The sequence below is a fragment of the Actinomadura physcomitrii genome (assembly GCF_008923205.2).
Lineage (GTDB): Bacteria > Actinomycetota > Actinomycetes > Streptosporangiales > Streptosporangiaceae > Spirillospora > Spirillospora physcomitrii.
Genome location: NZ_WBMS02000008.1, coordinates 1 through 55500, shown reverse-complemented (window position 1 = coordinate 55500; position 55500 = coordinate 1). Strand labels below are relative to the sequence as shown.

56 protein-coding genes and 2 tRNA genes (1 of these 58 only partly in view) are annotated in these 55500 nt (G+C 73.1%); 23 read left to right on the top strand and 35 right to left on the bottom strand.

Going from position 1 to position 55500, the window contains the following annotated elements:
* Window positions 1-237 carry the final stretch of a hypothetical protein gene (locus F8568_RS12075; RefSeq protein ID WP_151593629.1) on the top strand. 738 nt of this gene lie to the left of the window's left edge, so only the last 237 of its 975 coding nucleotides appear in the window; the start codon falls outside the window, past its left edge; it ends in the stop codon at window positions 235-237.
* 13 nt (window positions 238-250) lie between these two features.
* Window positions 251-1555: an adenylosuccinate synthetase gene (locus F8568_RS12070; protein ID WP_151593628.1), complete on the top strand. Its 1305-nt coding sequence runs from the start codon at window positions 251-253 to the stop codon at window positions 1553-1555.
* Here the strand turns inward: F8568_RS12070 and F8568_RS12065 are convergent.
* Window positions 1510-2952 (bottom strand): purine-cytosine permease family protein, encoded by a 1443-nt coding sequence (locus F8568_RS12065; RefSeq protein ID WP_151593627.1) that lies wholly within the window; start codon window positions 2950-2952, stop codon window positions 1510-1512. The genes F8568_RS12070 and F8568_RS12065 overlap by 46 nt on opposite strands.
* Before the next feature lie 35 nt (window positions 2953-2987).
* Window positions 2988-3950 (bottom strand): isopenicillin N synthase family dioxygenase, encoded by a 963-nt coding sequence (locus F8568_RS12060; protein ID WP_151593626.1) that lies wholly within the window; start codon window positions 3948-3950, stop codon window positions 2988-2990.
* A gap of 239 nt (window positions 3951-4189) precedes the next feature.
* On the opposite strand from F8568_RS12060, the gene F8568_RS12055 reads away from it, so the two are divergent.
* The 4 genes from F8568_RS12055 (at window position 4190) to F8568_RS12040 (ending at window position 8199) form a co-directional block, all read left to right on the top strand.
* Window positions 4190-6166, top strand: a complete 1977-nt coding sequence (locus F8568_RS12055; protein ID WP_151593625.1) for a hypothetical protein — start codon at window positions 4190-4192, stop codon at window positions 6164-6166.
* A gap of 23 nt (window positions 6167-6189) precedes the next feature.
* Window positions 6190-6894: a 3-keto-5-aminohexanoate cleavage protein gene (locus F8568_RS12050; RefSeq protein ID WP_151593624.1), complete on the top strand. Its 705-nt coding sequence runs from the start codon at window positions 6190-6192 to the stop codon at window positions 6892-6894.
* A 50-nt stretch (window positions 6895-6944) separates the two neighbouring features.
* A complete protein-coding gene (locus F8568_RS12045; protein WP_202124834.1) occupies window positions 6945-7682 on the top strand; it encodes a neutral zinc metallopeptidase in 738 nt (245 codons plus the stop codon).
* Window positions 7683-7821: 139 nt separating this feature from the next.
* Window positions 7822-8199, top strand: a complete 378-nt coding sequence (locus tag F8568_RS12040) for an STAS domain-containing protein (protein WP_160573594.1) — start codon at window positions 7822-7824, stop codon at window positions 8197-8199.
* A gap of 9 nt (window positions 8200-8208) precedes the next feature.
* Here F8568_RS12040 and F8568_RS12035 read toward each other — a convergent pair whose 3' ends face one another.
* The gene (locus F8568_RS12035) at window positions 8209-8505 is read right to left on the bottom strand and encodes an MTH1187 family thiamine-binding protein (RefSeq protein ID WP_151593622.1); all 297 of its coding nucleotides are present in this window, start codon (window positions 8503-8505) and stop codon (window positions 8209-8211) included.
* 14 nt (window positions 8506-8519) lie between these two features.
* Window positions 8520-8912 carry a DUF7715 family protein gene (locus F8568_RS12030; RefSeq protein WP_151593621.1) on the bottom strand — a complete coding sequence of 131 codons (393 nt, stop codon included), beginning with the start codon at window positions 8910-8912 and terminating at the stop codon, window positions 8520-8522.
* 61 nt (window positions 8913-8973) lie between these two features.
* Between F8568_RS12030 and F8568_RS12025 the strand changes: the two genes are divergently transcribed.
* The 6 genes from F8568_RS12025 to F8568_RS12000 all read left to right on the top strand — a co-directional run bounded on the left by F8568_RS12025 (window position 8974) and on the right by F8568_RS12000 (window position 13822).
* Complete coding sequence (locus tag F8568_RS12025; RefSeq protein ID WP_151593620.1) at window positions 8974-9747, top strand: enoyl-CoA hydratase-related protein; 774 nt, start codon at window positions 8974-8976, stop codon at window positions 9745-9747.
* Between the two features lie 103 nt (window positions 9748-9850).
* A tRNA-Ile gene (locus F8568_RS12020) sits at window positions 9851-9924 on the top strand.
* Window positions 9925-10310: 386 nt separating this feature from the next.
* A complete protein-coding gene (locus tag F8568_RS12015; protein WP_151593619.1) occupies window positions 10311-10739 on the top strand; it encodes an acetyltransferase in 429 nt (142 codons plus the stop codon).
* 113 nt (window positions 10740-10852) lie between these two features.
* Entirely contained in the window at window positions 10853-11530 is a 678-nt protein-coding gene (locus F8568_RS12010) for an LppX_LprAFG lipoprotein (RefSeq protein ID WP_151593618.1), read from the top strand.
* Entirely contained in the window at window positions 11527-13047 is a 1521-nt protein-coding gene (locus tag F8568_RS12005) for an MFS transporter (RefSeq protein ID WP_151593617.1), read from the top strand. The genes F8568_RS12010 and F8568_RS12005 overlap by 4 nt, the downstream gene beginning before the upstream one ends.
* A 172-nt stretch (window positions 13048-13219) precedes the next feature.
* Window positions 13220-13822 (top strand): Rv1733c family protein, encoded by a 603-nt coding sequence (locus tag F8568_RS12000; protein ID WP_151593616.1) that lies wholly within the window; start codon window positions 13220-13222, stop codon window positions 13820-13822.
* Between the two features lie 24 nt (window positions 13823-13846).
* Here the strand turns inward: F8568_RS12000 and F8568_RS11995 are convergent, their stop codons facing one another.
* The 5 genes from F8568_RS11995 to F8568_RS11975 form a co-directional block, all read right to left on the bottom strand.
* Complete coding sequence (locus tag F8568_RS11995) at window positions 13847-14323, bottom strand: MarR family winged helix-turn-helix transcriptional regulator (protein ID WP_151593615.1); 477 nt, start codon at window positions 14321-14323, stop codon at window positions 13847-13849.
* Entirely contained in the window at window positions 14320-15786 is a 1467-nt protein-coding gene (locus tag F8568_RS11990) for an MFS transporter (protein WP_151593614.1), read from the bottom strand. Before F8568_RS11990 ends, F8568_RS11995 begins: the two co-directional genes overlap by 4 nt.
* A gap of 76 nt (window positions 15787-15862) precedes the next feature.
* Complete coding sequence (locus tag F8568_RS11985; protein WP_151593613.1) at window positions 15863-16687, bottom strand: ABC transporter ATP-binding protein; 825 nt, start codon at window positions 16685-16687, stop codon at window positions 15863-15865.
* Window positions 16688-17725, bottom strand: a complete 1038-nt coding sequence (locus F8568_RS11980) for a FecCD family ABC transporter permease (protein ID WP_151593612.1) — start codon at window positions 17723-17725, stop codon at window positions 16688-16690.
* Window positions 17722-18789 carry a FecCD family ABC transporter permease gene (locus F8568_RS11975; protein WP_328600830.1) on the bottom strand — a complete coding sequence of 356 codons (1068 nt, stop codon included), beginning with the start codon at window positions 18787-18789 and terminating at the stop codon, window positions 17722-17724. The genes F8568_RS11980 and F8568_RS11975 overlap by 4 nt, the downstream gene beginning before the upstream one ends.
* Before the next feature lie 135 nt (window positions 18790-18924).
* Here F8568_RS11975 and F8568_RS11970 point away from each other — a divergent pair, with 135 nt between their 5' ends.
* Together F8568_RS11970 and F8568_RS11965 are read left to right on the top strand one after the other, a co-directional pair.
* Window positions 18925-19953, top strand: a complete 1029-nt coding sequence (locus F8568_RS11970) for an ABC transporter substrate-binding protein (RefSeq protein WP_151593611.1) — start codon at window positions 18925-18927, stop codon at window positions 19951-19953.
* 46 nt (window positions 19954-19999) lie between these two features.
* On the top strand, window positions 20000-20827 hold the full coding sequence (locus F8568_RS11965; RefSeq protein ID WP_151593610.1) for a siderophore-interacting protein: 828 nt from the start codon (window positions 20000-20002) through the stop codon (window positions 20825-20827).
* A 6-nt stretch (window positions 20828-20833) separates the two neighbouring features.
* Here F8568_RS11965 and F8568_RS11960 read toward each other — a convergent pair whose 3' ends face one another.
* A complete protein-coding gene (locus tag F8568_RS11960) occupies window positions 20834-21451 on the bottom strand; it encodes a response regulator (RefSeq protein WP_151593609.1) in 618 nt (205 codons plus the stop codon).
* Window positions 21439-22605 (bottom strand): sensor histidine kinase, encoded by a 1167-nt coding sequence (locus F8568_RS11955; RefSeq protein WP_160573593.1) that lies wholly within the window; start codon window positions 22603-22605, stop codon window positions 21439-21441. Before F8568_RS11955 ends, F8568_RS11960 begins: the two co-directional genes overlap by 13 nt.
* A gap of 70 nt (window positions 22606-22675) precedes the next feature.
* Between F8568_RS11955 and F8568_RS11950 the strand changes: the two genes are divergently transcribed.
* On the top strand, window positions 22676-22852 hold the full coding sequence (locus F8568_RS11950; protein ID WP_160573592.1) for a hypothetical protein: 177 nt from the start codon (window positions 22676-22678) through the stop codon (window positions 22850-22852).
* Between the two features lie 45 nt (window positions 22853-22897).
* Here F8568_RS11950 and F8568_RS11945 read toward each other — a convergent pair whose 3' ends face one another.
* The 3 genes from F8568_RS11945 to F8568_RS11935 form a co-directional block, all read right to left on the bottom strand.
* Window positions 22898-23437, bottom strand: coding sequence for a DUF6939 family protein (locus F8568_RS11945; protein WP_151593607.1), 540 nt, complete (start codon window positions 23435-23437; stop codon window positions 22898-22900).
* Window positions 23438-23491: 54 nt separating this feature from the next.
* On the bottom strand, window positions 23492-23986 hold the full coding sequence (locus tag F8568_RS50310) for a DUF397 domain-containing protein (RefSeq protein WP_160573591.1): 495 nt from the start codon (window positions 23984-23986) through the stop codon (window positions 23492-23494).
* Window positions 23987-24167: 181 nt separating this feature from the next.
* Window positions 24168-25121, bottom strand: coding sequence for a quinone oxidoreductase family protein (locus F8568_RS11935; protein ID WP_151593605.1), 954 nt, complete (start codon window positions 25119-25121; stop codon window positions 24168-24170).
* Between the two features lie 68 nt (window positions 25122-25189).
* Here F8568_RS11935 and F8568_RS11930 point away from each other — a divergent pair, with 68 nt between their 5' ends.
* Both F8568_RS11930 and F8568_RS11925 read left to right on the top strand, forming a co-directional pair.
* Window positions 25190-25648, top strand: a complete 459-nt coding sequence (locus F8568_RS11930) for a MarR family winged helix-turn-helix transcriptional regulator (RefSeq protein ID WP_160573590.1) — start codon at window positions 25190-25192, stop codon at window positions 25646-25648.
* Between the two features lie 101 nt (window positions 25649-25749).
* The gene (locus F8568_RS11925; protein WP_151593603.1) at window positions 25750-26544 is read left to right on the top strand and encodes a hypothetical protein; all 795 of its coding nucleotides are present in this window, start codon (window positions 25750-25752) and stop codon (window positions 26542-26544) included.
* Window positions 26545-26548: 4 nt separating this feature from the next.
* On the opposite strand, the gene F8568_RS11920 is transcribed toward F8568_RS11925, so the two are convergent.
* A complete protein-coding gene (locus F8568_RS11920) occupies window positions 26549-27025 on the bottom strand; it encodes a hypothetical protein (RefSeq protein ID WP_151593602.1) in 477 nt (158 codons plus the stop codon).
* Window positions 27026-27096: 71 nt separating this feature from the next.
* Between F8568_RS11920 and F8568_RS11915 the strand changes: the two genes are divergently transcribed.
* On the top strand, window positions 27097-29082 hold the full coding sequence (locus F8568_RS11915; protein ID WP_151593601.1) for an oxidoreductase: 1986 nt from the start codon (window positions 27097-27099) through the stop codon (window positions 29080-29082).
* Between the two features lie 206 nt (window positions 29083-29288).
* On the top strand, window positions 29289-30494 hold the full coding sequence (gene fdhA / locus F8568_RS11910; protein WP_151593793.1) for a formaldehyde dehydrogenase, glutathione-independent: 1206 nt from the start codon (window positions 29289-29291) through the stop codon (window positions 30492-30494).
* 171 nt (window positions 30495-30665) lie between these two features.
* On the opposite strand, the gene F8568_RS11905 is transcribed toward fdhA, so the two are convergent.
* Window positions 30666-30738, bottom strand: a tRNA-Asn gene (locus tag F8568_RS11905).
* Between the two features lie 141 nt (window positions 30739-30879).
* On the opposite strand from F8568_RS11905, the gene F8568_RS11900 reads away from it, so the two are divergent.
* Window positions 30880-31167, top strand: a complete 288-nt coding sequence (locus F8568_RS11900) for a YtxH domain-containing protein (RefSeq protein WP_202124832.1) — start codon at window positions 30880-30882, stop codon at window positions 31165-31167.
* Here F8568_RS11900 and F8568_RS11895 read toward each other — a convergent pair.
* From F8568_RS11895 to F8568_RS11850, 10 genes are all read right to left on the bottom strand, one after another.
* Complete coding sequence (locus tag F8568_RS11895; protein WP_151593600.1) at window positions 31164-31658, bottom strand: hypothetical protein; 495 nt, start codon at window positions 31656-31658, stop codon at window positions 31164-31166. The two genes, F8568_RS11900 and F8568_RS11895, sit on opposite strands and share 4 nt — an antisense overlap.
* A gap of 17 nt (window positions 31659-31675) precedes the next feature.
* Window positions 31676-32995 carry an MGH1-like glycoside hydrolase domain-containing protein gene (locus F8568_RS11890; RefSeq protein WP_151593599.1) on the bottom strand — a complete coding sequence of 440 codons (1320 nt, stop codon included), beginning with the start codon at window positions 32993-32995 and terminating at the stop codon, window positions 31676-31678.
* 113 nt (window positions 32996-33108) lie between these two features.
* The gene (locus F8568_RS11885; protein ID WP_151593598.1) at window positions 33109-33918 is read right to left on the bottom strand and encodes an HAD family hydrolase; all 810 of its coding nucleotides are present in this window, start codon (window positions 33916-33918) and stop codon (window positions 33109-33111) included.
* Window positions 33915-35027, bottom strand: coding sequence for a cysteine protease StiP family protein (locus tag F8568_RS11880; RefSeq protein WP_151593597.1), 1113 nt, complete (start codon window positions 35025-35027; stop codon window positions 33915-33917). Before F8568_RS11880 ends, F8568_RS11885 begins: the two co-directional genes overlap by 4 nt.
* Entirely contained in the window at window positions 35024-36409 is a 1386-nt protein-coding gene (locus tag F8568_RS11875) for a phosphoribosyltransferase family protein (protein ID WP_151593596.1), read from the bottom strand. Before F8568_RS11875 ends, F8568_RS11880 begins: the two co-directional genes overlap by 4 nt.
* Window positions 36406-37629: an HpcH/HpaI aldolase/citrate lyase family protein gene (locus F8568_RS11870; protein ID WP_151593595.1), complete on the bottom strand. Its 1224-nt coding sequence runs from the start codon at window positions 37627-37629 to the stop codon at window positions 36406-36408. Before F8568_RS11870 ends, F8568_RS11875 begins: the two co-directional genes overlap by 4 nt.
* A gap of 98 nt (window positions 37630-37727) precedes the next feature.
* Window positions 37728-38306: a TerD family protein gene (locus F8568_RS11865; protein WP_151593594.1), complete on the bottom strand. Its 579-nt coding sequence runs from the start codon at window positions 38304-38306 to the stop codon at window positions 37728-37730.
* A gap of 189 nt (window positions 38307-38495) precedes the next feature.
* Entirely contained in the window at window positions 38496-39605 is a 1110-nt protein-coding gene (locus F8568_RS11860; protein WP_151593593.1) for a DUF475 domain-containing protein, read from the bottom strand.
* Window positions 39606-39663: 58 nt separating this feature from the next.
* Window positions 39664-40242, bottom strand: a complete 579-nt coding sequence (locus tag F8568_RS11855; protein ID WP_151593592.1) for a TerD family protein — start codon at window positions 40240-40242, stop codon at window positions 39664-39666.
* Between the two features lie 34 nt (window positions 40243-40276).
* Window positions 40277-40852: a TerD family protein gene (locus tag F8568_RS11850; protein WP_151593591.1), complete on the bottom strand. Its 576-nt coding sequence runs from the start codon at window positions 40850-40852 to the stop codon at window positions 40277-40279.
* Window positions 40853-41008: 156 nt separating this feature from the next.
* Here F8568_RS11850 and F8568_RS11845 point away from each other — a divergent pair, with 156 nt between their 5' ends.
* Window positions 41009-42259 carry a molecular chaperone DnaJ gene (locus F8568_RS11845; protein ID WP_151593590.1) on the top strand — a complete coding sequence of 417 codons (1251 nt, stop codon included), beginning with the start codon at window positions 41009-41011 and terminating at the stop codon, window positions 42257-42259.
* A 43-nt stretch (window positions 42260-42302) separates the two neighbouring features.
* Here F8568_RS11845 and efeB read toward each other — a convergent pair whose 3' ends face one another.
* The 5 genes from efeB to dnaG all read right to left on the bottom strand — a co-directional run bounded on the left by efeB (window position 42303) and on the right by dnaG (window position 48599).
* Window positions 42303-43574 (bottom strand): iron uptake transporter deferrochelatase/peroxidase subunit, encoded by a 1272-nt coding sequence (gene efeB, locus F8568_RS11840; RefSeq protein ID WP_151593589.1) that lies wholly within the window; start codon window positions 43572-43574, stop codon window positions 42303-42305.
* A complete protein-coding gene (gene efeO / locus F8568_RS11835) occupies window positions 43571-44698 on the bottom strand; it encodes an iron uptake system protein EfeO (RefSeq protein WP_151593588.1) in 1128 nt (375 codons plus the stop codon). Before efeO ends, efeB begins: the two co-directional genes overlap by 4 nt.
* A 131-nt stretch (window positions 44699-44829) precedes the next feature.
* Window positions 44830-45294: a YbjQ family protein gene (locus F8568_RS11830; RefSeq protein ID WP_151593587.1), complete on the bottom strand. Its 465-nt coding sequence runs from the start codon at window positions 45292-45294 to the stop codon at window positions 44830-44832.
* Between the two features lie 183 nt (window positions 45295-45477).
* The gene (gene rpoD, locus F8568_RS11825; protein WP_151593792.1) at window positions 45478-46623 is read right to left on the bottom strand and encodes an RNA polymerase sigma factor RpoD; all 1146 of its coding nucleotides are present in this window, start codon (window positions 46621-46623) and stop codon (window positions 45478-45480) included.
* A gap of 71 nt (window positions 46624-46694) precedes the next feature.
* Window positions 46695-48599 (bottom strand): DNA primase, encoded by a 1905-nt coding sequence (dnaG, locus tag F8568_RS11820; protein WP_151593586.1) that lies wholly within the window; start codon window positions 48597-48599, stop codon window positions 46695-46697.
* 124 nt (window positions 48600-48723) lie between these two features.
* On the opposite strand from dnaG, the gene F8568_RS11815 reads away from it, so the two are divergent.
* The gene (locus F8568_RS11815) at window positions 48724-49800 is read left to right on the top strand and encodes an ABC transporter ATP-binding protein (protein ID WP_151593585.1); all 1077 of its coding nucleotides are present in this window, start codon (window positions 48724-48726) and stop codon (window positions 49798-49800) included.
* Window positions 49801-49819: 19 nt separating this feature from the next.
* Here F8568_RS11815 and pdxR read toward each other — a convergent pair whose 3' ends face one another.
* Window positions 49820-51247 carry a MocR-like pyridoxine biosynthesis transcription factor PdxR gene (gene pdxR / locus F8568_RS11810; protein WP_151593584.1) on the bottom strand — a complete coding sequence of 476 codons (1428 nt, stop codon included), beginning with the start codon at window positions 51245-51247 and terminating at the stop codon, window positions 49820-49822.
* Window positions 51248-51329: 82 nt separating this feature from the next.
* Between pdxR and F8568_RS11805 the strand changes: the two genes are divergently transcribed.
* The gene (locus tag F8568_RS11805) at window positions 51330-51944 is read left to right on the top strand and encodes a TIGR03086 family metal-binding protein (RefSeq protein WP_151593583.1); all 615 of its coding nucleotides are present in this window, start codon (window positions 51330-51332) and stop codon (window positions 51942-51944) included.
* Window positions 51945-52003: 59 nt separating this feature from the next.
* Here the strand turns inward: F8568_RS11805 and F8568_RS11800 are convergent, their stop codons facing one another.
* The 3 genes from F8568_RS11800 to F8568_RS11790 all read right to left on the bottom strand — a co-directional run bounded on the left by F8568_RS11800 (window position 52004) and on the right by F8568_RS11790 (window position 55247).
* Window positions 52004-52381, bottom strand: a complete 378-nt coding sequence (locus tag F8568_RS11800; RefSeq protein WP_151593582.1) for a MerR family transcriptional regulator — start codon at window positions 52379-52381, stop codon at window positions 52004-52006.
* A 34-nt stretch (window positions 52382-52415) separates the two neighbouring features.
* Window positions 52416-53276, bottom strand: coding sequence for an alpha/beta fold hydrolase (locus F8568_RS11795; RefSeq protein WP_151593581.1), 861 nt, complete (start codon window positions 53274-53276; stop codon window positions 52416-52418).
* A 702-nt stretch (window positions 53277-53978) separates the two neighbouring features.
* Window positions 53979-55247, bottom strand: coding sequence for an HNH endonuclease signature motif containing protein (locus tag F8568_RS11790; protein WP_151593580.1), 1269 nt, complete (start codon window positions 55245-55247; stop codon window positions 53979-53981).
* Between the last annotated feature and the right edge of the window lie 253 nt (window positions 55248-55500).

Below are 55500 nucleotides of genomic sequence, written 5' to 3'. Positions count from 1 at the left end.
TACCTCGACGACCTCGACGCGGTGTGCGAGACGATCGCGCTGACCGTCGGGCTCGCCGAGGACGCCATCGACCTGGACGAGGGCCTGGACCACCTGGCCGAGGCCGGCTCGAACGCGGGCGCGTCGGTGTCGCGGGCGCTGGCCCGGCTGGACGCGTCGCGCGCGCCGGTCGCGGTGTCGGCGGCGCCGCCCGGCCTGGACGCCGCCCCGGGCCCGTCCGCGACGACGCGGCTCTGAGGGCAGGGCCGCGATGGGGCACGTCATCGTCGTCGACCTCGGGTACGGGGACGCGGGCAAGGGCACGGTCGTCGACCACCTCTGCGCCGCCGCCTCGGGCACGGCGTCGCCGGTGACGGCGGTCGTCCGGTTCAACGGCGGCGCGCAGGCGGCGCACAACGTCGTGGCGGACGACGGCCGGCACCACACGTTCGCCCAGTTCGGCTCGGGGACGTTCACGCCGGGCGTCCGGACGCACCTGTCGCGGTTCATGCTCGTCGACCCGCTCGCGCTCGCCGCGGAGGCCGACCACCTGCGCCTCCTCGGCGTGCGCGACGCGCTGGACCGGCTCACCGTCGACCGGGACGCGCTGCTCACCACGCCGTACCACCGGGCCGCCAACCGCGCGCGCGAGCGGGCGCGCGGCACGGCCCGGCACGGGTCGTGCGGGATGGGCATCGGCGAGACCGCGTCCTACGCCCTCGCGCACGACGACGCGCCGCGCGCGGGCGACTGCCTGTCCCCCGCGCGGCTGCGCCGGCGCCTCACCGCCCTGCACGACTGGTACCGGGCGGCGTTCCCGTCCGGCGAGGACGTCCCGGACGCCACCGCCTGCGCGGACGCGTTCACCGCGTTCGCCGCGCGCGTCCGGATCGTCGGCGGCGGGCACCTGCACGGCCTGCTCCGGTCGGGCGACGTGGTGTTCGAGGGCGCGCAGGGCGTGCTGCTCGACGAGTGGCACGGCTTCCACCCGTACACGACCTGGTCGACCACCACGTTCGCCAACGCCGAGACGCTGCTGGCCGAGGCCGGGGAGGCGGGCGCGGCGGCGCGGCTCGGCGTCCTGCGGACGTACGCGACGCGCCACGGCCCGGGGCCGTTCGTCACCGAGGACGCGGCGCTCACCGCCTCCCTGCCCGAACCCCACAACGGCACCGGCCCCTGGCAGGGCGCGTTCCGCGCCGGCCACCTCGACGCCGTCGCCCTCAGGTACGCGCTGGAGGTCGTCGGCGGCGTGGACGGCCTGGCGGTCACGCATCTGGACGTCGCGGGGGCGCGTCCCGACCTGCGGATCTGCCGGGCCTACACGACGCCTGCCGGTCCGGTGGACCGGCTGCCGGCGGGTGCGGGCGACCTGGACCGCCAGGCCGCCCTCACCCGGCGGCTGGCGTCCGCGCGGCCGGTCTACGCGCCGCTCGGCCGCCGTCCGGTCGAGACGATCGAGGACGCGCTCGGCGCCCCGGTCGTCCTGACCTCGCACGGCCCGGCGGCGTCCGCCAAGCGCGCCACCGGTCAGCCGCTCTCGCGGAAGCCGGGCACCTTGCGCAGCACCGCGTAGAGCAGCGCCGCCAAGGCGAACCCGACCGCGAACGTGATGTCGCCGAACGACGGGTGGTGGCTCGGCACGATCCCGACGTACTTCTCCTGGTTGGAGAACAGCCACACCGACACCACGACGGCGACCGCCATCGCCGCCGGCCCAGCCCAGTTGCGGCGGCGGACGTCGAACACCATCGCGTCCACCCGCGCGTCCGCGTCCCGCACCGACCAGACGCCGCGCCGCAGCACCAGGTCGGCCAGCACCACGCCGAGCCACGGCCCGATCCAGTACGCGATGACCAGCAGGAACGCCTCGTAGTCGTGGCCGGCGTCGTCCAGCCCGAAGTAGGCGACGACGAGCCCGACCGCGCCGAACGCCCCGGCGACGAGCGCGCGCTGCAGCCGCACCGGCAGCGGCAGCCGGATCCCCGTCGCGACGAACGACATCGACCCGGAGTAGATGTTGATCGCGTTGGCGCCGACCGCGCCGACCGCGATGACCAGCAGGGTGAGGTTCGCGACGAGCGAGGGCAGGTGCCCGGTGAACGCGCCGGTCGGGTCGGCGAGCGCCGTGCCGCCGAGCGTCGCCGACGCCGCGCCGACGATCTGCAGGACGGTGCAGCCGGCGAAGACGCCGAGCGCCGCCCACAGGCCCGCGGCGCGCGGGCTCGTCGCGGCCGGCAGGTAGCGGGTGTAGTCGGCGGCGTAGGGGTTCCAGCCCGCCGCGTACCCGAAGCTCGCGCCGACCACGATGAGGAACGCGCCGATCCCGCCCGGCCCGGCCCCGTCCGGGGCGGGCGCACCGAAGTCCGCCTTCGCCAGGATGATCACGGACGCGACGCCGAACACCACCGCCAGCGCCGGGAACGCGTACCGCTCGTAGGCGTGCACGAGGTTGTGCCCGAAGAACGCGACGCCCGCCTGCAGCGCGACCACGACCGCCAGGCACAGCGGCTTCGGCATCCCGGTCAGCGTGTTGAGCGCCAGCGACCCGCTGACGCTGTTCACCGCGAACCAGCCGACGCCGCCCGCCACCGAGTTGATCGCGGACGGCAGCATGTTGCCGCGGTGCCCGAACGGCACCCGGCCGAGCACCATCTCCGGCACCCCGTAGCGGGGGCCGCGCGCCGACAGGACCGCGTGCGTCGCCGAGCCGAGCAGCGTGCCCGCCACGATCGCGGCGGCGGCCTGCCAGAACGTCAGCCCGAACGCGGCGACCGCGAGCACGCCGAGGAACACCGTCGCGAACTCCAGGTTCGGCGACGTCCAGGTCCACAGCAGGTCGATCGGCCGGCCGTGCCGCTGGTCGAGGGGGATGAAGCCGGCGCCGCCCGGCTCGACGGCGGCGACCCGGGCGCCGTAGTCGCCCTCGCGGACGACCACGCCCGCGGGCACGCCTTCTCTCATCTCGGTCATCGGGGGGACCTTTCCGCTGTTCGGCCGAGGCGCGCTCAGGCGAGGGTGATGGCGTCGAGGCGTTCGAGGAGGAAGTCGTGCGCGCGCACGGCCGCGCCGCCGGCGGTGCGGCCGACGGGCGGGCCGAGCGGCTCGATGCGGGCGTCCGGGTCGCACTCGTAGAAGAAGATCAGCGACACGAGCTCCTCGTCCGGGGCGCTCGGGTCCGGCGGCAGGACGCGGTGCCGGTTGGACGTCCAGCGGCCGCCGGTCCAGTGCGCGAGCAGGTCGCCGACGTTGATGGTGAAGGAGTCCTCGACCCACGGGGCGTCCACCCAGCCGGCCTCCCGCGAGTGCACCTGCAGGCCGCCCACGCCGTCCTGCCGGTCCAGGACCGTGACGGTGCCGAAGTCGGTGTGCGGGCCGATCCGGAACTGGCCGGGCTCCGGCTCCCCGAGCTGCGACAGCGGCGGGTAGCGGTTGATGTTCAGGGTGAAGGACGGGTGCCGGGCGTGCGCGGTGAAGAACCCGGGCGGCAGGCCGAGCGCGGCCGCGCACAGCGCGAGCAGATCGTCCGACAGCCGCTTCATCCGGGCCAGGTAGCGCGTCAGCAGCGCCTCCAGCTCCGGCACCTCGCCCGGCCACACGTTCGGCAGGAACCACTCGGCGTCGAAGAACGGGTCGCCGGTCGGGCGGTCCGCGCCCACCGCGAAGGTCTCCTTCAGGTCCGGCGGCGTCGCGGTGCCCTCGGCGTACCCGTTCGCCTCGACGCCGGGCGGCAGCCAGCCGCGCTCGCCCACGGTCGCCGCGTACCGGTACTTGACCTCCTCCGGAAGCGCGAAGAAGCGCTTGGCGGCGGCGCGGATCGCGGCCCGGTCCGCGGCGGGCACCCCGTGCCCGGTGACGACCAGGAAGCCGATCTCGCTCAGCGCGGCGTCCACCCGCGCGGCGACGGCGGCGCGGTCGCGCTCGCCGCCGTGGAACCAGGGGCCGAGGTCGATGATAGGGACGGCGTCCATGGAACGGTCCTTTCCGGGGCGGGTGCGGCGCTGCGCTCACTATCGCTTGCGGTCAGGGCCGGATCACCCCCCGAAACGGAGATGAAACCGTCACTTCGCGAGATTTAACGTGGCCGGAACACGCGGCGGCCGGTCCCCCGCGGATGACCGGCATCGGCCGAGATCGCACGCCCATTGACCGCGGGCCGCGCTGAGACCAAGATCTCTCCGAACGTCGCGGATCTCCCCGGAGGTGGACGATGCGTGTCCTGTCCCTGCGCGCCCTCTCGGCGGGCGCCGCTCTGGTCCTGTCCGCGGCGCTGCTCGCCGCCGCGCCGGCGTCCGCCGGCGCCGCCCCGGCCGCCCCCGCAAGCGACGGCTGCGACCCGATCGACCCGGCGTCCTGCCTGCTGCCGTTCCCGAGCGACTGGTACACCGAGCCCGACCCGCGCACCGCCACCGGCCTGCGGATCGACATGCGCACGACGCTGAAGAACGCGCTCGGCCTGCCCGTCTCGCCGGACGAGTGGAACCGCGCGGACGGCTTCTCCCCCGGGTCCGAGCTGCTCAGCCGCGTCCCGGGCATCGACCTGGCGCGCACCGGCGCCGCGCCCGTCACCGACATCGGCGCGTCGCTGAAGCCGGACGCGCCGATCGTCATCGTCGACACCGCGACCGGGCAGCGGTGGCCGTACTGGGCCGAGCTCGACGCCAACGCGCCCGACGACCGCAAGGCGCTGATCGTCCGTCCCGCGAAGAACTTCGTCGAGGGCCACCACTACGCGGTCGCGCTGCGGAACCTGCGCGACGCGTCCGGGAACCTCATCAAGCCGAACGCCGCGTTCGCCAAGATCCTCGGCCCCGCGCTCCCGTCCACCGACCCGCTCCACGCCCGCCAGAAGGCCGAGAAGCAGGTGCTCGCGGACCTCGCCGAGCGCGGCGTGACCCGCGACGGCCTGTATCTGGCCTGGGACTTCACCGTCGCCAGCGCGCGCAGCATCGCCGGGCCGATGCTGCACATCCGCGACGACGCGCTCCGCAAGCTCGGCGACAGGTCGCCGTCGTTCCTGGTCACGCAGGTGACGAACGACGTCGACGACAAGATCGCGCGCGAGGTGAAGGGCGTCGTGTGGGCGCCGAGCTACCTCGACCAGTACGGCGGGCTTCCCGGGTCGGCGTTCCACTACGGCGCGGACGGGCTCCCGTCGCAGCTGCCCGGCAACAGCCAGGCCGTCCCGTTCCAGTGCGAGATCCCGAAGGCCGCGTTCGGCAAGCCCGCGAACCCCGCCCTCTACGGGCACGGGCTCCTCGGCAGCGAGAGCGAGGTCGACGCCGGGAACGTCAAGGCGATGGCCGCCGAGCACGACTTCGCGTTCTGCGCGACGAAGTGGATCGGCATGTCGGACGAGGACGTCCCGAACGTCGTCTCCGCCCTCGCCGACATCACCCGGTTCCGCACCGTCGCCGACCGTCTCCAGCAGAGCATGCTGAACTTCGTCTTCCTCGGCCGCGCGATGACCCGCGGGTTCGCCGCCGACAAGGCGTTCCAGGACGGCTCCGGCAAGCCGCTGATCGCGCCCGGCGCCCCGCTCACCTACGACGGCAACAGCCAGGGCGGGATCATGGGCGGCGCGCTCACCGCCGTCTCTCCCGACCTGCACCGGTCCGTCCTCGGCGTCCCCGCGATGAACTACAGCACGCTGCTCAACCGCAGCGCCGATTTCCCCCAGTACGCCAAGGTCCTCGACCTGTTCTACCCCGACAAGCTCGACCAGCAGATCGGCCTCGCGCTGATCCAGATGCTGTGGGACCGCGGCGAGGCCGACGGATACGCCTGGCACATGACCGACCACCCGTACCCGGGAACCCCGGCGCACCAGGTGCTGATGCACGTCGCGTTCGGCGACCACCAGGTCGCGACCGTCGCCGCCGAGGTCGAGGCCCGCACGATCGGCGCCCGCGTCCACGCCCCGACCGTCCGGGCCGGGCGCAGCCCCGACACGGTCCCGTACTGGAACATCCCGACGTTCGGCGCGTCCACCGGCGGATCGGCGATGGTCGTGTGGGACAGCGGCTCCCCCGCCCCGCCGACCACGAACACCCCGCCCACCGAGGGCCGCGACCCGCACTCCGACCCGCGCAACAACGCCGACGCGCGCCGGCAGAAGGCGGTCTTCCTGACCACCGGGCGGACCGTCGACGTCTGCGCCGGCGGCCCCTGCGTGATCACCCCCTGACCGGCGGCTGAGAGGATCGGAGCATGCTCCAGGTCTGCCCGAACGGAAGCCGGGCGCGGGGCGTCCCGGTCACCCCGGACGAGCTCGCGGCGGCCGTCCGCGCGGCGGTGGACGCCGGCGCGCAGGACGTCCACCTGCACCCCCGCGACGCCGCCGGCGCCGACACCATGGACCCCGGCCGCGTCGCCGCCGCGCTCGAAGCGGTCCGCGCCGCCGCGCCGGGCGTGCCCGTCGGCGTCACCACCGGCGCCTGGACCGCCGCCGACCCCGCCGAACGCGCCGCGCTGATCCGGTCCTGGACCGTGCTGCCCGACCACGCGTCGGTCAACTTCCACGAGGACGGCGCCGAACGCGTCGCCGCGGCCCTCCTCGACCGCGGCGTCGCCGTCGAAGCCGGGATCTTCTCCGGCACCGACGCCGCCGCGCGGTTCCTGCGCTGGCCGCGCGCCCGCGAGGTGCTGCGCGTCCTCGCCGAGGTCACCGACACCGACCCCGAGACCGCGACCGGCACCGCGAAGGACCTCCTGCACGCGCTCGGCACCGGCCACGGCCGGCCCGTCCTGCTGCACGGCGAGGACGGCGGCGCCTGGCCCGTCCTGCGCCTCGCCGTCCGGTTCAACCTGGACGTCCGCGTCGGTCTGGAGGACGTCCTCACCCTCCCGGACGGCACCGCCGCGGCCGACAACACCGCCCTCGTCCAGACCGCCGGGATGCTGCTCCAGGCATAACGGCCGGATCCGGCCCGACCGCCGGGGGACGCGCGTACGTATCCCCCAGCATGAACCGACGCCCCATCGCCGCCCTGGCCCTCGCCGCCGCGATGACGCTCACCGGCGCCTGCGAGTACACCGCCGCCGCCCGCACGGCCGCCCCCGCACGTCCCGCGCAGAGCCCCCGGGCCACCGGCTCGCCCACCGCCTCGCCGCGGACCCCCGCCACGCCGCGCCGCTTCGACGAGGCCGGGTTCGAAGGCGACCTCCGCACCGCCACCGCGATCACCGACCGCTTCTGGCGCCGGCACTGGACGCGGTTCTTCACCGGCGCCTACACGTCCCCGCGCGTCGTCGGCCTCTACGACGGCTCCGACCCCGCCGCCACCCCCACCTGCGGCGGCGAACCCCTCGAACGCGACAACGCCGAGTACTGCCCCGCCGGCGACTTCCTCGCCTGGGACGCGCACCTCATGCGGACCGGCTACGCCGGCGGCGACGCCTGGGTGTACCTCGTCGTCGCCCACGAATGGGGGCACGCCGTCCAGAACCGGCTGCAGCGCCGCCTCGTCTCGCCCGCCGCCGAACTCCAGGCCGACTGCCTCGCCGGCGCGACCCTCTACGGGTCCGCCGCCGACGGCGACCTCACCTTCGAGACCGGCGACACCCGCGAGATCGTCGACTCGTTCCAGGTCATCGGCGACACGACCCCCTGGACCAAGCCCGGCGACCACGGCAGCGCCTCCCAGCGGCTCCAGGCCTTCTCCCGCGGCGGCGCCCGCGGCGTCCGCGCCTGCTTCACCTGACCCGCCCGCGCAACCCGGTAAAACCCGGACCAGCGGAACGAACAGGAACATGCCGATCCGATGCAGCGGCTTGGCGACCATGCGTGCCCGCGCGATGCTTTTGAGTCACGGGATCGGCCCGAGCCATCTGGGGGGCACCATGAAGGACACCGCCGTCGCCATGGTCGTCATCGAGCACGAACGGCACACCACCGTCCTGCTCACCGGCGAGATGGACCGCGCGTCCGCCCCCGCCGTCCGGACCCGGCTCCTCGGCTACGCCGCACGCCCCATCGTCCTGGACATCGCCGGCGTCTCCTTCTTCGACTCCGAAGGCATGCGCGCCGTCTCCCACTGCGCCCGCCGCTGCGAGGACAACGGCGCCGCCCTCGCCGTCGTCGGCGCCCGCCCCTTCGCCCGCCGCATGTTCCACGTCCTCGGCCTCGACCAGCGCGTCCCCCTCTGCGCCTCCATGGACGAAGCCCTCTGGTGCGCCGTCCCCCGCACCGACGACGAGATCTCCGACTGGCTGACCTAGAACCCTCCGTCAGCCCCCGGACAGGTGCCGCTCGACGGACTCCACCTTCGCGTCCATCGCGCCCGTCACCCCCGGCCGCAGATCCGCCTTCACCACCAGGCTCACCCGCGGCGCCCGCGCCGCCACCGCGTCCGTCGCCGCCTTCACCACCGCCATCACCTCGTCCCACTCCCCCTCCACCGTCGTGAACATCGCGTCGGTGCGGTTCGGCAGGCCGCTCGCCCGCACCACCCGCACCGCCTCCGCGACCAGTTCACCGACGTCCTCCCCCACCCCGAGCGGGGTCACCGAGAACGCGACGAGCACAACGCACCTCCTGATCAGGGCTGGACGACCTGCCTGACCACGATCTCATTCAGCCGCCGCTCCACGATCACCCCCACCGGCCAGTCCCGCACCAGGCAGCGCAGCAGCGCCGCGTCGTGCTCCGCGAACGACGGATCGCACCCCTGCTGCTCCAGGCTCGAGCGGATCGCCTCCACATAGTCCTCGTCGGTGAACCCCGGCACCTCCCGCACCATCGCCGTCGTCGTCGCACGGTGCGAGTTCAGCCCCGCGAACGACCGGCCGCACCCGCAGCCGCCGTCCGGGTCGTCCCGGTCGCGGGCGCACACCACGCCGATGTGCACCAGCTCCCCCTCGACGCACCAGTCGAAGTCGTTGTCGCGCAAACCCTGGCCGGAGTTGGTGGCGGTGAGCAGTTTCAAGGCCATACCCCCTCGGAGTCCGTGGACGAGCCCACCGTACGACGAGGGTCTGACGTAACGTCGAGGCATGAGCGAAAACACCGATGTCCTCATCGAACGCGACGGCCCCTTCGCCACCGTCACCATGAACCGCCCGCGCCGCCGCAACGCTCTGTCCCGCACCTTCCTGCTGCAGCTCACCGATGCCTTCACCGAGATCGCCGGCACCGACGCCCGCGGCATCGTCCTCGCCGCCAACGGCCCCGTCTTCTCGGCTGGGCACGACTTCGCCGACATGGCCGGCGCGTCCCACGCCGACGTCCGCGACCTGCTGCGCGTCTGCACCGCCCTCATGCAGACGATCCAGTCCGTCCCGCAGGTCGTCATCGCCCGCGTGCACGGCCTCGCCACCGCCGCCGGCTGCCAGCTCGTCGCGTCCTGCGACCTCGCCGTCGCCGCCGAGAGCGCCGCGTTCGCCGCCCCCGGCGGCAAAGGCGGCTGGTTCTGCCACACCCCCCTCGTCGCCATCTCCCGCAACATCGGCCGCAAACGCGCCGCCGAGATGGCCCTCACCGGCGACACCATCGACGCCGCCACCGCCGCCGACTGGGGCCTCATCAACTACGCCGTCCCCGACGACGACCTCGACAAGGCCACCCTCGCCCTCCTCCAGCGCGCCACCCAGGGCAGCCCCCGCAGCAAGGCCCTCGGCAAGCAGGCCATGTACGCCCAGCTCGACCGCCCCGAAGCCGACGCTTACACCTACGCCGTCGAAGTCATGGCAGCTTCCAGCCAGACCCCCGAAGCCCAGGAGGGCATGCACGCCTTCCTCGGCAAGCGCCGCCCCACCTGGCCCGCCTGACCGCCGCCCCGGCCGCTTCTCGCTGGCCCCCGCCGACACCCCGCCGCTAGGATGGCACCCGGCACGCCCCCGACCGCAGCGTCACCGACGGGGCGCCGCCTCCGGGGTGGTAGCTCAGCTGGTCAGAGCAGGAGACTCATAATCTCCCGGTCGCGGGTTCGAGTCCCGCCCGCCCTACGGGCTCGGCTCGCATGCTCATCGGCCTTCGGCCGATTTCGCCGCAGCCGCGGTGTCTTCTGGGGGGCGACCCCCAGACCCCCGATGTGGGGGCTCCGCCCCCACGCCCCCTCCCGGTTTCGCTCCGCGTCAACCTTCCCGTTCGCGCGGGGTACGGTTCCCTGTCGCGTTCTCGGCGACCCAGAGCGCCGGTGTGGGGGCTCCGCCCCACACCCCCTCCCGGTTTCGGTCCGCGTCAACCTTCACGTGCGCGGGAGGAGTGGCTGTTGCCTGGGGGTCTTTGCGGGGGTCATGGGCGGGGGTGGAAGTGTTCATCTGGAGGGCGCCTGTTGATCATGGAGCGCGGGTCTACTGATCTTCGTTGTTCGTGATCTTCAGGAGGTCCCATGCGCACGATCAGCAAGGCCGCCACGCTCGCCCTCGGCGCGTCCGCCGCGCTCGCCGGGTCCGTCGCCCTCGGCGCGCCCGCGATGGCCGCTTACACGCCCATCGGCGTCTGCGGCGGCGGCGACTACCACGTCATCGACCACGAGGACATGGGCGAGGGCGCGATCACCGCGACCACCTACCTGCTGTGGAGCAACAACGCGCAGAGCAACTGCGTGGTGACCATGAAGGTCGGCTCGGCGGTCGGCGACTCGGTCTCGGTGTCGGCCCGGCTGCAGGTGCAGGGGCAGTCCGCCAAGGTCGACGGGCCCAAGGCGTACAAGTACTACGCCGGGCCGGTCAAGGCCGGCGCCGCCGGCAAGTGCGTGCGGTTCGGCGGTACGTACGGCGAGCTGAACTTCTGGTCGAACTACGGCCACTGCGGCTGACCGGGCGGGTCCCCGGGGCGCCGTGCGGCGCCCCGGGGTCCCTCTGGAGGACGAGGGCAAGTCAGACCTGGTACCGAGTGACGGGTGAGGTGACCGGTCGGTAGGGTCCGCGTATGTCCAGACGAATCCTCGGTCTCGTCCCCCTTTCGCTCGTGCTGCTGGCCGGTGCCTGCGGCGGATCCGGCAAGCCGGCGCCGAAGGCGGACTTCGACGGGGCGCAGGCGCTGAAGCGGTCGGCCACCGCCATGGCGGCCCTGAAGAGCGTCGCGTTCACGGTGACGTCGGACGGCAAGACACCGATCATGGTCAAGGGCGGCGATATGAAGCTGCTGCGGGACGGCGACGCGCAGGGCACGCTGACTTTGGAGCAGTCGGGGCAGAACGTCGAGGCGAAGGTCGTCGCGAAGGGCGACACGTTCTACCTGGACGCGGGGACGGGCGGCTGGCGGAAGCTGCCGAAGTCGATGGCGTCGGCGGTGTACGACCCGTCGGCGGTCCTCGACCCGAACCGGGGCATTCCGAAGCTGCTGACCTCGCTGAAGGCGCCGAAGGCCGAGGCCGTGGAGAAGGTGGGCGGCAAGGAGGCCTACCGGGTCGGGGCGACGCTGCCGCAGGACCAGGTGGGCGGGCTGATCCCGGGGATCAACGACGACCTGGCCGGGCGGGTGTGGGTGAGCAAGGCCGACGGGCGGCTGCTGAAGGTGCGGGGCGCGTTCCCCAAGGGCGAGGGCGCGGTGGTGATCACGTTCACCGACTTCGACGCCCCCTACACGATCAGCGCGCCGAAGTGACCGCGCGGCGCGGGATCGCGGTCGGGGCCGGCGGCGCGGTGGTGCTGCTGGCCGCGCTGGACGCCTATGTCGTGACGACGATCCTGATGCCGGTGGTGAAGGACCTGGGCGTGCCGGTGAACCGGCTGGAGCGGATCACGCCGGTGCTGACCGGGTTCCTGCTCGGGTACGTGGCGGCGATGCCGCTGCTCGGGCAGCTGTCGGACCGGTTCGGGCGGCGGCCGGTGCTGCAGGCGTGCCTGGTGTTCTTCGCCGCCGGGTCGGTGGTGACGGCGCTGGCGGAGAGCGTGCCGGCGCTGGCGGCGGGACGGGTCGTCCAGGGGGTCGCGGGCGGTGCGCTGCTGCCGGTGACGATGGCGCTGGCCGGGGACCTGTGGGACGAGCGGCGGCGTCCGGTGGTGCTGGGCGCGGTGGGCGCGGCGCAGGAGCTGGGGAGCGTGCTCGGCCCGCTGTACGGGGCGGGGGTCGCGGCGGCCCTGGAGTGGCGCGCGATCTTCTGGATCAACGTGCCGCTGGCGGTGCTCGCGGTCGCCGCGGTGCGGTTCACGGTGCCGGGCGGGCGGCCGGAGGGTCCGCGCGCGGGTGTGGACGCGATGGGCGGCCTGCTGCTCGCGGCCGGGCTGGCGCTGCTGGTGGTGGGGGTCTACAACCCGGATCCGGAGAGGTCGGCGCTGCCGTCGTGGGGGCTGCCGGTGCTGGCCGCCGGGGTCGTGATGCTCGTGGTGTTCGTGGTGTGGGAGGTCAGGGCCCGGACGCGGCTGCTGGACCTCGGCGGGGTGCGGCGGGGGCCGCTGCTGGCGACGCTGGGCGTGAGCTTCCTGTCGGGGGCGGCGCTGATGGTGACGCTGGTGGACGTGGTGCTGGTCGCGCAGACGGTGCTGAACAAGGACGAGACCGAGGGCGCGCTGCTGCTGACGCGGTTCCTGGTGGCGCTGCCGGTCGCGGCCGTGGCGGGCGGGTTCGTCGCGCGGCGGGTGGGCGAGCGGTGGCCGATGGCGGCGGGGATGCTGGTCTCCGCGGTCGGATACGTGCTGATCGCCGGGTGGCCGGCGGATCTTGCGCACGCGTCGTACGGGCCGCTGCCGCGAATGGACGTCGATCTGATCGTGACGGGGCTCGGGCTGGGGCTGGTGATCGCGCCGGTGTCGTCGGCGGTGCTGGCGTTCGTGCCGCCGCCGCGGCACGGGGTGGCGTCGGCGGCCGTGGTGGTCGCGCGGATGATGGGGATGCTGATCGGGATCTCGGCGCTGTCGGCGTGGGGTTTCCACCGGTTCCACGTGCTGACGGCGCATTTGCAGCCGCCGCTGCCGTTCCTGATGTCGAAGGCGGAGTTCGCGAAGGAGATGACCGTCTACAAGGCGGCGGTGCGGGACGCGCTGCGGGCCGAGTACCGGGAGATCTTCTGGATCACCGCGGGGATGTGCGTGCTGGGCGCCGTGCTGGCGCTGGTCGCGGGGGCGCGGCGGGACGGCGCGGAGCCCGCGCCGGAGCCGGCGGAGACCCTCGCCGCCCGCTGAGCGCGCGGTTCGCCGCGGTGGCCGGATCCGGCCATCGCCTCGACATACCGGGTCCCAGCTGGGAAAGGATTCGGTCACCGGTCATGTGCCGATCTTCGAACTCGGGAATATCCTGGGAAAAGAGGGTCCAGGACCCCCTGCCGGGTGGGCATGCCCCGGGGAGGTGACGCAGATGCGCGGGTCCGGCGTCCGACGTGGAGGCGGGCCGGCCGTCAGGCTGCGCCGAAGGCTCGGCCTGGAGCACAACGAGCTGCGCCGGCCCATCGACCGCGTCCAGCGGATGTTCGCGCTGGGACTGCTCCTGCTGATGCTCGCGGCGGCGCCGCCGCTGGCGTTCTGGGCGGGGGCGTGGTCGTACCGCGCCGGCAGCGGCGCCGAGCGCGCCGAGCGGGCGCAGCGGCACCAGGTGGTCGCCACCGTCACCTCGACGGGCGGCATCGGCTCGTCCGGCGACCGCTACATCCACGAGACCGTGCAGGCCCGATGGCCCGGCGCCGGCGGCACGACCCGCACCGGCACGCTGCCCGCCTGGAAGAACGCGAAGGTCGGCGCGCACCGGACGATCTGGATCGACGCCAAGGGCGATCCGACGGTCCGGCCGCGCCCGCACAGCCGGACGGTCACCGACGCGGCCTACGCCGCGACGGCCGCGGTCCTCGGCGTCGGGCTGCCGATCCTGCTGGCGTACGTGCTGGTCCGGCACCGCTGCGACCACCGCCGGGACGAGATGTGGGAGGCCGACTGGGCCCGGATGGACGCGGCCGGCCAGCGGTGACGGCCGGTCGGGGGTGACGGTCGGCTACGCGTCCGCGACGAGGCGGGCGGCGACGCGGTCGAGGACGGCCAGGTCCTCGGGCGGGAGTTCGTAGAGGGCGGCCGGCGGGGTGCTGAGGATCCGCTCGGCCTCCTCGGCGACGGCGCGGCCGGCGTCGGTGACCGTCACGAGCTTGGAGCGCCGGTCGGCCGGGTTCTCGGTGCGCTCGACCAGCCCGCGCTCGACCAGGTCGTCCACCACGAGGGTGACGTAGGGGCGGTCGGAGACGAGCCGGTCGGCGAGGCCGCGCAGGGTGAGCGGCTCGGGCGCGGCGGCCAGCCGGCGCAGCGCCTTGACGCGGAAGAAGCTCATGCCGAGCGCCTCGGTGACCTCGGCGCGCCGGTCGCCGCGCTCGTGCATCAGGATGCCGAGATTGCGCCAGGCGCGGACGGCCGGGTCGTCCGGCGGACCGCCCGCCGTCGGGGCGGACGTTCGGCCGGACGCGGGGCCGGGCTGGTTCATCGGTTGCTCGCTCCCGTCACGTGGCGTTCGCCGGGGGCCGGCTCGGTCTCGAACAGCGCGGCGGTCCGCTCGGCGCTGCGGGCGGCGCGGCGGCCGGTGGTGAGCACGCCGAGCACCAGCACGACGGCGGCGCAGCCGGCCAGCACCCAGTATGCCGGGCGGGCGGCGTCCACGAAGCCGGTGCCGCCGGAGTGCGCGCCGGCCGTGCCGGCGGCGAGGACCGCGCCGATCACCGCGACGCCGAGGGCCTGGCCGACCTGCCGGCTGGTGGACGCGACGGCGGCGGCGACGCCCGCCTGGGCGCGCGGCATCCCGGACACCGCGGTGTTGGTGATCGGCGAGTTGACCATGCCGAACCCGATGCCGAACAGCACGTAGGCGGTGAACAGCGTGGCGTCGCGGGTCTCGGCGTCGAACGCGGCGATGAGCACGGCGCTGGCGAGGGTCGCGGCGCCCGCGGCGACGAGCGAGGGGCGCGGCCCGCGGCTGCCGACGAGGCGCCCGGACAGCGGCGCGCACACGGCGCTCATCGCGGCCATCGGCAGCAGGTACAGGCCGGCGTGCAGGGCCGACATGCCGCGCACGTCCTGCAGGTACAGGGCGTTGAGGAACATGAACCCGCCGAGCGCGGCGAACTCCGACACCGCGATGACGGTCGCGCCGGCGAACGGGACGCTGCGGAAGAAGCGCAGGTCGATGAGCGGTTCGGGGGCGCGCAGCGCGTGCCGGGCGAACCCGGCGAGGCTGAGCGCGGCGACGGCGGCGGCGCCGAGCACGGCGGGGTCGCTCCAGCCGCGGCCCGGGCCCTCGATGATCGCGAAGGTCAGGGTGCCGAGCAGCGCGATCATGAACAGCTGGCCGGCCGGGTCGGCGCGGCGCGGCCGATCGGCCCGCGACTCCGGCACGTACAGCGCGGTCAGCGCGAGCGCGGCGAGCCCGATCGGCACGTTCAGCCAGAAGATCGACCGCCAGCCGACCGAGTCGACGAGGACGCCGCCGACGAGCGGTCCCATCGCCATGCTGAGCCCGACGACGGCGCCCCACACGCCGATGGCGCGGGCGCGCTCGCGGGGCTCGGTGAACACGTTGGTGATGATCGACATGGCGACCGGGTTGAGCATCGAGCCGCCGACGGCCTGCACCACCCGGGCGGCGACGAGCCAGCCGAGGGACGGGGCGAGGCTGCACAGCACCGAGCCGAGCACGAACAGCGCGAGCCCGGTCTGGAAGACGCGGCGGCGGCCGATCCGGTCGGCGGTGGAGCCGGCCAGGATGAGCAGCGAGGCGAGGACGATGAGGTAGGCGTCGATGGTCCATTGCAGGCCGGACACCGAGCTGTGGAACTCGCGCCGCAGGGTGGGCAGCGCGACGTTCAGGATGGTGTTGTCCAGGCTGACGATGAGCAGGCTCATGCAGCAGATGGCCAGCACCAGCATCCGGCGCCGGGGGGTGAGGTCGGGCAAGCGGACTCCAATCGTTGTACGCCTATAACCGTTGTAAGCGTACAACTATTCCGCGCCTACGCGACCGTGCTCCCCGTCACCCCGCCGCGCCGGCGGCGCGGGCCGTGCGGGCGGCGCGCGCGGCAGGGACGACCAGCGGCGTCCCGGTCTCCGGGCACTCGATCACCCGGCACGGCAGCCGGAAGACCTCCTCGACCAGGTCCGCCGTCACCACCTTCCCCGGGTCGCCCTCCGCCACGATCACCCCGTCCCGCATCGCGATCATGTGGGTGGCGTACCGGGCGGCGTGGTTGAGGTCGTGCAGGACGGCGACGACGGTGCGGCCCTCCTCGTGCAGCCGCGCGCACAGGTCCAGCACCTCGATCTGGTGCGCGATGTCGAGGTAGGTGGTCGGCTCGTCCAGCAGCAGCAGCGGCGTCTGCTGCGCGAGCGCCATCGCGATCCACACCCGCTGCCGCTGCCCGCCGGACAGCTCGTCCACCGGACGGTCCGCGAGCGCGCCGACGCCGGTGGCCTCCATCGACTCGGCGACGACCCGCTCGTCCTCGCGGGACCACTGCCGCAGCAGCCCCTGGTGCGGGTACCGGCCGCGCGACACCAGGTCGGCGACCGTGATCCCCTCCGGCGCGATCGGCGACTGCGGCAGCAGCCCGAGGGTGCGGGCGAGCTTCCTGGCGGGCCAGCCCGCGATCGGCCGGCCGTCCAGCACGACGGTGCCGGACGCGGGCTTGAGGATGCGCGCGAGCGCCCGCAGCAGTGTCGACTTGCCGCACGCGTTCGGCCCGACGATCACGGTGAACGAGCCGTCCGGCACCGTGACGTCGAGGTCCCGCGTGATGGTGCGGCGGTCGTAGGCCAGGGTGAGCCCCGTGCCGCTGAGCCGCGCGTTCGCGTCCGTCATTCAGATCCGTCCCGTCTTGCGTTGGGTCACCAGGAGCCAGACCAGGTATCCGCCGCCGAGCAGCCCGGTCACCACGCCGACCGGGAGCTGGTGGCCGGTGAACGCGCGCTGCGCGGCCCAGTCGGCGGCCACCAGCAGCGCCGCGCCCATGCACATGGACGGCAGCAGGTTCGGGCCGGGCGCGCGGGTCAGCCGGCGGGCGAGTTGCGGCGCGGTCAGCGCCACGAACGACACCGGCCCGGCCGCCGCCGCGGCGAACGAGGTGAGCAGCACCGCCGCGGCCAGCATGATCAGCCGCACCCGCTCGATGGGGACGCCGAGGCCGTGCGCCGCGTCGTCGCCCATCTCCAGCATCCGCAGCGCGCGCCCGCAGCCGACCACGACGAGCGGCCCGAGCACGGCGAGCGCGACGAGCACGGGCGCCGCGTCGGCCCAGTCGCGGCCGTCCAGGCTGCCGGTCAGCCACAGCACGGCCCGCGCCGCGTCGGTGATCTTCGCCTGGGTCAGCAGGTAGCCGTTCACCCCGGTGAGGATCGCGGCGACGCCGATGCCGACGAGGATCAGCCGCTGCCCGTGCGCGCCGTGCCGGCCGGCCACCGCGTACACCACCGCGCCGGTGAGCAGCCCGCCGCCGGCGGCGCCCGCCGCGACCGCGGCGCTGCCGCCGCCGGTCAGCACGATCACGCCGAGCACGCCGGTCGCCGCGCCCTGGGTGAAGCCCAGCACGTCGGGGCTGCCGAGCGGGTTGCGGGTCAGCGACTGGAAGATCGCGCCGGCCAGCCCGAGCGCGGCGCCGACCGCGAGCCCGGCGACCGCGCGCGGCAGCCGGATCTCGTTCACGATCAGCGAGTCGGCGGGCGTGCCGTCGCCGAGCAGCGTCCGGACGACGCCGGCGGGGCTCATCGGGAAGTCGCCGCTGCCGATCAGCAGCACGCCGACGCCCAGCGCGACGGCCAGGCAGAGGACGGCGACCGCGAGCGCGCGCGGGCGGAACCGCAGCGACAGCCCGTTCGGGGTCCTGATGACGGCGGGCCTCATGCGGCGGCCGCCTTGCCGCGCGGGCGCCGGACGAAAGAGAGGAACACCGGACCGCCGGCGACCACCATGACGATCCCGACCTGGAGTTCGGACGGCCGGACGACGACGCGTCCGAGCACGTCCGCGGCCAGCATCAGCGCGGGCGCGAGGACGGCGCAGTAGGGCAGCAGCCAGCGCAGGTCGGGGCCGGTCAGCGCGCGAACGAGGTGCGGCACCATCAGCCCGACGAAGATGATCGGCCCGCAGGCCGCGGTCGCGGCGCCGCACAGCAGCGTCACCGCGGCGATCGCGACGATCTTGGCGCGTCCGGGCCGGGCGCCGAGCGCGCGCGCCGCGTCCTCGCCCATCGCCATGGCGTTCAGCGGGCGGGCCAGCAGCAGCGCCAGCACGAGCCCTGCGGCGACGAACGGCGCGACCTTCTCGACCGTGGACGCCTGCGCGGCGGCGAGTGACCCGACCGTCCAGAACCGCATCCGGTCGAGGGACGCGGTGTCGAGCAGCTGGACGGCGTTGACGTAGGAGTACAGCGCGGCGTTGAGCGCGGACCCGGCGAGCGCGAGCCGCGCGGGTGTCGCGCCGCGCCCGCCGCCGACCGCGTACAGCAGGACGGCCACCGCCCCGGCGCCCGCGAACGCGAACCACACGAACCCGGCGAACGACACGACGCCGAGGAAGGAGATGGCGGACACGACGGCGGCGGACGCGCCCGCGTTGATGCCGAGGAGGCCGGGGTCGGCGAGCGGGTTGCGGGTCAGCGCCTGCATCACCGCGCCCGCGAGCCCGAGCGCGATGCCGGCGAGCAGCCCGAGCAGCGTGCGCGGCAGCCGCATCTGGTGGACGACGGTGTAGGAGTCCGAACCGGGATGCAGGAGGCCGTTCCACGCCTGGCCGACCGACAGCGGTTTCGCGCCGACGGCGAGGCTCAGCATCAGGACGGCCAGCAGGAGGATCAGCGCCGCGACGAGCCCTGACGCGCGGGCGGAGCGGCGCCGCGCCGGCGCCGGTGCGGGGGCGGCGGGCGCGCGCGCTGGGGCCGTCGGCTGCGCGGCTCTGGTCAACGGCACGGGCTGGCTCCGGGGGGACGGACGGGGGCGGAACGTCCGCCCCCTGCCACTGGACAACGACTTAGGTTAGGTTAACCTAAGCGCCCATCGGGCCGGAATCCGGCCATCGTGGTCGATCAGAGATGAGTTGCCGAAATGCCGACAATCCCCTCACCATCCTTCACCCGCCGCGGACTTCTCGGCGCCGGCGGCGCCGTCGCCCTCGGCGCCCTGATCAGCGCGTGCGGCGGGGGCGGGGACGGCAAGGCCGGCGCCTCCCCGTCCGGCGGCGCGTGGACGTTCACCGACGACCGCGGCACCGCGGTCAGGCTCAAGTCGCGCCCGAAGCGCGTCGTCGGCTACGTCGGCGCCCTCGCCGCCCTCTACGACTTCGGCGTCGACCGGCAGATCGTCGGCGTGTACGGGCCGACGAAGCTCAAGGACGGCAGGCCCGACCCGCAGGCCGGGAACCTGCCCGTCGACCGGCTCACCATCATCGGCAACGCCTACGGCGAGTTCAACATCGAGAAGTACGCCTCGCTCCGCCCCGACCTGCTCATCGACAACATGTTCGTGAAGAACGACCTGTTCTACGTACCGGCGGAGAGCAAGGACAAGATCTACGCGCTGGCGCCGCAGGCCGCCATCCGCGCCGGCGACGTCCCGCTGCCGAAGCCGATCGAGCGGACCGCCGCGCTCGCCGCCGCGCTCGGCGCCGACCTGCAGTCCGCGAAGGTCACCGCCGCCAAGGCCCGCTTCGACAAGGCCGTCGAGTCGCTGCGCGCCGCCGCGAAGGCCAACGCCGGGCTGAAGGTGCTCGCCGCGTCCGCCAGCCCCGACCTGTTCTACGCCTCCAGCCCGGGCAAGAACACCGACCTCATCTACTTCAAGCAGCTCGGCGTCGACCTCGTCGTCCCGGACAAGCTCGGCCAGGACGGCTACTTCGAGGACCTGAGCTGGGAGAACGCCGGCAAGTACAAGGCCGACGTGATCATGCTCGACAGCCGCACCCAGGCCCTGCAGCCCAAGGACCTCGGGTCCAAGCCGTCCTGGAAGGACCTGCCCGCGGTGAAGGCCGGGCAGGTCATCGCCTGGCAGCCCGAGCCCCGCTTCTCCTACGCGGGCTGCGCGCCGATCATCGAAGCCCTCGCCCAGACCATCCGCACCGCGAAGAAGACCGGCTGAGCCGGCGGCCGCGACCACCGGCCCGCGTTCACCGAAAGGAACGGCGATGAGGACCCCCAGCCACCCGTACGCCTTCTTCGACCTGCACGTCCTGCGGACCGCGCCGCTCGGGCCGTCCATGGTCCGCGTCACCTTCGGCGGGACGTGCCTGGACGGCGGCCCCGGCGGCTTCGCCACCGGCGGGCGCGACCAGCGGTTCAAGATCTTCCTGCCGCACCCGCACCAGGACGCGCCCGTGATGCCGGCCGACTGGTCGGCCGACACCTGGTTCGCCGACTGGCGCGCGCTCGACCCGGCCGAGCGCGGCATCATGCGCTCCTACACCGTGCGGGCGCAGCGCCCCGGCGAGCTCGACGTCGACTTCGCGCTGCACCCCGGCGGGACGTCCGGCCCGGCGTCGCGCTGGGCGTCGGCCGCCGCGCCCGGCGACCGCGTCGTGGTGCTCGGCCCGACCGGGCCCGACAACGGCGGCTGCGACTTCCGCCCGCCGCCCGGACGGCCCGTCGTGATCGCGGGCGACCTCACCGCGCTGCCCGCCATCGCGGGGAACCTCGCCTGGCTGCCCGCCGGGACGCCCGCGCGGGTGTTCGTCGAGACCCCGCACCCCGCCGACCGGCAGGACCTGCCGAGCGACGCCGACGCGCAGATCGGCTGGGTCGCCGCGGGCGGCCTCCTCGACGCGGTGCGCGGCGCGTCCGTCCCGGACGGCGCGTACGCCTGGATCGCGGGCGAGTCCGCCACCGTGAAGGCGCTGCGCCGGCACCTGGTCAACGAGCGCGGCCTGCACCGCCGCGACGTCACCTTCACCGGCTACTGGCGGCGCGGCGCCACCGAGGAGGACCTGCTCGCCGAGGCCGTCGCGGGCGACGCATGACGGGGCTCAGGGCGGCGGCAGGACACCCCGCTCGATCGCGGCCATCACCGCCGCCGTCCGGTCCGACACCCCGAGCTTGGCGAACACCCGCAGCAGGTGCGTCTTCACCGTCGCCTGCCCGATGAACAGCCGCCCGCCGATCTCGGCGTTCGTCAGCCCCCGCGCGACCAGCGCGAGGACCTCCGCCTCCCGCGCCGACAGCACCGCCGGCGCGGGCGCCGCCCGCGCCGCGCTCAGCTTCGCCGACACCGACGGCGCCAGCACCGTCCGGCCCGCCGCGACGTCCCGGATCGCGGCGGCCAGCTCCGCGCGGGACGCGTCCTTCAGCAGGTAGCCCGCCGCACCCGACCGGACGGCGCGGACGATGCCCGCGTCGTCCTCGAACGTCGTCAGCACCAGCACCCGGTGCCCCGGGCCGAGCCGCTCGATCGCGCTCACCCCGTCCCCGCCGGGCATCCGCAGGTCCATCAGGATCACATCGGGCCGCACCCGCGGCGCCAGCGCGACGGCCTCGTCGCCGCTCGCCGCCTCCGCCGCCACCTCCAGGCCGGGCTCGGCCGCCAGCATCCCGCGCAGCCCCTCCCGGACGATCGCATGGTCGTCCACGATCATCACGCGGAGCACGGCAGCACCGCCTCGACCACCGCGCCCTCGCCGGCGCCGCTGCGCACGGTGAGGCCGCCGCCGACCTGCTCGACCCGCCCGCGCATGCCGCGCAGCCCGAACCCGGACGCGACCGCCGCCGGGTCGAAGCCCCGGCCGTCGTCGGCGACCGTCAGCCGCGCCTCACCCGCCCCGAACTCCAGCGACATCCACACCGACCGCGCGCCCGCGTGCTTGCGGACGTTCGCCAGCGCCTCCTGCGCCACCCGCAGCAGCACCACCTCCGCCGCCGCGCCGAGCGGCCGCTGCTCCCCCTCCACGTCCATGTCGACGGGCAGCGCGAAGTCCGCGGCCAGCCGCCGCAGCGCCTCCACCAGCGACCCCTCCGCCAGCGCGGGCGGCGCGAGCGCCGCGACGAGCCCGCGCGTCTCGGCAAGGTTCTCCCGCGCCGTCCGCGCGACCAGGTCCAGGTGCCGGTTCGAGCCGACCTCCGCCTCCGCCGCCTGCACCAGCATCACGATGCTGGTGAACCCCTGCGCGATCGTGTCGTGGATGTCGCGGGCGAGCCGCTCCCGCTCGGCGAGCACGCCCGCCTCGCGGCTCACCGCCGCCAGCTCGTCCCGGGTGCGGTCCAGCTCGTCGATCAGCAGGGCCCGCTCCCGGTTCTGCGCGCTGAGCCGGCCGATGAACGTGGCGAGCAGCCCGCTGCACACGATGCCGACCAGCATCATCACCAGCGTCAGCGTCACGCCCGCGCCGGACGCCACCATCGCCGACCCGATCGCCCCGGAGAACAACGCCACCATCAGCACGAAGCCGCGCGCGGTGCCGTACACCATGTAGACCTGCGGCGTCAGCGCGGCCAGCGCCGTCGAGGTCACCGGCGCCAGCACCGTCGCCGGCACGAACATCAGCAGCAGCGCCGCCGCGTACACCCGGCACCCGGGACGCCGCTCCTCGCGGGACCGCAGCGCCTTCCGCCCGATCGCGACGTACGCCAGGCTCAGCAGCATCAGCAGCAGGATCGCCGCCGCCTTCCGACCCGGCGGCGTCCCGTCCGCCGCCGTCGCCGCGACCGTGCCGACCAGCACCAGCGCGAAGTAGGCGTCCCAGAACGGGTACGACCGGTACCAGACGTTCTCCGCGCGCGCCACGCCCGGGTCGACATCGCTCATGTCCACGCCCCGTCCTGTCCACCGACCGGTGGATAGTACTGCCGCGGGCATGCCGGGGATCATTCCAGACATGTCCAAGAAGAACTTCCGGGCGGGCCTGTCCGCCCTCACCGGCATCTACGGTCTCACCATCGCCGTCCTCGCCATGCTGGACGTCTCCTCCCTCGGCCTCATCGCCGCGATCGGCGCCGTCCTGCTCGGCATGGGCTGGGCGTTCTCCGGCCGCTTCGCAGGCCGCGGCGCCTGACCGCCGCCACGCGCGGACGCCTCCCAGGGGCGGCGTCCGCGCCGGTCACGGCCACCGGCCCTCGGCGAACCGCCCGATCAGCGCCGCGTGCGACAGCGGCTTGGACAGATCGTCCACGTCCCCGTTGACGGTGTAGTCGAGCAGCACCACCTCGCCCAGCCGCCGCACCTCCTCGACCAGGTCGGCGACCTTGTTCTCCAGCACCCACCGGTACGCGGGCAGGTAGATCTCCCGGCGCGCCCGCCCGTAAGGCAGCAGCTCGTCCCCGCCGAGCCCCGCCCGGTGCCCGCGCACCGGCCCGTACTTGCGGACCGTCCGCTTGATGCCCTTCATCGACGTGATCGCCAGCCGGCCCCGATCCACATCGTGGCCGTCGAACACCTTCAGCGCCTGCCAGATCCCCTCGACCGACGCGCCCGTCTCCCCGTCCGAAAGCGGCACCGGTATGCCGCCGTGCGGGTAGAACGGACTGAACCGCACCCACGGCTGCGGCCCCCGCGACGTCACGTCCAGCACCACGGCCCCCGGCCACTCCGCCTCCACCGACGCCCGCGCCCGCCGCCGGCTCGCCACATGAATCCCCACACCGGCAGGCTCCCACCCACCACCGACATTCCAGCCCGGCGCACGCCGGACGGATCAGCCGATGTCGTGCCCGCCGCTCTTCACCCGCCGCGCGAACGCCCGCCACTCGCCCACCGAAAAGACGAGCGCAGGCCCATCCGTATCCTTGGAATCCCGCACCCCAACGTCCGGAGCGAGCGACGCCACCTCCACGCACTGGCCACCGGTGTCCGTACTGCGGCTGCTCTTACGCCACTGCACCATCGACGTGTCAACGTATGCGGCATCCGACTCATCGTCGAGACCCAAGATTGTGAACGCTCCCAAGACTCCTGGGTAGGACCCCTTTAACCCCTTCGTCTCGAAGAGCGTGTCACAGTCCTTCGCGAAGTCCTCGGACGGAGCGTGGGTGGCGTTCTCGAGCCGGCCGATCCACTGCGGCGTGTAGCCGAGCCTGGCCGCGAGCAGCGGACGTCCGAGTTCGGCGCGCTCGCGGCATGCGCGCAGTTCAGCGGCGAAGTACTCGACGGGGTTCTTCGGGACTCCGAGGTCACGGGGACGACGGGTCATCGTTGCCTCCCAGGGGGTCGGAAAGCACCGTCGGCTCTCCATCCGCCCCCGGCGACTTTCCCAGCACGTCCTTCCTGCTGTGCCCGAGAATAGGACGACAACGAACAGCCGGGAAGCGGATATCGAACGAAAGTCGAGCCGCTTTCTTTCCTTGGGCAGCCAATTATGAATAACGCCGGGCTCAGGGGACGAAAACGATGCGGCGGCCGTTCTCGGGACGTGTCCAGGCGTTCTCGACGTCGGCGAGCGGCACGGCCTCCTCACCGAGGACGATTTCGCCGGAGCCGGCCATCCGGAGCATGTCGTCGAAGGCGGCCGCCGCCTCCTCGATCGACGGCGAGCCGTTCGCGCCGCTGCCCACCACCTCGACCGGTGCGGCGCGCAGGGCCATGGCGGGGATCTCCGCCGCCTCCCCTGCCGACATGCCGACAAGGATGTACCGGACGCGTCGGTCGGCGCCCCGCGACAGCGCCGCGAACGCGGCCTCCGCCGGGGCGCCCCACAGGTAGTCGACGACCAGGTCGTACGGCCCGTGCTCGGCGATGGCCTCGACCACTTCGTCTTTCGGGCGGCCGAGCCGGATCACGGCGTCTGCGCCGCGTCCGGCCAGCGCCTCGAGGACCGCCCGGTCGCGTCCGGCCGCGACCACCCGAGCCCCCTGCCGCTTCGCCACCTGCACGGCGATCCGCCCGGACGCGCCGGTCGCGCCGAGCACGAGCACCGACTTGCCCGGGCCCGCGCCGCCCTCCCACACGACCGTCTTCCAGGCCGCGCCGCCGGGGTTCAGCAGGGCGGCCGCCGTCACGTCGTCCGCCCCGTCCCGGACCGGGAACCACATGCCCCGCCGCACAAGCGCCCGCTGGGCCATCCCGCCGTAGGGGGCGACCGGTGCGAAGAAGGCCACCCGCGTGCCGTCCTCCAGCCGCCCCACCCCGTCCGCGCCCACCACTTGCGGGAATGCGGTCGGGCTCGCGGGGTGCAGCCCCTTGGCCCACCACCGGTCGAACGGCTTCAGCGCCGCAGCGGTCACCGTCACGACCGCCTCGCCCTCTCCGGCGACGGGCGCCGGGAACGACCCGTAGCGGGGCGCCTCTCCGATCCCGTGCAGTATCGCCGCCCGCATGACGTCCGCCATGACACCTCCCGAAAAATCCGTTCACTTTGAACGGAATGATAGCGGCAGACCCGTGCATAATGAACGGGATGGCGGACGAGGACTACTACGACGTCTGGCTCGACATGCTCGGCCGCACCTCGCGGCCGCGCTTCGTCGCGCTGATCCTCGACCTCGCCGGGGTCGACCTCGACCCGGACCTGTGCCGTTACCTCGTCCACCTCGACCTGCGCGGCCCGACCGGCGTCCTCGACCTCGCCGAGCTCGTCGACCACAACCACCCGAAGGTCAGCCGCTCCCTCGCCCGCCTCGAGACGCTCGGCCTGGTCGCCCGCGCCGAGGCGGCCCACGACCGCCGTGTCAAGACGGCCGAGCTCACCCCCGAGGGCCGCCGCGTGGTCGCGTCGATCAACCAGGGCCGCAGGCGGCTGCTGGAGAAGGCGTTCGCCGGCTGGACCGACCGCGACCGCGCCGAACTGGCCAGGCTCACCCGCCGCTTCTCCGACAGCGTCCAAGCCCTCATCGACGGCGCCGAGCGCGGCCTCTAGCCGGAGCGGGCCCGGGCGGCGCTCCCGATCCGGCCGTAAACGGCCAGCCATCGGGCTCAAGATCATCGGTACGCTCGGGGCGGGAGGTGCCGGTGGACCCGTTGAGCAGCATCCTGGGCGCCGCGAAGGTGGCGCAGGGGCGGTTCTCCTTCTACGTCTCGCTCCAGCTCACCAGCGTTCTCGCCCCGGGGGTGTGCGTCGTCGCCGAGGTCGCCTTCTTCGCCTCGCGGACGGCCGATGCGAAGATCGTCAAGAATCTCGGCCACTCCACCGTGCTCGTCTCGCTCATCGTGGCCCTGGCCGTCATCGCCATCGGATACGTGGTCGGCTACGTGTGCCGCGAGCTGGGGTTCAAGGTCGTCTCGCTCCTCGAAAGGCTGCCCCCCTTCCGGCTGCGGGACGACTCCGCCACGGCGCTCGCACAGCTGGTCGGCCCGGTCCGGTACGGCGAGTTCCTTGAGACGCACCCGTATCTCGCCGCTCTCGAAGAGGAGGATCGGCGCCTCGGTGAGCGCCGGTGGATCGGCGGATACCACCGGGACTCGCTGACCTACGAGCGCTTCGTCTACGCCAAGGCGTGGCTCAAGAACCATGCCGCCGGCTTCAGCGTCGACTCCACCGAATCCGAGATCAACATCCTGACCGCCACGCTGGTCCCGATCGGGTTCGGCGCGGTGGACCTCACGGTGGTGACCGCTCCCCAGGCCTGGCTCATCGTTCTCGCGGCTCTGCTGGCCGTCGTCCTCTGGGCGGTCGTACTGAGCTCCGTCCTGAGGCTCCGCCGGTCCGAGCGCTGGGAATCGCTCCGGAACCTGCTGCTCGACCATTCCATGCGCCGGGCGATCGCCGAGTACGCGCCGCCGCCGGAGAGCGCGCGCGGCGGCCCCCCTGCCTGAGCCGTCAGCGGTAGTGCCCGAGGTCAGGGAGCATCCGCGGATCGATCGGCCCGTCCAGCACGAAAAGCATGATGCGGACGTCCACCCCCGCCAGGTACGCCGCGACGGCCCGGTGGGTGCCGTCGAGCAGCACGGCCTCGTCGCCGCCCACCGCGTACGCCGGCAGGACGAGCTGGACCGGCCGGGCCTCGCCGCGGAAGGCGTCCGCGAACCCGCGAATCCGCTCCCTCCTGTCCGTCGGCCAGATGTCCATCGCGTCCGCGCACTCCGCCACCCGGAGGGGCCTGTCGCCGGGATTGCGCCAGTCCCCGTCGGTCCCGTTCGCAGCCTGGTACCAGACGGTGAAGAGGCCGCCCAGAACGTCCGGCGACCGGCTGAACCGCTCGCGGACCGCGCAACCGGCGCTTTCGAGCGCGTCCCAGTCGAGCCAGGCCCGGACACCGCCGTCCTGGAAAACGGTGACGAACTCGCCGATGTCCATCCCCGGACACTAACCGCCCGTCGGGCCCGCCGTGGCGCCGTCCGGCGTGCCGGTGTATGCATGAGGGCCAAATGGATATCGAGGATCTGTCGGACGCGGAACGCGCCGTCTGGGACGCGTTCCCCAATGCGGACCCGGTCGATCTGACCGGCACCGGTGAGGCCGTTCGCGGCGAGGTCGTCTCGGCGCTGCTGCTGGGCGCCCGCCCGGCCGGCGCGGGGCAGGTCCCGGCGGTGCGGCTCACGGGCGCGCGGATCACCGGCGCCCTCGACCTGTCCTTCGCCGAGGTCCGCTACGCGGTGCTGATGCGCGACTGCGTCTTCGACGAACCGCCCGCCCTCTACGCGGCCCGGCTGCGGCAGTTCAGCCTGACCGGCTCCCGGCTGCCCGGCCTAAACGCCTCGGACTCGCAGGTCGACGGCCTGCTGTGGCTGCGCGGCTGCCGAGTGGACGGCCCGGTGCAGCTCGTCGGCACCCGGATCGACGGGACGCTGTCGCTGCGCTCAGCTTGCCTCACCGACGTCGAGGCGTACGCGCTGACCGTGGTCCGCAACATCGACGCGACCGACGCGGAGACCACCGGCGAATTCATGCTGAAGGGCGCCCATGTCGGCGGGACGTGCGTCCTCGAAGGCGCGCGGTTGTCGAACCCCGGCGGGGTCGCGCTCGACGCCGACGGGATCGAGCTGCCGTCCGGGCTGCACGCGCCCGGCCTCGTCGCCGACGGCGAGGTGCGCCTGCCGGACGCGCGGATCGGCCGCCGTCTCGTCCTGACCGCCGCGCGGCTGTGCAACCCGGGCGGAACGGCCCTCGACGCGGACCGCGCCCGGATCGACGGGGCCGCCGTCCTGGACGGCGGGTTCCGCGCCGAAGGCAAGGTCAGCCTGCGCTCCGCGGCGATCGGCGGCACCCTCCTGCTCAGCGGCGCCGACCTCGACGCTCCCGGCGGCACCGCGCTGAACGCCCGCCTGGTCGGCATCGGCAGCAGCCTGCGCGCCGCGAACGGGTTCCGGACCCGGGGCCGGGTCTGCCTTGACGCGGCGACCATCCAGGGCTCCGCCGACTTCGCCGGCGCGCGCCTCAGCGACCCGGGCGGCCAGGCGCTCAGCCTGTGCCGCGCCGAGGTCACCGGCGGCCTCGCCGGTCAGGGCCTGCACGCCGAGGGCGAAGTCCGCCTGATCGACACGGTCATCGGGGCGAGCGTCGAGCTGGAGGGCGCGCACCTGTCCAATCCCGGCGGCCGGGCGATGATCGGCTACGGCCTGACCGTCAGCGGCGTCGTGAACTGCAACGACGGTTTCACCGCCGCAGGGCGCCTGGCGCTGGCCGGCGCCCGCACCGGCGAGCTGAGCTTCGACGACGCGTCGATCAGCGGCTTCGGCGGCCTCGCCCTCGGCCTGCGGCGCGTGCGCGCGGAGATGCTCTGGTTCTCCCGCTGCACCCTCACCGACGGCACCGTCGACCTGCGGCACGCCCGCATCGACATCCTCCGCGACGACCCCGCCCGCTGGCCGCCGCGCCCCCAGCTCGACGGGTTCGTCTACCAAGCCATCGACAAGCCCGGCCGGCTCGCCGACCGCCTCGCCTGGCTGGACGCCGCCGACGGCTACCACCCGCAGCCCTACGAGCAGCTGGCGGCGGTCTTCCAGGGCATGGGCCGCGACGTCGAGGCCCGCGCCGTCCGCCTGGCGAAGCAGCGCCGCCGCCGACGCACGCTCACGCTCCCCGCCCGCGCCTGGGGCGTCGCCCAGGACTGGACCGTCGGCTACGGCTACCGCCCGCTCCGCGCCGGAGTCCTCCTCGCCGCACTCCTCGCGATCGGGACCGTGCTCTTCGCCGCCCACCACCCTGTCCCCCTCAAGAAGGACGAGGCGCCCGCCTTCAACGCGTTCCTGTACACCCTCGACCTGCTCCTGCCGATCATCAGCTTCGGCCAGGAACCGGCCTTCAACCCGCGCGGCGCCTACCAGTGGCTGGCCGCCGCCCTGATCGCCTCCGGCTGGATCCTCGCCACCACGATCGCCGCCGGCATAACCCGCGTCCTCTCCCGCCAATGACGAAAAGGCCCGTCCAAGGAGTAGAGCTCCCCAACGAGGTCTCCGAGAACACCGACCGCGACCAGGAAGGGCGCGCGAGCACGGTCCTGCATCGGGCGTCCGGGGAACGCCCCCGGTGCATCGCGCATCCGAATCTCGAAAGTCCGATTGACCTGCATTAACGGGGTATAAGGACCGCGATCCTCGATGTGGAGGGATGAACCATGGTGGACACCAACTGCGGCGTCGTGTACCAGGGACCGGGTGAGGTCACGGTCGAGGACCTGGACTTCCCCAAGCTCGAGCTGGCCGAGCAGAACGGCCGCCGGCTCCAGCACGGCGTCATCTTGAAGGTGCTCGCGACCAACATCTGCGGGTCCGACCAGCACATGGTGCGGGGCCGGACGACCGCGCCCGCCGGGCTCACGCTCGGCCACGAGATCACCGGCGAGGTGATCGAAACGGGCAGGGACGTCGAGTTCATCAAGAACGGCGACCTGGTCAGCGTCCCCTTCAACATCGCATGCGGGCGCTGCCGCAACTGCAAGGAGCGCCACACCGGCGTGTGCGAGAACGTCAACCGGGAACGTCCGGGCGCCGCCTACGGCTACGTCGACATGGGCGGCTGGCACGGTGGGCAGGCGCGGTACGCGGTCGTCCCGTACGCGGACTTCAACCTGCTGAAGTTCCCGGCCGACCGCGACACGGTGATGGCCAAGCTGCCGGACCTGGCGATGCTGTCGGACATCCTCCCTACCGGCTACCACGGCGCCTACACGGCGGGCGTGACCACCGGGTCGACGGTGTACGTGGCGGGCGCGGGGCCGGTCGGGCTGGCGTGCGCCACCGCCTGCCTGCTGCTCGGCGCCGCCGTCGTGATCGTCGGGGACATGAACGAGCAGCGGCTGGCGCAGGCCCGAGGGTTCGGCTGCGAGACGATCGACCTGTCCCAGCACGCCGACGTGGGCGAGCAGATCGAGCAGATCCTCGGCGTCCCGGAGGTGGACGCGGCCGTCGACTGCGTCGGGTTCGAGGCGCGCGGCCACGGTCCGAACGGGGGAGAGCAGCCCGCGGTCGTCCTCAACACGTTGATGGACATCACTCGGGCGGCCGGGCGGGTCGGCGTCCCCGGTCTCTACGTCACCGGCGACCCGGGAGCCTCGGACGAGAACGCCCGGGTCGGGCAGCTCGGCCTGAAGCTCGGGCTCGGCTGGGCCAAGTCCGAGTCCCTCACCACCGGACAGTGCCCGGTGATGTCCTACAACCGGCAGCTGATGATGGCGATCCTGCACGACCGGGTGCACGTCGCCCGCAATGTCAACGCGACCGTCATCCCGCTCGACCAGGCGCCCCAGGGCTACGCGGAGTTCGACAGGGGCGCGGCGCGCAAGTACGTCCTCGACCCGCACGGGCTGGTGGGCGCCGCGGCGTGAACCCGGCGCGGGCCGCCGCCGACCGCACCCGTGGCCTGCTGGACGAGATCGCGCTGTTCTGTTGGTCAGGCGCAGCGGACGCAGGTCACGGGGAAGGTGCACCGGCAGCAGTCAGGCCCGTTCCCAGCACAGGGAACGGGCCTGACCTGCGACTTTAGGCGTGTTGAGCTGCTCCCGCGATTGGACTCGAACCAATAACCTGCCGGTTAACAGCCGGCTGCTCTGCCGATTGAGCTACGCGGGATCGTGCGTCCGGCGGGGCTTCGGGCCCCTGCCAGCGCGTCTAGGTTAGCGCATGTGCGGGGCTGTTCGCGCACGCGTTACGGGTGGCGGCGGCCTTCGTGGGTATAGGGGGTGGATCGAACGGCCCCACAGGGAGTTGATCATGAAGTCGCGGATGATGTTCATGGCGGGCGCGGCGGTCGGCTACGTCCTCGGGACGAAAGCCGGGCGGGAGCGCTACGAGCAGATCAAGAGGCTCTCGCGGCAGGTCTCGGCGAACCCGAACGTGCAGGAGGCCGCGGGCATGCTGCGCGCCAAGGGCGGCCAGTTCGCCGGGGCGGCGCGCGGGAAGGCCGGCGAGATGGCCTCCACCGCGAAGGAGAAGGTGCCGCAGCAGAAGGTCGCCGGCAGGCACAAGGCCGAGGACGAGCCGACGGTCCACCCCGGCTAGAGGCCCGTCTGGCGGCGCAGGTCCTCGAGGATCTGCTCGGCCTGGGCGCGCAGGCCCGGGTCGTCGGGGTCGAGGCCGGCGTCGAAGACGAACGTCCAGCGCACGTCGCCGCCGCCGGCGGGGCGCCGGCCGGCGATGCGCACCTTGCCGCCGCCCGGGAGTTTCGCGTGGTGGGTGACGGCGATGGTGGCGGTGACGCGTTCCCGGACGGTCTCGGGCACGGAGCCGGGCTCGGTGAGGCGGACGTGGTGCTCCGCGCCGCCGGAGGTCTCGGTGACGTGCAGCCAGCCGTCCTTCCAGGTGGCCTGGTCGACGCGCTCCCACGGGATGCGGACGAAGCCGCCGGACGCGGCCGGCAGGTGCAGGGCGGTGGTGGACGCGACCACGTGGGAACCGCCGCGGGTGGGGGCGGAGGCGAGGACGCGCTCGCCGCGTTCGATCGTGAGCGCGTCGCGGACCGCGGAGGGCAGGTGGCCCCGGAGTAGGCGCATGCCCCAACGGTAGGCGATCAGGCGGCCTGCGGCGCGCGGCGGGCCCCGAGCAGGTCGAGGACGAGGGCGGCGGACCAGGAGTAGTCGTGGCTGCCGCGTCCGGTGCCGTCGAAGGGGTCGAAGAACTCGCGGAACCCGGACTGGCGGACGAGCCGCATCGTGGAGCCGTACAGCAGGTCGGCGACGACGGGCAGGCCGTGGGCGAGGGCGCCGTACCAGATCAGCCAGTTCGTGCTGACCCAGGTGGGGCCGCGCCAGTAGCCGCCGCGGTCGAACGCGGGCGCCTGGATGTCGCAGGTGGGGACGGGGTATCCGGCGGCTCCGGCGAACCGGGCGGACAGCAGCAGGTCGACGAGGTTGCGGACGTGCGCGGCGGGCAGTTCGGGGTCGAGGAGGGGGCCGAAGGACCCGGCGGTGATGACGGGCAGGAGCCGGTCGTCGCGCAGGTCGCGGGCGCGGAAGCAGCCGGTGTCGGCGTCCCAGAGGCGGTCGAGGAGGGCGGTGTGGACGCGCTGCGCGGCCTCCAGGTGGGGCGCGGGGTCGGCGCCGACGATGCGGGCGACCTCGGCGAGGGCGTGCGCGGAGGCGAGGAAGGTGGCGTTGACGAGCGGGTCCTCGACGGCGAACGGGTGGGATGCGCGCAGGTAGTCGGGCCGGTAGCCGGCTTCGCGCATGAGAGCGACGAGGCGGACGTAGCGGTCGTAGTCCTCGCCGGTGGGCAGGGTGCGGGAGCGGTGCGCGGGGGCGTAGGCGGTGGGCGGGAGCTGGAGGGCGCCGAGGGGGCGGTCCCAGGCGGGGCTGTTGTCGAGGCCGGACTCCCAGGGGTGGCAGATGGCGATGAGGCCGCTGGAGCCGAGGTCGCGGGCCGTGGCGAGGTAGCGGTGCTGGGCGGCGAGCATCGGGTAGAGGCGGGCGAGGAAGCCGCGGCTGCTCTCCCCGTCGGACGCGCATTCGTGCAGGCGCAGGGCGACGAGCGCGTGGACGGGCGGCTGGGTGAGGCCGGAGGTCTGCACGCCGTGTGGCGCGGCGGGCTGCTCGGTGCTGCGCCACAGGTCCGGGCCGGGGAAGAAGGCGTGGCGGGCGAGGCGGGTGTTGAACACGATGTGCGGGAGCATGCCGTCGGCCCACTGGCCGCGGAAGAGGGACAGCAGTTCGGTCTCGGCGCGGTCGGGGCGGTGCCGGGCCAGGCCGAGGCTGATGAAGGCGGAGTCCCAGCTCCACTGGTGGGGGTAGAGGCCGGGCGACGCGGCGGTCGCGGTCCCGGTCCAGTTCGCGTCCAGGACGCGGGCCGCGGCCTTCCACAGGGCGGTCTCGTCGCCGGTGAGACGGGAGCTCATGCGCGCAGGGGTACCTCCTCGCGGCCGGGGCCGGGGTCCTAGTGTGATTGTGACCCGCGACGGCGGCCCCGGCGAGTCCCCGGGCGGCGTCGGTTGTCGACGGGCGGGGCGGGTCAGTGGTGATTTTCCACCCGGTGCAGCAGCCAGTTCGTGATCTCCTGGCCGGCGGCGATGCCGCGGGACGCGGTGACGGCGGTGGCCGGGGACGTCCAGCCGGCGTCGTGGAGTTCACCGTGCGCGGGACGGATCGCCAGGTGGGCGGCCTCGAGGAGGTCGGTATCGAGCAGCGAGTCGCCGGCGGCGAGCAGCGCGGACGCACCGGTGCGGCGGGCGACCTCGGCCGCGGCGGCGGCCTTGGTGAGGCAGGCGGGCAGGCAATAGACCTTGCGGCCCTGCAGGGACGTCCGCCAGCCGCGGTCGGCGCACCAGCCGGCGAGGTCGTCGACCCAGCCGGGCGGGAGTGCGGCCCGGTCGACGACCGTGTAGGCGAACAGGTCGGACGCGGTACGTCTTCTCAGGACGAACTCCCCGCCGGTCCGGACGAGGCGGTCCTGGATCTCGGCGAGCGGCGCGCAGCCGTCCGCGATGCGGGCGCGCACGGACGCCGACCATGACGGGTCGTCCTCGCCGTCCACGAGGAGGTGGCCGCCGTTGGCGCAGATCGCGTAGGCGGGCGGTTTCTCCAGCAGGTGGACGCGGCGGTACTGCTCCGGTGTCCGCGTCGTCGTGGGGACGAACACGGCGGACGCGGCGAGGGTCTCCAGTGTGCGCGCGGCGGTCTCCGTCATGTAGGAGAGGGGGGCGCCCTGGTAGAACTCGACGCAGACGAGGCGCGGCATGGCCTCGTCCGGGCCGTCCAACGCGAACGCGGCCTGCGAGTAGATGAGCGTACGGTCCAGGTCCGAGCACACCAGAGCGGTCACTGGACTGCCCCCTTGCCGAAGCGCGGGTGGATGAGCCCCATGCACGCGTAGGGGAAACGGTCCGATTCGACGTCGACGACGGGCACGCCGCGTTCCCTTGCCAGAAGCCTGATGTGCGTCAGTTCGGGGCCCGCGTCCGCGCGCGCGAGGACCTTCCATGGGACACGGCGCAGCAGCACCCGCGTCGTCTCCCCGATGCCCGGCTTCACCAGGTTGAGGTCGTCGATGCCGTGCTCGGCGGCGACACCGCGGACCGCCTCCCACCCCGACCAGTCGGGCGCACGGTCGGACGCCCGCAGGTCCGGTGCGTCCTTCGCGACCCGTTCCGCCACGTCCGCGAAGCGCGCGCAGACGGTGTCGAGGAACAGCGCCGACACGTCGTCGCCGGCCAGCTCGGCGTAGAACTTCGCGCCGTGGAAGTCGCCGGGGCCGATCAGCTCGGCGTTCAGGACGGTCCGGCTGACCAGCCCGGACACGGTCGAGTTCAGGCACGCGGACGGGATCAGGAAGTCGTCGCGGGTGCCGTGCAGCGAGGTGCAGCGCCCGGGGTCGGCGAGGACGGCCAGGTCGGCGGGGAACCCGGTGCCGGCGAGCGCCGCGGTCAGCTCGCGGGTGATGGCGCCCTTGCCCGTCCAGCCGTCCACGAACATCACCGCGGACGGGTCGTACCGAGCCGCCAGGTACTCCAGCGCGACGGTGTCGATGCCCCGGCCCCGGACGATGCTGATCGCGTAGTGCGGCAGGTCGAGCCCGTGCGCGAACCGGGCCCAGCGCCGCACCAGGATCCCGACCGGGGTGCCCGCGCGCGCGAGCGACACCACGACGGCGTCCGGGCCCCGCTCGGCGAGGATCTGCTCGGCGACCAGGCCGGTCGCGTAGGCGAGCCGTCCGGCGGACGCCTCCAGCGCCTCCTGGAACAGCCGCCGGTACTCCGGACCCGGCTGGTACTCGACGGGCAGCGACTCGGCGTAGTGGGCGCGGCCCGCCTGGATCGCGGCCTCGCGCTCCTCCGTGGGCGCCTCCAGCCGCGCGTCCGACAGGTCCTTCAGCAGCCATGCGACGTCGTCCGCCGCGTAGCTGCCGAAATCGGGCCCGTACAGCGGCCTCACCGGTCACTCCCATGGGACGGGACGGTCGCGACCACCACGGGCGCGAGCGCGCGCAGGCGCGCAAGGAGCCCGTCGGTGAGCCCCTGCGTGTCGCCGACGTCGTCCACCACGTACACGATGCGGTCGAACGGCGGGCGCCCGGCGGCGGGCGCGACGTTGTAGGCGTACCGCTCCCCCGGGCCGTCCGCCGGGTCATCGTGCGCCGGGAACGCGAGCCGCGTGCGGATCGCGTAACCGGGATCGTCCACGGCCAGGACGGGCGAGCGGGTGGTCGTGGAGTACCGGACGTCCAGGCCCGGGGACGCGTCGGCGAGCGCCTCCGCCAGCCGCAGCGGCGCGTACATCAGCTCCTCGAACCCGAGGACGAGCACGCGGGACGCGCCGTCCCCGAGTTCCGCCGCGACGGCGTCGGCCATGCGCGGCAGGTCCTTCTCCAGGGCGGCGCGGTGCTCGGGCCGGAACCCGTGGCGCCCGCCGTCGGGCACGCCGTCCGGCCAGTCGAGCGCGATCCGCGCGACGCCGAACGCGCGTCCCCCGCCGGCCGCACTAGAGCCGGCGGACAGCTGGGTGACGATCCGCGTGCCCTTCTCCAGCACGTCGCCCGGCAGCTCGACCCGTCCTGCGGCGAGGGAGACGGCGTCGATGCGCGTGCCGAGCCGCGCGGCCAGTTCGTCCACGCGCGCGCGGTCGGACTCCCCGCGCAGGTCGACGAGCGCCGCCAGCACGTAGTGCCCGCGCGGGCGCAGCGCGTGCAGCGCTTCGATCGTGTTCAGCACCGTCTGCCCCGTGGACAGCTCGTCGTCCACCAGCACGACCGGGACGTCCCGGTCGAGCGCCGCGGGGTCCGACGGCAGCAGCAGATGGCTCGTCGCGTGGCTGTGCTCCTCCTCGAACCCACCGTACGCGGCGAAGCCGCGCACCGGACGGCGCGTGGAGTGCAGGTAGTAGGCGCCGCCCAGGGCGTCCGCCACCGAATGCCCCAGGGCGGTGGCGGTCTCCGCATAGCCGAGGACGATGGCGTCCACATGCGGGCGCGGCTCCCGCAACGCGTCGCGCAATGCCGCCGCGGCGCCGGGCACGCCCGCCAGGGCATCCTCCAGCGAACCCGGCGGAACGGACGTCACCTCGTCGGACAGGCGCGCGCGCACGAGCTCGCCCAGCAGCAGCCCCGATCCGTACACCAGCCGGGGATCGGTCGGGACGTGCTTGCCGAGCACCGCCGAGACCAGCAGATGGGCGCGGCGCGGATTGCGGCGGACGGCGAGCCCCACCATCGACGCCAGCCCGGCGCCCACCGGACGTTCGCCGTCGACCAGCCGGACGCCGAGCCGGGACGTCACCCACGCCCCCGGCCACACCGCCGTCCCGTCAGGCACCGTCATCGGCTGCCCGCCGCTTCCAGAAGCTCGACGAACGTCACGTCCCGCGCCGCCACCCCGAACACGCGCGCGCGGAGCATCAGCCGCTCCGCCCATGCGCGATGCGGTTTCGCCTCGTTCATCTTGTTCGCGTACGAGCTCGCCATCGCGCCGCCGCCCGCGTACCCGAGGATGTCGGCGGCATCGCAGTACTCCTCGTGCGTGACGACCGACAGCGCGTGCACGGCCGCCACATGCGTCGGATGGATGACGGTCTTGCCGGTCAGCCCGTTGGCCTTGTCCAGGTGCACTTCGCGGATCAGCCCGTCCAGGTCGGAGGTGATGAGCCGCTGCCGCAGCGGCGCGGCCCGCTGCGCCTCGAACGGCGACTGCCGCAGCTGCGGCTTGAACATCCGCTCCCCCGCCGAGAAGTACTCCCAGACCGGGCCCGTCACCACGAAGCCGCTGCCGTCCGCGCGGCCGAGCACGTTGACGATGTCGGTGATCGCCGCGGCGACCGGCCGGATGTCGTAGATCGTCAGGTCGGGCGGGCGGCGCAGGCCGTAGGCCGCCGACATGTCCGTCGCGCCGATCCGCACCGCGAGGACCCGGTCGCGGTGCTTGGCCAGCAGCCGCGCCACGTCGTGCAGCACCTCGGTGCGGCTCTCGCTGTGCACCGTCTCCGGGCTCTCGAGCACCGGCATCGCGAGCAGCGGCAGCCCGGTGCGGGCGGCCGTGTCCTCCAGCGCGTCGAGGAACGCTCCACCGGACGACGCCGTGAACTTCGGCAGCACGAATCCGCTGACCAGCCCGGCCGCGGGCCCCAGCCGGGCGGCGATGTCGCCGATCTGCCGTGGATCGCGGACCCGCACGAACAGCAGCGGCACACCGCCGATGGACCGCTCCCCGGCCCGCTCCCCCGCGGCGCGCCGGCCGCGGTCCGGCTCGGGCTCGCCCGCGCCGCGGGCGTGCAGGTCCCGCAGCTGCGCGACGAGGTTGTCCTCGGCCTCGGCCACCTCGTCGTCGCCGATCGCGTCCTCCAGGCACACGACCATGCTCATGACGCCGCGCCGCGCCGCCTTCTCGATGTCGCCCGCGAGCGCGGGACGGGTGGCGGGGCAGTACAGCGTCGCGCCGAGCGCCACCGCCAGCACCGCCGGGTCGTCGTGCCGGCGGAACGGGCGGGGATGGCGGTAGAACAGGTGCTTCCGGTAGGCGGTGTCAATATGGTCAAAGTGCCGCATACGCGTCCCACATCGTCCTGAGCGCCGCGTCATCGCGGCAGCGCGGGCACCGGCGCATCGCCGTCACGGACGCCTCCCGCGTCGCGCATGCCCGCCGATCACAAATGCGCCGACACGGCGGGCAGCAGGTGCTGGAAGGTGCGGCCCGACGCGGTCGCGCCGATCGCGGTCATCGACCAGCCCGCGCCGTCCCGCGACACCTTCGCCATGATCTGCGCGTTGTGCTGCCCGGCGCCGCTGAGGTCGTAGCGCGCGATCTCCTGCCCGGTCGCCTCGTCCACCAGCCGGCAGAACGCGTTCTCGATCTGCGAGAAGTCCTGCCCGGTGAAGGAGTTCACCGTGAACACCAGCTGGGTGACGTTCGCGGGGACGCTCTGCAGGTCGACGTTGATGACCTCGTCGTCGCCCTCGCCCGCGCCGGTCAGGTTGTCGCCGGTGTGCTGGACGGACCCGTCCTTGCTGCGCAGCTGCCGGAACCACACCGAGTCGGCGAGGTTGCCGCTCGCGTCGAACAGCAGGCAGGACGCGTCCAGGTCGATCGACTGGGCCTTGCCCTTGCCGAACAGTCCCTTCTTCGCGACGGCGTCCCACCCGAGGCCCATCCTGACCCGGGTGAGGGTGCCGCCGCCGGGCTTGGCCAGCGAGACCTTCTGCCCCTTCTGCAGCGAAATCGTCATCGTCGGCTCCTTCGGTGCTGATGATAGGTCGTCGCGGGGTGCAAGACGGTGCGGATCCGGAAGTGCGAGGTGGGGGTGTCGGGTGCGGACGGTATGCGGTGGCGGACGGTGCACCGTGCGGAGGCGCACCGCCCCTTCGGGACCCGGCCGCGCGCGGCCGGGCCTTGCTCTGGTCGGACCTTGCTCCGGTCAGACCTTGCTGGAGTGCAGCGGCTTGTCGTCGCCCGCCGAGGCGGCCGGGCCGTCGTCGGACCGGTTCCGCACCACGGAGCTGATGAACGCGGCGATGATCAAGCCCGCGCCGACCCCGCCGGTGAGCCACTCGGGGACGTGCCGGCCGATGCTGACCAGCATGCACACCGCGAGCGCGCCGATCGCCCAGTGGGCGCCGTGCTCCAGGTAGATGTACTCGTGCAGGGTGCCCTTGCGGACGAGGAACACCGTCAGCGACCGGATGTACATGGCGCCGATGCCGAGGCCCAGCGCGATGATGATCGGGTCGGTGCTGATCGCGAACGCGCCGATCACGCCGTCGAAGCTGAACGAGGCGTCCAGCACCTCCAGGTAGAGGAACAGGAAGAACCCGGCCTTGCCGGTGGCCAGCGCCAGCGAGCTCGGCCCGGACCTCGCCGGGGCCCGCTCCTCCTCGTCGTCCCCTTCCTCGTCGTCGTCCTCGGTCGCCTCGGAGAACAGCTCGCCGAGCCCGTTCACCAGGATGTAGGTGACCATGCCGAGCACACCGGCGATCATGACCTGGCCGGGGTCGTCGGCGAACAGGCCCGCGGTGAACGCCAGCGCCCCGCCCGAGACGACCACCGACAGCTGGTCGAGCTTGCCGATCCGCGCCAGCGGCGCCTCCAGCCACGGCAGCCACTTGTCGGCCCGCTCCTCGAACACGAAGTCCAGGAAGAGCATCAGCAGGAACATCCCGCCGAACGCCGCGATCATCGGGTACGCGTCGTTCATCAGGTGGTGGTACTTGTGCGGGTCGTTCAGCGCCAGGTCGAACGCCTCGAAGGGGTTCAGCTTGGCGGTGATGCCGACGATCAGCAGCGGGAAGACCAGCCGCATGCCGAACACCGCGATCGCGATGCCGACGGTCAGGAAGATCTTCTGCCAGAACGGGCTCATCCGGTCCAGCACCTTGGCGTTGACCACGGCGTTGTCGAACGACAGCGAGATCTCCAGCACGGCGAGGACGGCGACCAGGGCGAGCCCGGTCCCCCCGTCGTACAGGGCGGCGACCAGAAGGCCGAGGACGGTGATGCCGAAGGCCCATCCGAAGGTGCGAAGAATCATGAGCGTATTTCTCTGAGAGGGACGGCCGAACCGGCCGTCCGGCGGGCGGCGGCGGCCGTCAGCCGACGTTGACGCCGAAGTCCATGGCGATGCCGGCGAGGCCCGAGGCGTAGCCCTGGCCGACCGCCCGGAACTTCCACTCGGCGCCGTGCCGGTACAGCTCACCGAAGACCATGGCGGTCTCGGTGGAGGCGTCCTCGGTCAGGTCGAAGCGGGCGAGCTCACTGCCGTCGGTCCGGTTGACGATCCGGATGAAGGCGTTGCGGACCTGCCCGAAGTTCTGCTGCCGGTTGTCGGCGTCGTAGATCGACACCGGGAAGACGATCCGGTCGCAGTCCTGCGGCACTCCGGTCAGGTCGACGTTGATCGACTCGTCGTCGCCCTCCCCCTCGCCGGTCAGGTTGTCGCCGGTGTGCTCGACCGAGCCGTCCGGGCTCTTCAGGTTGTTGAAGAACACGAAGTGCTGGTCGGAGATCACCTTGCCGGACGGGCCGAGCATCAGCGCGGAGGCGTCCAGGTCGAAGTCGGCGCCGGTGGTGGCGCGCACGTCCCAGCCGAGGCCCACGGTGACGGCGGTCAGATTGGGCGCGGCCTTCGTCAGCGAGACATTGCCGCCCTTGGCGAGTGAGACCCCCATGTTCGGGCCACTCCCTTCCCGGGGTAGAGGTGGTTCAGATGTTGACGCCGAAGTCCATCGCGATGCCCGCGAGGCCGGACGCGTAGCCCTGGCCGACCGCCCGGAACTTCCAGTCGGCCCCGTTGCGGTACAGCTCCCCGAAGACCATCGCGGTCTCCATGGAGGCGTCCTCGGTGAGGTCGTAGCGGGCCATCTCGGACCGGTCGCCCTGGTTGAGCACCCGGATGTAGGCGTTGCGGACCTGCCCGAAGTTCTGGCCGCGGCTGTCGGCGTCGTAGATCGACACGGCGAACGCGACCCGCTCGGCCTGCGCGGGCATCGCGCCGAAGTTCACGTTGATCTGCTCGTCGTCGCCCTCGCCCGCGCCGGTGGTGTTGTCGCCGGTGTGCTCGACGCCGCCGTCCGGGGTCCGCAGGTTGTTGAAGAAGACGAAGTGCTGGTCGGTGAGGATCTTGCCGGAGGCGTCCAGCACCAGCGCGGAGGCGTCGAGGTCGAAGTCGGTGCCCGTGGTGGTGCGCAGGTCCCAGCCGAGGCCCACCGTCACGGCCGACAGGCCGGGGGCCTGCTTGGTGAGCGAGACGTTGCCGCCCTTGCTGAGACTGACTCCCACGGCGTTCCTCCATGATCGCATGACGTACCGGACGCCGGGCAGGCGTCTCGCTATATCGACGCAGCAGCGATGCTATCCGTTCCATCCGTTGTGGACGCATTACGCGAGAAGCCCGGGACTGCGCGAGACTGGGCATGAGGACGAAGGGAGGCGGCGTTGCGGGGACCGGGCGACCAGCGGCGGCGCGGCAGGGGCGGTCAGGCCGCCGACGCGGCGATCCAGGCGCGCGAGGCGGCCGCCACCGCCTTCTACGACATGGACCAGGCGCAGAAGTTCCTCGACGGGCGCGTCACGGTCTTCGAGGATCTGGACGCGGCCGCCGCCGCGCCGGTCCGGCGGGAGTTCGCCGGGCTCGCGGAGGCCGCCGACGCCGCCTCCGTGGCCTACATCGCCGTCCTGGACGCGCACGACCTCGATGACCGGGACCGGTCGCCCGCCGAGTACGACGCGGCGCGCCGCGCGTTCCTGGCGTCCACGGAGCGGCTGCAGCAGATCACCCGCAACCTGAACGGCTTCGCCGAGCGGCTCGCGCCGCGGATGGCGCGGCTGGAGGCGGCCCTCGACCAGCTCCCGCCGCGGCTCACCGCCGCCCGGGACGCCGTCGCGGCGGCCGAGTCCGCCGTGCAGGCCGCGCGGGCGGCCGGGATGGACGCCGCCGACCCCGAGGCGGAGCTGGCGCGCGCGAAGGAGGCCCTGGCGCTGCTGAGCTCGCAGGGGCTCGGCGGGCTCGGGCTGGACGGGGCGATGCGCAAGGCCGACGAGGTGCGCATGATCGCCGAGAGCGCCCGCCTGGCGGCCGAGGAGCTGCCGAAGATGGCGGAGAAGGTGCGCAACTCGCTCGCCTCGGTCCGCACCCGCGTGGACGTCGTGGCGAACCGCGCCGGGCCCGTCCGGGAGGCGATGAAGGTGCTGCTGCGCGCCTACTCGCAGGCCTGCTGGCAGGACCTGCGGGGCGCGCCGGAGGCGGTCGAGGCGGGCGTCGAGCGGGCCCGCGAGCGGCTGAACGAGGCCGCTGCGTTCGCGGGGCGCGCCGAGTGGAAGCAGGCGCAGCAGGCGCTGACGGCGGCGCGCACCGAGCTGAACGGGGCCGACCGGCGCGCCGGGCAGGTCACCGGGCGGGTGACGGAGCTGGAGGCGGTCGCCGCCGACCCCGACAAGCCGGTCGAGAGCGCCCGGTTCGCGGTGCGGGACGCGCAGCGCCTCGCCATGGCGCAGCCCGGCGGCGCCGCCCCGCACCATGCGCGCGCGCTGGACGCCCTGGTGGAGCGGCTGGAGCACGCGCCGAAGCGGCTCACCGGCGCGCACCCGGACTACTGGGCCTACCTGCAGGAGCTGGAGTCCATCAGAACGGCCGCCGGCGACGTGGTGACCCGTATCCGCTCCGAACGCGCCGGAGGCGGCTCCTGAGAGCCGCCCACGCCGAACCCTGAGGCGAGCCCTAGGCGGACCCCTAGGCGAACAGGGTCTCGCCCCAGTAGCCGCCCTCCTTCACGCCGGGCGGGCACGCGAAGATCCCCGATCCGACGTGCTGGACGTACTCGTTCATCGCGTCCGCGGCCAGCGACTCCTGGATCTTGATGAAGCCGGTGCGCGGGTCGCGCTGGAAGGCGATGAAGAACAGCCCCGCCTCCAGCCGCCCCAGCCCGTCCGAGCCGTCGGTGAAGGAGTAGCCGCGCCGCAGGATCCGCGCGCCGCCGTTGGAGTCGGGATGCGCCAGCCGGACGTGCGCGTCCGGCTTCATCCGCGCCAGGACGGGCTTGTCGCGCTCCTTCTTCGCCCCGACCGGCGCGCCCTCGGACTTGGTGCGGCCGAAGACGTCCTCCTGCTCCTGCAGCGACGTCCGGTCCCAGATCTCGATGTGCATGCGGATCCGGCGCGCCACCAGGTAGGAGCCGCCCGCCATCCAGTCCGAGCCGTCGCCCTCGGCCGCCCAGACGTGCTTGTCGAGCAGCGCCGTGTCGTTCGTGCCGATGTTGTCCGTGCCGTCCTTGAACCCGAACAGGTTCCGCGGCGTCTGCGCGTCCGGCGTCGTCGAGGACGTCTTGCCGAACCCGAGCTGCGACCAGCGGACGGCGACGACGCCCATCCCGATCCGCGCCAGGTTGCGGATGGCGTGCACCGCCACCTGCGGGTCGTCCGCGCAGGCCTGCACGCAGATGTCGCCGCCGCTGCGGTCGGGGTCGAGGTTCTCGCCGGAGAAGTGCGGCAGGTCCACCAGCGCCGCGGGGCGCCGCGCCTTGATCCCGAACCGGTCCTTGCCGTCCTTGTCGAACAGCGACGGGCCGAACCCGATCGTCAGCGTCAGCCGGGACGCGGGCAGGCCGAGGGCCTCGCCGGTGTCGTCCGGCGGCGCCACGCCGATCTCGGGGATCGCGCCGTCGCCGATGGCCCGCCCGGCGGTCATGTCGGCCGCGGCCTTCGTCCAGTCCTTCAGCATCTGGACGAGCCTGCCCCGGTCGCCCGTGGTGACGTCGAACGCGGCGAAGTGCAGCCGGTCCTGCACGGCGGTGGCGATGCCCGCCTGGTGCGCGCCGTAGAAGGGCACCGCGGCGGCGGCGTCGGTGCCGCCGGTGTCGGCGGAGGCGACCCGGTCCAGGCCGGCTCCCGCCGCGGCGCCGACCAGCAGGCTGGCGCCGGAGAACCCGAGCATCCGGCGCCGGGACATCCCGGCGCGCCCGCCCTCCCGGGGGGACGGGGCGTCCGACGGATCCGGCCGCGTCATTTCGCCACGACCTCCGCGAGCTTGGACAGCGGCTCGCCCAGCGCGTTCACCGCGTCGGCGAGCTCCTTGCGGTCGTCCTTGCCGACCTTGTCGTAGGACACGTAACCGCCGTTCTCCTCGTGCTTCTTCAGCAGCGCGTAGACGGCGTCGAAGTTCTCGTCCAGGTCCTTGGCGAGCTGCGCGTCCTTCTCCTGGACGACCGGCTTGAGCAGCTCGTATGCCTTCTCCGCGCCGTCCACGTTGGCCTTGAAGTCGACGAGGTCGGTGTGGCTGAAGGGCTCCTCCTCGCCGGTGACCTTGCCGGTGGCGACCTCGTCGAGCAGGCCCTTCGCGCCCGCGGCCATGTCGTTCACCGGGTCGAGGGCGAGGCCCGGCAGCCGGCCCTTCAGCGTCTCGAGGTCGGCGAGGAGTTGCTCGCCGTACTTCTCCTTGCCCTTGACGGAGCCGTCCTTCCAGAGGGCCTTCTCCAGCAGGTGCCAGCCCGACCAGTCCTTCTTCTCGTCCGGCTTGAGGTCGGCCTCGCGGGTGTCGACCTTGCCGTCGATGTCGCTGAACTTCTCCGCGACCGGCTCGATCGACTCCCAGCCGACGCGGGACGGCGCGTACAGCTTCTTCGCCTTGTCGACGTCGCCGGCCTTCACCGCCGCCACGAACGGCTTGGTCTTGGCGATGGTGTCGTCGAGCTGGGCGATGACGTAGGCCTTGTAGTCGGCGGCGGCCTTGGTGAGCCGCGGGTCGGCGCCACCGCCCCGGCCGGTGACCGTGACCTCCTGCGAGGGGCCCTTGCCGGTCTGCCCGGCGCTGCACAGCAGCTTGAACTTGCCCTCCGGCAGGTTCACCACGAAGTTGACGCTGGTGCCGGGGCCGATGTTCTCCCGCTCGGCGAGGATGCTGCCGTCCGGCTTGAGCACCTCGAACTCGTTGACCTCCGAGCCCTTGTTGGTCACCTTGAAGGAGTTCTTGCCGGCGGGCAGGTCCGTCTTGGCGACCTCGCACTTGTCGTCGGACGCCGTCACGGGGATCGCGCCCGACGCGTCCGCCTTGCCGTCACCGCCGCACGCCGAGAGAAGGGACATTGACACGGCGGCGACGCCGCTGAGGGCGAGCACGGAGGCAGGACGCATGGGGGACTCCAAGGTGCAATGGTTAGGCTCACCTAAATTAGCCAAGCCTGCCCTGACCTCGTCAAGTCGCCCCCGTGACAGTGAGGGATCCCACGCGCCCCGCGGGCGCTCGCCGATCCCGCTCGCCGCGTTCAGCGCGGGCGGTCGTTGATGCCCATCGTCAGGTTCCGCGCGACCATCGGCGGGCCCGACTGCGGGTCGCCGTACGGCGGCAGGTGCCCCTGCTGGGAGTGCTGGAGATGCTGCGACGCCTGCGGATGCGGCGCCTGCTGCGCCGGCTCCGCCCACACGGCCGTCCCGTACGCGCACACCTCGTGGCCCCCGCCCGGCAGCGCGGCGGTGTCGAACCGCATCCCGACCACCGTGTTCGCGCCCTTGCGGCGCGCCGCCTCGCCGAGCCGGTCCACCGCCTCGCGGCGCGCGGCGGCGAGCCCGAGGGCCGGCCGGTCGCCGGTCACCCGGAACGTCGCGCTGCTCCCCGGATGCCCCGGCTGCTGCGCCCCGGCCTGATCGGTCTGGACGGCCGTCCCCAGGACCTCGCCGAGCACGCTGCGGACTTCGTACCCGGCAACGCCATCAGTCGTCACGATCAGCATGGCCATTACGGTAATCCACCGTCCGCCCGAAACGCGACGTCACGCACCGGATCCGCGGAACGCGGCGCACCGCACGAGCGATCGGGGCGCGCGGCGAGCGACCGCCCTCCGGACCGCTCGGGCCCGGAGGGCGGCCGCCCCTGTCGTTCTCCCCCGCCCGGTCCCGGTCCGGACGGGCCGCTCCTACTCGAGGTACTCGCGCAGCATCTGCGCGCGGGACGGGTGCCGCAGCTTGGCCAGGGTCTTGGACTCGATCTGCCGGATCCGCTCCCTGGTCACGCCGAACTCCCGGCCGACCTCCTCCAGCGTGCGCGGATGCCCGTCGGTCAGGCCGAAGCGCAGTTGGATGATGCGCTGCTCCCGTTCCGACAGCGTGCCGAGGATGTCCTCGAGCTGGTCCTGCAGCAGGATGAACGCGGCGGCCTCGATCGGCACGACCGCGTCCGCGTCCTCGATGAAGTCGCCGAGGTCGGAGTCCTCCTCCCCGATCGGCGACTGCAGCGAGACCGGCTCCTGCGCGATCCGCTGGATCTCCACGACCCGGACGGGCGGCAGCCCCATCTCCAGGCCGATCTCCTCGGGGGTGGGTTCGCGGCCGAGGTCCTGGTGCATCTGCCGCTGCACGCGGACCAGTTTGTTGATCGTCTCCACCATGTGCACCGGAATCCGGATGGTCCTCGCCTGGTCGGCGATCGCGCGGGTGATCGCCTGCCGGATCCACCAGGTGGCGTAGGTGGAGAACTTGAACCCCTTCGTGTAGTCGAACTTCTCGACCGCACGGATGAGCCCGAGATTTCCCTCCTGGATCAGGTCGAGGAACAGCATTCCCCGGCCCACGTAGCGTTTCGCGATCGAGACCACCAGCCGCAGGTTGGCCTCGATCAGCCGTTGCTTCGCCCGGACTCCGTCGCGGGAGAGCAGTTCGAGGTCGATCCGCTCGGCGTGGGAGAGGACGGCCGTGTGCGCCATCTTCTCCTCCGCGAACAGCCCCGCCTCGATCGATTTCGCCAGTTCTACTTCATCTTCTGCCGTGAGAAGCGGTACGCGACCGATCTCTCTCAGATAGATCCGGACCAGGTCGCTCGTCGGCGCCCGCTTGCCGAGGTCTCCCTCATCCGCTCGCGCGACGTCCTCGGTCTCCTGCTGAGATTCGAGGACCTCTACCCCCTGCTCTGCGAGCATCCGGACGACCCGCTCGAGGGAGTCGTCCGGCAAGTCCGAGCGATCGAGCGCGGCAGCGACGTCTTCGACGGTCACACCGCCGCGCTCTTTGCCGCGTGCGACGAGGTCCGCCACCTGATCAACCGATGGCGCCTCGCTTGGCAGCACCGAAGGGCCCACGGGGACAGTCTGCGACAGATGCGGCCTAGATCACAGGACCCATTTCGCGGTAATACCGGCTACTGGGACCCAAGCCCTCGCTCCCGCATCACCCGTCTCTGCTGCTCAAGCGCGACAAGATCGCCGAAGAGCCGGTTGTACTGCTCGGGGTCCTCGACCGGATTCAGCCGCTGGAGTTTAGATTTCGCGTCGGCGATCATGCGGGTGAGCTGGCGTTCCTGTATGCGGGCCAGCAGTTCCACGGCATAGCGGTCGTCCGATTCCTGCGCGGACCGTACCGGCTCGACTCCGAGCATGGTGATCAGGTCCTTGACCTGGTCGTTCGGCGCCTTCTCCAGCAGCATCACCGCCCACTCCGAGGCGTTGCCCGCCGCCGTCACACCGCCCGCCTCGGCGATCACCGCGCGCACCGCGGCGTGCGGCGGCGCGATGAACGCACCCGCCGGGACCTCGTCGAACACCGGCCCGAGCAGCGCCGGACGCTGCACCGCGAGCTTCAGCAGCTCCCGCTCGCGCTGCACCTCCGGGTCGTTCGGGTCGAAGGCCGGCCGCTGCGGCGCGGCCCCGTTCCCGTTGTTGCCGTTGCCGTTCGGCAGGACGTTGCCGCGGCCGTTGCGGGCCTGGGCGTGCCGCCGGTTCGCCAGTTCGCGGACGCGGCGCAGCACGAACTGCTCGTCCATGATCCCGAGCCACCGGTCGAGGCTCACCGCGTACATCTGCCGCAGCGCCCGGTCCTTGATGGCCGCGACGACCGGCGCCGCCGCGTCGAGGGCCGCCAGCCGCCCCTCCGCGGTGTCCAGGTCGTGCTGCTGGATCGCGCTGCGCACCGCGAACTCGAACAGCGGCAGCCGCGCCGCCACCAGGTCGCGCACCGCCGCGTCGCCGTGCCGGATCCGCAGGTCGCACGGGTCCAGGCCGTCCGGCTGGACGGCCACGAACGTCTGCGTGACGAACTTCTGCTCGTCGGCGAACGCGCGCAGCGCCGCCTTCTGGCCCGCCGAGTCGCCGTCGAAGGTGAAGATCACCTCTCCGCGGAACTCGTCCTGGTCCATCAGCAGCCGGCGCAGGATCTTGATGTGGTCGTCGCCGAACGCCGTCCCGCACGTGGCGATCGCCGTCTGCACCCCGGACAGGTGGCAGGCCATCACGTCGGTGTAGCCCTCGACCACCACGGCCTGCCGCCGCCGCGCGATCTCCTTCTTCGCCAGGTCCGCCCCGTACAGCACCGAGCTCTTGTGGAACAGCGGCGACTCGGGGGTGTTCAGGTACTTCGGGCCGTCGTCGTCCTCGTAGAGCCTGCGCGCGCCGAACCCGATGACGTCGCCGGACAGGTCGCGGATCGGCCACATCAGCCGGCCGCGGAACCGGTCCATCGGGCCGCGCCGGCCCTCCTTGGCCAGCCCGCCGGCGACGATGTCGCGGTCGGCGAACCCGCGCCCGCGCAGGTGCCGGACGAGGCCCTCCCACTCGCGCGGCGCGAACCCGACGCCGAAGTGCGCCGCGTCCGCGGCCTCGAAGCCGCGCTCGGACAGGAACCGGCGGCCGATCTCCCCCTCGGGCGACGCGAGGTGCTCGGCGTAGAACTCGGCGGCGGCCTTGTGCGCCTCCAGCAGGCGCGCGCGCTGCCCGGTGTCCTGCCGGGGGCCGCGGCCCCCGCCGTCCTCGTAGCGGAGCTGGATGCCGGCCTGCGCCGCGAGCCGCTCCACCGCCTCGGAGAACGACAGGTGCTCGATCTCCTGGACGAACTTGATGACGTCGCCGCCCGCCTCGCAGCCGAAGCAGAAGTACAGCCCGCGCGACGGGGTCACGTTGAACGACGGCGACTTCTCGTCGTGGAAGGGGCACAGGCCCTTGAGGTTGCCGCCGCCCGCGCTCCGCAGCTGCAGGTACTCGCCGATGACGTCGGCGATGGACGACCGCTCGCGTACGAGCGCGATGTCCTCATTGCGAATACGGCCTGCCACAGCGAAGGAGTCTACGGCGCCGCGCCGACATCCAAGGCATCGCGCCGCAACCCGCACCGGGGGATGCGCAGGTGGCCGGACCCGGCCTCGTCGACGGGTCGGCGGCCGGTAGCCGCGGGTGGGCGTGGCCAACGACCTGGCGCCGCGCGAGCGGAACGTGGCGATGGTGTTCCAGGAGGGCGCGCTCTACCCGCACCGCACCGTCAAGGGGAACATGATGTTCCCGCTGGAGGTGTCGGGCGACGACCGCGCGGAGGCGTCCGCGCGGGTCGTCGAGCTGGCGCGCGCGCTGGGCCTCAACACGATGATCGACCGGCTGCCGGGCACGCTGTCGGGCGGGCAGCGGCAGCGCGCCGCGATCGGCCGGGCGCTGATCCGCGAGCCGTCGCTGTTCCTGATGGACGAGCCGCTGTCCAGCCTCGACGCCGGGCTGCGCACCGAGCTGCGGGTGGAGATCGCCGCGCTGGTGCGCTCCAGCCGCACCACCACCGTCTACGTCACGCACGACCAGATCGAGGCCATGACGATGGCCGACCGGATGGCGGTGCTGCGCGACGGCGTCCTGGAGGACGTCGGCACCCCCGAGCAGATCTACGAGGACCCGGCGACGGTGTTCGTCGCGGCGTTCCTCAGCTCCCCGCCGATCAACCTGCTCCAGGCGACGCTGTGGGCGGTCGAGGGCGAGGGGCTGCTGCTCGACCTCGGCCCGCAGCGGCTGACGATCCCGTGGGACGACCCGCGCGCGTCCTCGCTGATCAGCCACCACGGGCAGATGGTGATCGCCGGGATCCGGCCCGACACGCTGGTCCCGATCGCGCCGGGAGCGCCCGCCCGGCAGGGGACGGTGCTGTCCGGCCAGGTCCACGCGCTGGAGTTCCACGGTCACGAGTGGCTCGCCTACGCGCAGGCCGGCATCCCGACCGTCGACGCGAACGAGTTCGGACGGCCGCTGCCCGCGGCGGTACCCGCGGCCCGGCGACCGGGCCTGCGCGACCGGCTGCGGGAGATGCTCGGCCGGCCGTCCGGCAAGGCCGGGCAGGCCGAGGAGCACGCCGGACATCACCGCCGCTCCGACCTGATCTTCCGCGCCAACCCCGGGCAGCGCCCGAACCGCGGCGACCACGTCGCGCTGACCGTGAACCTCGACCGGATGCTGCTGTTCGGCGCGGACGGCCGCCGCGTCACGCCCGTCCACCGCTGAGACCGCGGACCGCGCGGCGTCACTCCGCGGACGGCGGCCCGTCCACGGCGCGCCGCACGCGGCGCAGGCCCTCGGCGATCTCCGGCAGCGTCACGGCGCCGTAGCCGAACACCAGCCCCGGCACCGCCGGCCCCTCCACGGCGAACTCCGACAGCGCGAACAGCCCGACCCCCTCCGCCAGCGCCCGGCGCACGACGGCCGCGTCGTCCGTCCCGGCCGGCAGCGTCGCGCTCAGATGCAGGCCCGCGGCCGACGGCACCACCTCGAGCCGGCCCTCGAACAGCGTCCCGAGCAGCCCCGCGACCCGCTCGTGCCGGGCCTGGTACTCGCGGCGCGACCTGCGGATGTGCCGCGCGAGCAGCCCCTCGTCGATGAACCGGGCCAGCGCCGCCTGCGCCGGCAGCTCCGCGTGCCAGGACGAGACGTACCGCGCCAGCCGGAACGCGCGGTGCAGCGACGGCGGAGCGACGAGGAACCCGATCCGCACCACCGGACGCATGATCTTGGAGAAGGTGCCCATGTAGAGCACGCGGCCGCCGTCGTCCAGGCTCTGCAGCGGCTCGATCGGCCGGCCCCCGTACCGGTACTCGGTGTCGTAGTCGTCCTCGACGATCACCACGTCCCGGCGCCGCGCCCACTCCAGCAGCGCGCGGCGGCGCGGCAGCGACATCGGCATCCCCAGCGGGAACTGGTGCGACGGCGTCACATAGACGGCCCGCGCGCCGTCCGGCAGCGCGTCCACCCGCAGGCCCTCCGCGTCCACCGGCACGCCCCGCACCCGCATCCCCGCCGCGCGCAGCAGCATCCGCACCGGCGGGTACCCGGGATCCTCGACCGCCACCACGTCCCCCGGCTCCAGCAGCACCCGGACGACCAGGTCGAGCGCCTGCTGGATCCCCGACGTCACCACCACGTCCGCCGCGGCCGCCCGCACCGACCGCGACACCCCGACGTGCCGGGCGATCGCCTCCCGCAGGTCCGCCAGCCCCGCCGGGTCCCCGGCCGCCGCCGGGTCGCCGAGCGCGGACGGCCGCAGCCGCCCCGCCATGATCCGCCGCCACGACTCGTACGGGAACAGCCGCACGTCCGGCAGTCCCGCCCGGAAGTCCCAGGTGATGCCGGACATCCGCGCCGGCCAGACCCTCACCTCGTCCCACACCGGCCGGGGCCGCAGCGGCGACGCCACCGGGCGCTCCCGCTCCAGGAAACCGGCGTCCCGGACGAACGTCCCCGCCCCCACCCGGCTCTCCAGGAACCCCTCCGCCGCGAGCCGGTCGTAGGCGACCGCCACCGTGTTCCGCGAGATCGCCAGCCGCCGCGCCAGCTCCCGCGTCGGCGGCGCCGCCTCCCCCGCGCGCAGCCGCCCGTCCAGGATCGCGGCCCGCAGCTGCCGGTAGATCTGGCCCGCCAGGTCCTTGCGCCCGACGAGGCTCACATGCAGGTCCACGCGCCCGACCCTAGACCGGCTCAGTCGTTTTCCGCGTTTTTGGCCCTGTACCTGAGCCACTCGCGCTTCCTACGGTGGCCGCATGGACCCGTTGACCGAACTGCTCACCACCGACTTCCGGCCCCTGGACCGCAAGGCCGCCGACCTTTACCTCGCGGCCGTCGCCCAGGTGAAACCGGACGCGCTCGCCCTGCCGACGCCCTGCCCCGACTGGACCCTGCACGGCCTGCTGCGCCACCAGGTCGGCCAGGACCAGGGGTTCGCGGCCGCCGCCCGCGGCGACGGCGCCCGCCTGTCCAACTGGAACGGCGGCGACCTCGGCGACGACCCCTACGCCGCCGCCGCGGCGTCCCTCGACCTCGTCACCGAGGCGTTCGCCGCGACCGCCCTCGACGCCGGGCTCGTCCTCCCCGAGGTCCGCGACGGCGGCCCCTTCCCCGCCGCGCTCGCGATCAGCTTCCACTTCGTCGACCTGGTCGTGCACGCCTGGGACGTCGCCGCGACGATCGGCGCGCCGTGGGAGCCCGGCGACGAGCTGGTCGGCGCGTCGCTCAAGGTCGCCGCGATCGTCCCCACCGGCGCCGAGGACCGCGGGCCCGGGACGTCCTTCGCGCCCGCCGTCCCGTCCGCGGACGGCGCGTCCCCGCAGGACCGCCTCCTCGCCCTCCTCGGCCGCTCCCCCTCGTGGACCCGCTGAAGCCGGCCGCCAGAACGGAGCCGCTGCGACCGCGCAGCGACTCCGTCCCCATCAGGCGCTCAGGCCGGAGAGCCCTCGCAGACCGCACCGGCATAGAAGCCGATCTTGAACTTGATGTGCTCCTGCTGCTCGCGCAGCCGGGCGATCTGCGCCTCCACCCGGCGGTCGTGCTCCTGCAGCAACTCCAGCCGCTCCCGCACGGTCTCGGCACCACCGCGCGCGAGCTCTGAGTACCGCAGCATCTCCGCGATCGGCATCCCCGTCTCGCGCAGGCACCGCAGCATCCCGAGCCACTGCAGGTCGCTGTCGCTGAACACGCGCCGTCCGGACGCGTTCCGCGCGATCCCTTCCAGCAGCCCGATCTTCTCGTAGTAACGCAACGTGTCGATGCTGAAACCGCTTCTCTCAGCGGTCTCGGCCGGCGAATAAGAGCTCACGCTCCCCAGGATTCCACCTGGAGTGCACTCCAGGTCAATCCGTGCCGCGCTCCAGGAACCTCGCCACCGCCTCGACGAACCATCGGGGGTCGTCGAGCCACGGGAAATGCCCCGCTCCCGGCTGCACGACCGCCGTCCCCGCCGGGAAGGCCGCCGCGATCTCATGGGCGACCCGCGGCAACGGCCCGCCGTCCAGCTCGCCGGCAAGGACCAGAACCGGCGCGTCCACCCCCGCGACGGCCCGCCGCGCCGCCACCGGATCGAACGCCCCCGGCGACGCGTACACCTCCGCCGCCCGCTCGTTCGTCTCCCCGATCTCCCCCTCCGCATGGGCCCGCGCCGCCGCGTCCCAACGCCCGTAGAAGAACGGCACCACCGCCTCCCAGTCGGCCTCCGACGCGCTCCCCGCCCAGACCGCCTCGAACGCGCGAAGGCCCGCCTCGAACCACGGCTCGTCCTTCCGCAGCGCCATCGCCTCCCGGCGATGCTCCACCGTGAAGTCGATCCCGAGCGCCCGCCCCCGCCCCGCGACCAGCGTCAACGACCGCACCCGCTCCGGATGCCCCAGCGCATACAGGACCGCGAGGTCCCCGCCCGCCGAATGCGCAAGAAGATCGACCCGCTCCAGCCCCAGATGCTCCCGCAACGCCTCCAGGTCATCGACCTGCCGATCGCACCGGTACGTCGCCGGATCGACCGGTTCCTCCGATGCCCCGGTGCCGCGCAGATCCAGCATGACGAGCCGCCGCCTCCCGGACAGGCCGCCGAGGTCCCCGAGATAGGAAGAAGCCCGCATCGGCCCGCCCGGAACGCACAACAGCGGCTCTCCGCTCCCAGCATCCTCCGTGACGCGGTAGGCGAGGCGCGTCCCATCCCGTCCACTGAAAACCGGCATCCCACCATCCTCCCAGCAGCCCAGAGCCACCGTGTTCGGGTGCTCTCAAGGGGTGTGCGGGTGCTCTCAAAGGGTGTGCGGGTGCTCTCGAGCGGTGTTCGGACGCGTCGGCGGGGGGTGTTCGGGGATTGGCGGGAGGGGTGTTCAGGTGCGTCGTTGCGATGGGGTGTTCGGATGCTTCGGCATGTGGGGTGTTCGGGTGGTGGGGTGGCGCTTGCGTACGGGGCCGCCCCTCCAAAGTCAAGGGCGCCTTCGGCGTCGCTACGCGATGGACTTCGTCCACCCTTGACTTTGGAGCCTCTGCGGCCCCTGGGCAGGTGATAGGGGCAGGCTCCGCCTGCCCCGCCCCCGGGTCGCGCCACCCCACCACCCCCTCCGTCAGGTACCACGAGGACCGAACAGGCATCCCTGCTCTATTCGCCACCACGTGAGCACACGCTGCCAGGCGCCACGCTTGTTCGTCCGCCGCGCTGGGTCGCGTGCCGCGAGGCCAGGGCGAGACCGGGGACTGTGAATGCCGCCGACCTGGGTGGGAGCCGTTCGGTGGTCATCCAGGCGCAGAACCGGGCGGCCCGGCCTTGATGGTGGCCCACTGGCGTGCGGTGCGGGTGTGCGGTGTGGTGTGGGCATGCCGAGTCCGCCCGGGACCCGAGTGGTTCCGGGCGGACTCGGCGGTCATGCCGGTCGTGCTGGTGGGGTGGGTTATGCGGCCCAGTCGAGGGGGTCATCGGGTGGGCCGGTGCCGCCCGGTGGGCCACTGCCCGTTGCCCCTCGGGCGTCGGCCGGTGGGAGCAGCCGGTAGACGTACCGCCCGTCGGGATCCTTGGTGATGTGGATCTGGTCGGGGCTGGTGTGCTTGAACCGGTTATGCCATCCACAGGTGAGCGCGAGTTGGTCGATGTCGGTGGGGCTGCCGAGTGCCCATCCGTGGACGTGGTCGACCTCGCACAGCGTGCCCGGCATCTCGCATCCCCGCACCGCGCACGAGGGGTACAGGGTTTCGAGGACTTGGCGTTGCGCAGCACTCGCGAACCGTTCCCGGTAGCCCAGGTACAGCGGGGTGTTCCCGCGCCCCAGCAGCAGCGGGGAGACACCCGCCGCCAGGGCGATGCGGCGGGCCTGCGCGGCCGGGATCGGCGTCCCATCAGTGAGGCGGGCGGGGGCGTTGCCGCCGGTCAGTGTCTCCAGGTCGCAGATGACGGTGACCTTGGAGGCCTTGTGCCCGCCCGACAGCACACTCGACAGCGCCGCCGCCGTCCGCTCCGCCACGTCCCGGCGGTCATCGGGCCCCGCCGGCTTGGCCAACGGCGCCAAAGTCCCGTCCCAGATCGCGGCGTCCTCGGGGTTCAGCCACCCCTTCACATACCGGCCGCCGTCCAGCGACCGCGTCGTGGTCAACCACGACCTGGCATAACCCCGCTTGGTGTCCTCATCCGGGGCGTCCTCGGTGCCGTCACGCTCGGCGATGACATCACGGATCCGGCGGCCGAACGCGGCGACCTTCCCGGCCGAGAACCCCTGATCGGCCATCCCCAGCAGCGTGGTCTCGGCTTGGGCGCAGTCGGTGTCATCGAGCCTGGCGACCGAGTCGGCCACCGTGGTCGCGTACCCGTAGGACAGCTCCCCGGCGGCCAGCCGCTCGGCGACCTGCGGGAGGCGGTGGCGTTGGCGGGCCAGGGTGAGGCGCTCCTTGGCGCGGCTCTCCCGCATCCCGAGGCGGGACCGCAGCCACGCCCGGGTGGAGGGATACCCCCACCGGGCCTGCTCACCGGCGGCATCCACCCGCCCGATGAATCCGGCCAGCGCGCTTTCCTGCATATCGGATGCGGCGGCGAGGGTTTCGGTGAGTTCCAGGCAGACGGCGGCCGAGTCGGGCGCTTCGCGTTGGGCGAGTTCAGTGGCGATGACCGAGAGCGCGTTCACCAATTGCGTGGTGGACGCGGCCTCAAGGTCGACCGTCACTGAATGCATACCTGAATACTACCCGATGTGACCGGCATTTGCGAGTGGAAAGCAGCGATCGAGCGCAAGTACTTTTGTGGCTTCGCGAGGCCGGTCGACCGATTGGGCAACCTTTCTTGAATATGTTTCACATTGGTTTTCTCGTCGACGCGGGTGGGCCGCTCGGCTGTTGGTTGTCTTGGTTGGTTGCGGAGGGGGGTGGTGGGGTGGCGCGACCCGGGGGCGGGGGGGGGGGGGGGGCGGCCCACAAAACACACCCCCC

Bases quoted from the DNA above. Each gene is read 5' to 3' on its own strand.
- F8568_RS11900 (WP_202124832.1), top strand. From the start codon at position 30,880: ATGAAGTCGCGGATGATGTTCATGGCGGGCGCGGCGGTCGGCTACGTC.
- F8568_RS12055 (WP_151593625.1), top strand. From the start codon at position 4,190: ATGCGTGTCCTGTCCCTGCGCGCCCTCTCGGCGGGCGCCGCTCTGGTC.
- F8568_RS11930 (WP_160573590.1), top strand. From the start codon at position 25,190: ATGGCGGACGAGGACTACTACGACGTCTGGCTCGACATGCTCGGCCGC.
- F8568_RS12050 (WP_151593624.1), top strand. From the start codon at position 6,190: ATGCTCCAGGTCTGCCCGAACGGAAGCCGGGCGCGGGGCGTCCCGGTC.
- F8568_RS11920 (WP_151593602.1), bottom strand. From the start codon at position 27,025: ATGGACATCGGCGAGTTCGTCACCGTTTTCCAGGACGGCGGTGTCCGG.
- F8568_RS11830 (WP_151593587.1), bottom strand. From the start codon at position 45,294: ATGCTGATCGTGACGACTGATGGCGTTGCCGGGTACGAAGTCCGCAGC.
- F8568_RS11790 (WP_151593580.1), bottom strand. From the start codon at position 55,247: ATGCATTCAGTGACGGTCGACCTTGAGGCCGCGTCCACCACGCAATTG.
- F8568_RS11805 (WP_151593583.1), top strand. From the start codon at position 51,330: ATGGACCCGTTGACCGAACTGCTCACCACCGACTTCCGGCCCCTGGAC.
- F8568_RS12040 (WP_160573594.1), top strand. From the start codon at position 7,822: ATGAAGGACACCGCCGTCGCCATGGTCGTCATCGAGCACGAACGGCAC.
- F8568_RS11915 (WP_151593601.1), top strand. From the start codon at position 27,097: ATGGATATCGAGGATCTGTCGGACGCGGAACGCGCCGTCTGGGACGCG.
- F8568_RS11970 (WP_151593611.1), top strand. From the start codon at position 18,925: ATGCCGACAATCCCCTCACCATCCTTCACCCGCCGCGGACTTCTCGGC.
- F8568_RS12030 (WP_151593621.1), bottom strand. From the start codon at position 8,912: ATGGCCTTGAAACTGCTCACCGCCACCAACTCCGGCCAGGGTTTGCGC.
- F8568_RS11855 (WP_151593592.1), bottom strand. From the start codon at position 40,242: ATGGGGGTCTCACTCGCCAAGGGCGGCAATGTCTCGCTGACGAAGGCC.
- efeB (WP_151593589.1), bottom strand. From the start codon at position 43,574: ATGACGCGGCCGGATCCGTCGGACGCCCCGTCCCCCCGGGAGGGCGGG.
- efeO (WP_151593588.1), bottom strand. From the start codon at position 44,698: ATGCGTCCTGCCTCCGTGCTCGCCCTCAGCGGCGTCGCCGCCGTGTCA.
- F8568_RS11980 (WP_151593612.1), bottom strand. From the start codon at position 17,725: ATGAGGCCCGCCGTCATCAGGACCCCGAACGGGCTGTCGCTGCGGTTC.
- F8568_RS11795 (WP_151593581.1), bottom strand. From the start codon at position 53,276: ATGCCGGTTTTCAGTGGACGGGATGGGACGCGCCTCGCCTACCGCGTC.
- F8568_RS12060 (WP_151593626.1), bottom strand. From the start codon at position 3,950: ATGGACGCCGTCCCTATCATCGACCTCGGCCCCTGGTTCCACGGCGGC.
- F8568_RS11895 (WP_151593600.1), bottom strand. From the start codon at position 31,658: ATGCGCCTACTCCGGGGCCACCTGCCCTCCGCGGTCCGCGACGCGCTC.
- F8568_RS11995 (WP_151593615.1), bottom strand. From the start codon at position 14,323: ATGAACCAGCCCGGCCCCGCGTCCGGCCGAACGTCCGCCCCGACGGCG.
- F8568_RS12025 (WP_151593620.1), top strand. From the start codon at position 8,974: ATGAGCGAAAACACCGATGTCCTCATCGAACGCGACGGCCCCTTCGCC.
- F8568_RS11870 (WP_151593595.1), bottom strand. From the start codon at position 37,629: ATGCGGCACTTTGACCATATTGACACCGCCTACCGGAAGCACCTGTTC.
- F8568_RS11955 (WP_160573593.1), bottom strand. From the start codon at position 22,605: ATGAGCGATGTCGACCCGGGCGTGGCGCGCGCGGAGAACGTCTGGTAC.
- F8568_RS12065 (WP_151593627.1), bottom strand. From the start codon at position 2,952: ATGACCGAGATGAGAGAAGGCGTGCCCGCGGGCGTGGTCGTCCGCGAG.
- F8568_RS50310 (WP_160573591.1), bottom strand. From the start codon at position 23,986: ATGACCCGTCGTCCCCGTGACCTCGGAGTCCCGAAGAACCCCGTCGAG.
- F8568_RS12000 (WP_151593616.1), top strand. From the start codon at position 13,220: ATGCGCGGGTCCGGCGTCCGACGTGGAGGCGGGCCGGCCGTCAGGCTG.
- F8568_RS11875 (WP_151593596.1), bottom strand. From the start codon at position 36,409: ATGACGGTGCCTGACGGGACGGCGGTGTGGCCGGGGGCGTGGGTGACG.
- F8568_RS11865 (WP_151593594.1), bottom strand. From the start codon at position 38,306: ATGACGATTTCGCTGCAGAAGGGGCAGAAGGTCTCGCTGGCCAAGCCC.
- F8568_RS11985 (WP_151593613.1), bottom strand. From the start codon at position 16,687: ATGACGGACGCGAACGCGCGGCTCAGCGGCACGGGGCTCACCCTGGCC.
- F8568_RS12045 (WP_202124834.1), top strand. From the start codon at position 6,945: ATGAACCGACGCCCCATCGCCGCCCTGGCCCTCGCCGCCGCGATGACG.
- F8568_RS12070 (WP_151593628.1), top strand. From the start codon at position 251: ATGGGGCACGTCATCGTCGTCGACCTCGGGTACGGGGACGCGGGCAAG.
- F8568_RS11935 (WP_151593605.1), bottom strand. From the start codon at position 25,121: ATGGCGGACGTCATGCGGGCGGCGATACTGCACGGGATCGGAGAGGCG.
- F8568_RS11860 (WP_151593593.1), bottom strand. From the start codon at position 39,605: ATGATTCTTCGCACCTTCGGATGGGCCTTCGGCATCACCGTCCTCGGC.
- F8568_RS11965 (WP_151593610.1), top strand. From the start codon at position 20,000: ATGAGGACCCCCAGCCACCCGTACGCCTTCTTCGACCTGCACGTCCTG.
- F8568_RS12010 (WP_151593618.1), top strand. From the start codon at position 10,853: ATGTCCAGACGAATCCTCGGTCTCGTCCCCCTTTCGCTCGTGCTGCTG.
- F8568_RS11890 (WP_151593599.1), bottom strand. From the start codon at position 32,995: ATGAGCTCCCGTCTCACCGGCGACGAGACCGCCCTGTGGAAGGCCGCG.
- F8568_RS11950 (WP_160573592.1), top strand. From the start codon at position 22,676: ATGTCCAAGAAGAACTTCCGGGCGGGCCTGTCCGCCCTCACCGGCATC.
- F8568_RS12015 (WP_151593619.1), top strand. From the start codon at position 10,311: ATGCGCACGATCAGCAAGGCCGCCACGCTCGCCCTCGGCGCGTCCGCC.